At 67.9% G+C, this 54,328-nt stretch carries 60 protein-coding genes and 2 tRNA genes (1 of these 62 cut by a window edge); 25 read left to right on the top strand and 37 right to left on the bottom strand.

Going from position 1 to position 54,328, the window contains the following annotated elements; translation table 11 throughout:
• Positions 1–186 carry the 5' end (the start) of a DUF6907 domain-containing protein gene (locus E3O19_RS01375; RefSeq protein ID WP_134564831.1) on the bottom strand. Its footprint begins 327 nt before the window's first position, so only the first 186 of its 513 coding nucleotides appear in the window; the start codon lies at positions 184–186; the stop codon falls past the left edge of the window.
• Positions 187–287: 101 nt separating this feature from the next.
• Complete coding sequence (locus E3O19_RS01370; protein ID WP_134564830.1) at positions 288–488, bottom strand: helix-turn-helix transcriptional regulator; 201 nt, start codon at positions 486–488, stop codon at positions 288–290.
• 108 nt (positions 489–596) lie between these two features.
• On the opposite strand from E3O19_RS01370, the gene E3O19_RS01365 reads away from it, so the two are divergent.
• Positions 597–1,187, top strand: a complete 591-nt coding sequence (locus E3O19_RS01365) for a helix-turn-helix domain-containing protein (protein ID WP_134564829.1) — start codon at positions 597–599, stop codon at positions 1,185–1,187.
• Between the two features lie 34 nt (positions 1,188–1,221).
• Here E3O19_RS01365 and E3O19_RS01360 read toward each other — a convergent pair whose 3' ends face one another.
• Positions 1,222–1,407 (bottom strand): helix-turn-helix transcriptional regulator, encoded by a 186-nt coding sequence (locus tag E3O19_RS01360; protein ID WP_134564828.1) that lies wholly within the window; start codon positions 1,405–1,407, stop codon positions 1,222–1,224.
• 205 nt (positions 1,408–1,612) lie between these two features.
• On the opposite strand from E3O19_RS01360, the gene E3O19_RS01355 reads away from it, so the two are divergent.
• Positions 1,613–2,737 carry a tyrosine-type recombinase/integrase gene (locus tag E3O19_RS01355; protein WP_134564827.1) on the top strand — a complete coding sequence of 375 codons (1,125 nt, stop codon included), beginning with the start codon at positions 1,613–1,615 and terminating at the stop codon, positions 2,735–2,737.
• Between the two features lie 49 nt (positions 2,738–2,786).
• On the opposite strand, the gene E3O19_RS01350 is transcribed toward E3O19_RS01355, so the two are convergent.
• A tRNA-Tyr gene (locus E3O19_RS01350) sits at positions 2,787–2,868 on the bottom strand.
• Between the two features lie 155 nt (positions 2,869–3,023).
• Here E3O19_RS01350 and E3O19_RS01345 point away from each other — a divergent pair.
• From E3O19_RS01345 to E3O19_RS01335, 3 genes are all read left to right on the top strand, one after another.
• Positions 3,024–4,040, top strand: a complete 1,017-nt coding sequence (locus tag E3O19_RS01345; protein ID WP_134564826.1) for a LacI family DNA-binding transcriptional regulator — start codon at positions 3,024–3,026, stop codon at positions 4,038–4,040.
• 82 nt (positions 4,041–4,122) lie between these two features.
• Positions 4,123–4,611, top strand: coding sequence for a YajQ family cyclic di-GMP-binding protein (locus tag E3O19_RS01340; protein ID WP_134564825.1), 489 nt, complete (start codon positions 4,123–4,125; stop codon positions 4,609–4,611).
• Positions 4,612–4,683: 72 nt separating this feature from the next.
• Positions 4,684–6,039 carry a transaminase gene (locus tag E3O19_RS01335; RefSeq protein ID WP_134564824.1) on the top strand — a complete coding sequence of 452 codons (1,356 nt, stop codon included), beginning with the start codon at positions 4,684–4,686 and terminating at the stop codon, positions 6,037–6,039.
• A 14-nt stretch (positions 6,040–6,053) separates the two neighbouring features.
• On the opposite strand, the gene E3O19_RS01330 is transcribed toward E3O19_RS01335, so the two are convergent.
• Genes E3O19_RS01330 through E3O19_RS01320 form a run of 3 tightly spaced genes read right to left on the bottom strand, consistent with a single transcriptional unit; the run spans position 6,054 to position 9,311 of the window.
• Positions 6,054–7,457 carry an FAD-dependent oxidoreductase gene (locus E3O19_RS01330; protein WP_134564823.1) on the bottom strand — a complete coding sequence of 468 codons (1,404 nt, stop codon included), beginning with the start codon at positions 7,455–7,457 and terminating at the stop codon, positions 6,054–6,056.
• Between the two features lie 10 nt (positions 7,458–7,467).
• Complete coding sequence (locus E3O19_RS01325) at positions 7,468–8,538, bottom strand: polyprenyl synthetase family protein (protein WP_134564822.1); 1,071 nt, start codon at positions 8,536–8,538, stop codon at positions 7,468–7,470.
• Positions 8,539–8,570: 32 nt separating this feature from the next.
• Positions 8,571–9,311 (bottom strand): class I SAM-dependent methyltransferase, encoded by a 741-nt coding sequence (locus tag E3O19_RS01320; RefSeq protein ID WP_134564821.1) that lies wholly within the window; start codon positions 9,309–9,311, stop codon positions 8,571–8,573.
• Positions 9,312–9,374: 63 nt separating this feature from the next.
• Here E3O19_RS01320 and E3O19_RS01315 point away from each other — a divergent pair, with 63 nt between their 5' ends.
• Positions 9,375–10,607: an isochorismate synthase gene (locus tag E3O19_RS01315; RefSeq protein WP_241981123.1), complete on the top strand. Its 1,233-nt coding sequence runs from the start codon at positions 9,375–9,377 to the stop codon at positions 10,605–10,607.
• 10 nt (positions 10,608–10,617) lie between these two features.
• Here E3O19_RS01315 and E3O19_RS01310 read toward each other — a convergent pair whose 3' ends face one another.
• From E3O19_RS01310 to E3O19_RS01300, 3 genes are all read right to left on the bottom strand, one after another.
• Complete coding sequence (locus E3O19_RS01310) at positions 10,618–11,481, bottom strand: PPK2 family polyphosphate kinase (RefSeq protein WP_134564820.1); 864 nt, start codon at positions 11,479–11,481, stop codon at positions 10,618–10,620.
• 132 nt (positions 11,482–11,613) lie between these two features.
• The gene (menD, locus tag E3O19_RS01305) at positions 11,614–13,326 is read right to left on the bottom strand and encodes a 2-succinyl-5-enolpyruvyl-6-hydroxy-3-cyclohexene-1-carboxylic-acid synthase (protein ID WP_134564819.1); all 1,713 of its coding nucleotides are present in this window, start codon (positions 13,324–13,326) and stop codon (positions 11,614–11,616) included.
• Positions 13,319–13,816, bottom strand: a complete 498-nt coding sequence (locus E3O19_RS01300) for a PLD nuclease N-terminal domain-containing protein (RefSeq protein WP_134564818.1) — start codon at positions 13,814–13,816, stop codon at positions 13,319–13,321. The genes menD and E3O19_RS01300 overlap by 8 nt, the downstream gene beginning before the upstream one ends.
• A gap of 68 nt (positions 13,817–13,884) precedes the next feature.
• On the opposite strand from E3O19_RS01300, the gene E3O19_RS01295 reads away from it, so the two are divergent.
• Positions 13,885–14,184: a DUF4229 domain-containing protein gene (locus tag E3O19_RS01295; RefSeq protein WP_134564817.1), complete on the top strand. Its 300-nt coding sequence runs from the start codon at positions 13,885–13,887 to the stop codon at positions 14,182–14,184.
• Here E3O19_RS01295 and E3O19_RS01290 read toward each other — a convergent pair.
• From E3O19_RS01290 to E3O19_RS01280, 3 genes are read right to left on the bottom strand one after another with little or no spacing between them, the layout of a single operon-like run.
• Positions 14,158–15,183, bottom strand: coding sequence for a 1,4-dihydroxy-2-naphthoate polyprenyltransferase (locus E3O19_RS01290; RefSeq protein ID WP_134564900.1), 1,026 nt, complete (start codon positions 15,181–15,183; stop codon positions 14,158–14,160). The genes E3O19_RS01295 and E3O19_RS01290 overlap by 27 nt on opposite strands.
• Positions 15,184–15,225: 42 nt before the next feature.
• Positions 15,226–16,413 carry an AMP-binding protein gene (locus E3O19_RS01285; RefSeq protein WP_241981122.1) on the bottom strand — a complete coding sequence of 396 codons (1,188 nt, stop codon included), beginning with the start codon at positions 16,411–16,413 and terminating at the stop codon, positions 15,226–15,228.
• Between the two features lie 2 nt (positions 16,414–16,415).
• Positions 16,416–17,327: a 1,4-dihydroxy-2-naphthoyl-CoA synthase gene (locus E3O19_RS01280; RefSeq protein ID WP_134564816.1), complete on the bottom strand. Its 912-nt coding sequence runs from the start codon at positions 17,325–17,327 to the stop codon at positions 16,416–16,418.
• Between the two features lie 332 nt (positions 17,328–17,659).
• Between E3O19_RS01280 and E3O19_RS01275 the strand changes: the two genes are divergently transcribed.
• The 4 genes from E3O19_RS01275 to E3O19_RS01260 all read left to right on the top strand — a co-directional run bounded on the left by E3O19_RS01275 (position 17,660) and on the right by E3O19_RS01260 (position 20,438).
• A complete protein-coding gene (locus E3O19_RS01275) occupies positions 17,660–18,667 on the top strand; it encodes a sigma-70 family RNA polymerase sigma factor (RefSeq protein WP_241981121.1) in 1,008 nt (335 codons plus the stop codon).
• Between the two features lie 86 nt (positions 18,668–18,753).
• Complete coding sequence (locus E3O19_RS01270; protein WP_134564815.1) at positions 18,754–19,086, top strand: DUF7882 family protein; 333 nt, start codon at positions 18,754–18,756, stop codon at positions 19,084–19,086.
• Entirely contained in the window at positions 19,083–19,346 is a 264-nt protein-coding gene (locus E3O19_RS01265; protein ID WP_134564814.1) for a hypothetical protein, read from the top strand. Before E3O19_RS01270 ends, E3O19_RS01265 begins: the two co-directional genes overlap by 4 nt.
• Positions 19,347–19,460: 114 nt before the next feature.
• Positions 19,461–20,438, top strand: coding sequence for an o-succinylbenzoate synthase (locus tag E3O19_RS01260; protein ID WP_134564813.1), 978 nt, complete (start codon positions 19,461–19,463; stop codon positions 20,436–20,438).
• A gap of 91 nt (positions 20,439–20,529) precedes the next feature.
• On the opposite strand, the gene ccsB is transcribed toward E3O19_RS01260, so the two are convergent.
• Genes ccsB through E3O19_RS01235 form a run of 5 tightly spaced genes read right to left on the bottom strand, consistent with a single transcriptional unit; the run spans position 20,530 to position 25,307 of the window.
• Complete coding sequence (gene ccsB / locus E3O19_RS01255) at positions 20,530–21,582, bottom strand: c-type cytochrome biogenesis protein CcsB (protein ID WP_174776876.1); 1,053 nt, start codon at positions 21,580–21,582, stop codon at positions 20,530–20,532.
• 51 nt (positions 21,583–21,633) lie between these two features.
• The gene (gene resB, locus E3O19_RS01250; protein ID WP_134564811.1) at positions 21,634–23,322 is read right to left on the bottom strand and encodes a cytochrome c biogenesis protein ResB; all 1,689 of its coding nucleotides are present in this window, start codon (positions 23,320–23,322) and stop codon (positions 21,634–21,636) included.
• A complete protein-coding gene (locus tag E3O19_RS01245) occupies positions 23,306–24,073 on the bottom strand; it encodes a cytochrome c biogenesis CcdA family protein (protein ID WP_420898570.1) in 768 nt (255 codons plus the stop codon). Before E3O19_RS01245 ends, resB begins: the two co-directional genes overlap by 17 nt.
• The gene (locus E3O19_RS01240) at positions 24,070–24,666 is read right to left on the bottom strand and encodes a TlpA family protein disulfide reductase (RefSeq protein WP_134564809.1); all 597 of its coding nucleotides are present in this window, start codon (positions 24,664–24,666) and stop codon (positions 24,070–24,072) included. Before E3O19_RS01240 ends, E3O19_RS01245 begins: the two co-directional genes overlap by 4 nt.
• Positions 24,663–25,307, bottom strand: coding sequence for a histidine phosphatase family protein (locus E3O19_RS01235; RefSeq protein WP_134564808.1), 645 nt, complete (start codon positions 25,305–25,307; stop codon positions 24,663–24,665). The genes E3O19_RS01240 and E3O19_RS01235 overlap by 4 nt, the downstream gene beginning before the upstream one ends.
• A 77-nt stretch (positions 25,308–25,384) precedes the next feature.
• Here E3O19_RS01235 and aspS point away from each other — a divergent pair, with 77 nt between their 5' ends.
• Positions 25,385–26,698, top strand: coding sequence for an aspartate--tRNA(Asn) ligase (gene aspS, locus E3O19_RS01230; protein WP_134564897.1), 1,314 nt, complete (start codon positions 25,385–25,387; stop codon positions 26,696–26,698).
• 90 nt (positions 26,699–26,788) lie between these two features.
• Here the strand turns inward: aspS and E3O19_RS01225 are convergent, their stop codons facing one another.
• Entirely contained in the window at positions 26,789–27,091 is a 303-nt protein-coding gene (locus E3O19_RS01225) for a Dabb family protein (RefSeq protein ID WP_134564807.1), read from the bottom strand.
• A complete protein-coding gene (locus E3O19_RS01220; protein ID WP_134564806.1) occupies positions 27,088–27,357 on the bottom strand; it encodes a glutaredoxin family protein in 270 nt (89 codons plus the stop codon). The genes E3O19_RS01225 and E3O19_RS01220 overlap by 4 nt, the downstream gene beginning before the upstream one ends.
• A gap of 54 nt (positions 27,358–27,411) precedes the next feature.
• On the opposite strand from E3O19_RS01220, the gene E3O19_RS01215 reads away from it, so the two are divergent.
• Entirely contained in the window at positions 27,412–28,134 is a 723-nt protein-coding gene (locus E3O19_RS01215) for an HAD family hydrolase (RefSeq protein WP_134564805.1), read from the top strand.
• Positions 28,135–28,197: 63 nt separating this feature from the next.
• Here E3O19_RS01215 and E3O19_RS01210 read toward each other — a convergent pair whose 3' ends face one another.
• From E3O19_RS01210 to proC, 5 genes are all read right to left on the bottom strand, one after another.
• A complete protein-coding gene (locus E3O19_RS01210; RefSeq protein WP_003792170.1) occupies positions 28,198–28,296 on the bottom strand; it encodes a 30S ribosomal protein bS22 in 99 nt (32 codons plus the stop codon).
• A 94-nt stretch (positions 28,297–28,390) separates the two neighbouring features.
• Positions 28,391–28,582, bottom strand: a complete 192-nt coding sequence (locus E3O19_RS01205) for a helix-turn-helix domain-containing protein (RefSeq protein ID WP_134564804.1) — start codon at positions 28,580–28,582, stop codon at positions 28,391–28,393.
• 91 nt (positions 28,583–28,673) lie between these two features.
• The gene (locus E3O19_RS01200; protein ID WP_134564803.1) at positions 28,674–29,120 is read right to left on the bottom strand and encodes an ArsR/SmtB family transcription factor; all 447 of its coding nucleotides are present in this window, start codon (positions 29,118–29,120) and stop codon (positions 28,674–28,676) included.
• Positions 29,121–29,537: 417 nt separating this feature from the next.
• Positions 29,538–30,005, bottom strand: coding sequence for a hypothetical protein (locus E3O19_RS01190; protein ID WP_134564802.1), 468 nt, complete (start codon positions 30,003–30,005; stop codon positions 29,538–29,540).
• A 170-nt stretch (positions 30,006–30,175) separates the two neighbouring features.
• Positions 30,176–31,024, bottom strand: coding sequence for a pyrroline-5-carboxylate reductase (gene proC / locus E3O19_RS01185; RefSeq protein WP_134564801.1), 849 nt, complete (start codon positions 31,022–31,024; stop codon positions 30,176–30,178).
• A 135-nt stretch (positions 31,025–31,159) separates the two neighbouring features.
• Between proC and E3O19_RS01180 the strand changes: the two genes are divergently transcribed.
• Together E3O19_RS01180 and E3O19_RS01175 are read left to right on the top strand one after the other, a co-directional pair.
• Positions 31,160–32,122 carry a cation diffusion facilitator family transporter gene (locus E3O19_RS01180; RefSeq protein WP_134564800.1) on the top strand — a complete coding sequence of 321 codons (963 nt, stop codon included), beginning with the start codon at positions 31,160–31,162 and terminating at the stop codon, positions 32,120–32,122.
• Complete coding sequence (locus E3O19_RS01175) at positions 32,119–32,820, top strand: glutamine amidotransferase (protein WP_134564799.1); 702 nt, start codon at positions 32,119–32,121, stop codon at positions 32,818–32,820. Before E3O19_RS01180 ends, E3O19_RS01175 begins: the two co-directional genes overlap by 4 nt.
• On the opposite strand, the gene tadA is transcribed toward E3O19_RS01175, so the two are convergent.
• The gene (gene tadA, locus E3O19_RS01170; RefSeq protein WP_134564798.1) at positions 32,789–33,268 is read right to left on the bottom strand and encodes a tRNA adenosine(34) deaminase TadA; all 480 of its coding nucleotides are present in this window, start codon (positions 33,266–33,268) and stop codon (positions 32,789–32,791) included. The two genes, E3O19_RS01175 and tadA, sit on opposite strands and share 32 nt — an antisense overlap.
• Positions 33,269–33,301: 33 nt before the next feature.
• Between tadA and upp the strand changes: the two genes are divergently transcribed.
• The 4 genes from upp to E3O19_RS01150 all read left to right on the top strand — a co-directional run bounded on the left by upp (position 33,302) and on the right by E3O19_RS01150 (position 36,227).
• The gene (gene upp / locus E3O19_RS01165) at positions 33,302–33,934 is read left to right on the top strand and encodes a uracil phosphoribosyltransferase (RefSeq protein WP_134564797.1); all 633 of its coding nucleotides are present in this window, start codon (positions 33,302–33,304) and stop codon (positions 33,932–33,934) included.
• A gap of 489 nt (positions 33,935–34,423) precedes the next feature.
• Entirely contained in the window at positions 34,424–35,128 is a 705-nt protein-coding gene (locus E3O19_RS01160) for a winged helix-turn-helix domain-containing protein (protein ID WP_174776875.1), read from the top strand.
• Between the two features lie 374 nt (positions 35,129–35,502).
• Entirely contained in the window at positions 35,503–35,967 is a 465-nt protein-coding gene (locus E3O19_RS01155) for a MarR family winged helix-turn-helix transcriptional regulator (RefSeq protein ID WP_241981120.1), read from the top strand.
• A 68-nt stretch (positions 35,968–36,035) separates the two neighbouring features.
• Positions 36,036–36,227: a DUF1918 domain-containing protein gene (locus E3O19_RS01150; RefSeq protein ID WP_134564795.1), complete on the top strand. Its 192-nt coding sequence runs from the start codon at positions 36,036–36,038 to the stop codon at positions 36,225–36,227.
• A gap of 955 nt (positions 36,228–37,182) precedes the next feature.
• Here the strand turns inward: E3O19_RS01150 and E3O19_RS01140 are convergent.
• A tRNA-Arg gene (locus E3O19_RS01140) sits at positions 37,183–37,255 on the bottom strand.
• Between the two features lie 42 nt (positions 37,256–37,297).
• Positions 37,298–38,680, bottom strand: a complete 1,383-nt coding sequence (locus tag E3O19_RS01135) for an MFS transporter (protein WP_241981119.1) — start codon at positions 38,678–38,680, stop codon at positions 37,298–37,300.
• Positions 38,681–38,774: 94 nt separating this feature from the next.
• On the opposite strand from E3O19_RS01135, the gene E3O19_RS01130 reads away from it, so the two are divergent.
• The 3 genes from E3O19_RS01130 (at position 38,775) to E3O19_RS01115 (ending at position 42,912) form a co-directional block, all read left to right on the top strand.
• Positions 38,775–39,509, top strand: a complete 735-nt coding sequence (locus E3O19_RS01130; protein ID WP_134564792.1) for a flavodoxin family protein — start codon at positions 38,775–38,777, stop codon at positions 39,507–39,509.
• Positions 39,510–39,655: 146 nt separating this feature from the next.
• The gene (locus E3O19_RS01120) at positions 39,656–41,224 is read left to right on the top strand and encodes a carboxylesterase/lipase family protein (protein WP_134564791.1); all 1,569 of its coding nucleotides are present in this window, start codon (positions 39,656–39,658) and stop codon (positions 41,222–41,224) included.
• Between the two features lie 107 nt (positions 41,225–41,331).
• Positions 41,332–42,912: an APC family permease gene (locus E3O19_RS01115; protein ID WP_134564790.1), complete on the top strand. Its 1,581-nt coding sequence runs from the start codon at positions 41,332–41,334 to the stop codon at positions 42,910–42,912.
• Here E3O19_RS01115 and mgrA read toward each other — a convergent pair.
• Complete coding sequence (mgrA, locus tag E3O19_RS01110; protein ID WP_134564789.1) at positions 42,909–43,934, bottom strand: L-glyceraldehyde 3-phosphate reductase; 1,026 nt, start codon at positions 43,932–43,934, stop codon at positions 42,909–42,911. The genes E3O19_RS01115 and mgrA overlap by 4 nt on opposite strands.
• A 145-nt stretch (positions 43,935–44,079) precedes the next feature.
• On the opposite strand from mgrA, the gene purL reads away from it, so the two are divergent.
• The 3 genes from purL to E3O19_RS01095 all read left to right on the top strand — a co-directional run bounded on the left by purL (position 44,080) and on the right by E3O19_RS01095 (position 47,479).
• Entirely contained in the window at positions 44,080–46,389 is a 2,310-nt protein-coding gene (gene purL, locus E3O19_RS01105) for a phosphoribosylformylglycinamidine synthase subunit PurL (protein WP_134564788.1), read from the top strand.
• Positions 46,390–46,630: 241 nt separating this feature from the next.
• Positions 46,631–47,155: a hypothetical protein gene (locus tag E3O19_RS01100; protein WP_134564787.1), complete on the top strand. Its 525-nt coding sequence runs from the start codon at positions 46,631–46,633 to the stop codon at positions 47,153–47,155.
• Positions 47,156–47,185: 30 nt separating this feature from the next.
• The gene (locus E3O19_RS01095; RefSeq protein WP_134564786.1) at positions 47,186–47,479 is read left to right on the top strand and encodes a DUF559 domain-containing protein; all 294 of its coding nucleotides are present in this window, start codon (positions 47,186–47,188) and stop codon (positions 47,477–47,479) included.
• Between the two features lie 77 nt (positions 47,480–47,556).
• Here the strand turns inward: E3O19_RS01095 and E3O19_RS01090 are convergent, their stop codons facing one another.
• From E3O19_RS01090 to E3O19_RS01055, 8 genes are all read right to left on the bottom strand, one after another.
• Positions 47,557–48,525: an SDR family NAD(P)-dependent oxidoreductase gene (locus E3O19_RS01090; protein WP_134564785.1), complete on the bottom strand. Its 969-nt coding sequence runs from the start codon at positions 48,523–48,525 to the stop codon at positions 47,557–47,559.
• The gene (locus E3O19_RS01085; protein WP_134564784.1) at positions 48,522–48,905 is read right to left on the bottom strand and encodes a chorismate mutase; all 384 of its coding nucleotides are present in this window, start codon (positions 48,903–48,905) and stop codon (positions 48,522–48,524) included. Before E3O19_RS01085 ends, E3O19_RS01090 begins: the two co-directional genes overlap by 4 nt.
• Before the next feature lie 73 nt (positions 48,906–48,978).
• Positions 48,979–50,001, bottom strand: coding sequence for a DMT family transporter (locus tag E3O19_RS01080; RefSeq protein ID WP_134564895.1), 1,023 nt, complete (start codon positions 49,999–50,001; stop codon positions 48,979–48,981).
• A 167-nt stretch (positions 50,002–50,168) separates the two neighbouring features.
• Positions 50,169–50,813 (bottom strand): GNAT family N-acetyltransferase, encoded by a 645-nt coding sequence (locus E3O19_RS01075; RefSeq protein ID WP_134564783.1) that lies wholly within the window; start codon positions 50,811–50,813, stop codon positions 50,169–50,171.
• An 80-nt stretch (positions 50,814–50,893) separates the two neighbouring features.
• Positions 50,894–52,180 carry an adenylosuccinate synthase gene (locus E3O19_RS01070; RefSeq protein WP_134564782.1) on the bottom strand — a complete coding sequence of 429 codons (1,287 nt, stop codon included), beginning with the start codon at positions 52,178–52,180 and terminating at the stop codon, positions 50,894–50,896.
• Position 52,181: 1 nt separating this feature from the next.
• Positions 52,182–52,676, bottom strand: a complete 495-nt coding sequence (locus E3O19_RS01065; RefSeq protein WP_134564781.1) for a DUF3151 domain-containing protein — start codon at positions 52,674–52,676, stop codon at positions 52,182–52,184.
• 133 nt (positions 52,677–52,809) lie between these two features.
• Entirely contained in the window at positions 52,810–53,385 is a 576-nt protein-coding gene (locus E3O19_RS01060) for a TetR/AcrR family transcriptional regulator (RefSeq protein ID WP_134564780.1), read from the bottom strand.
• A 10-nt stretch (positions 53,386–53,395) separates the two neighbouring features.
• Positions 53,396–54,328 (bottom strand): YhgE/Pip family protein (locus E3O19_RS01055; protein WP_166804409.1); only part of this gene is annotated, 933 nt, incomplete at its 5' end.

Raw genomic sequence — 54,328 nt, 5'->3', positions numbered from 1 at the left:
CGTGACAAGGGAGCCTTCTTCGATCCGCCCCGCGGAGAATTCGTCCAGGACGCGTGGGGCGCCACTGTGCGACCGCTCGTCGACGTCCTGCCAGCCGTGCTGCGTCGTGCACCAGTTCACCGGGCACGAATCCGCCGGCACTGTCTCGATCGAGGTGGTCTCAGGTACGATGGTGCTAGATTTCATTGGTTCGATTTCCTTGCTTGCGTTTGGGATGGGACTGATTGGCCTCGGCACTGTTGGCGCAGTGACGGGGCCGTTTTCTTTAGCGGCGACTGCTCGCCCGCTCATACGGCGGCCAGTGCCGTTCCGATGCGTGCCGTTCCTTCGACCCACTCGATGACTTCCGACTCGAGGTAGACGACGGTCTTAGGCGTCGGCTTCCGGTACTTCGGCCCCTTGCCGGTGAAGCGAAGCTGCGCGAGCCCGCTCTTCGTTAGGCCTGGGACTATTTCGCAAACCTGTTCGGCCGAGAGATATTTGGACATCTTGCCTCCTGTGTCATATTGGCGTTTTTCGCCCTGTTTGAATCGCTAAATGGACAGTAACACACGATTCGCTCTTATGACCACTGATACAGGGTCTAGGCTGTCGCCATGACACAAGCAGGAACTGACTCAATCGGGCGTCGCATCGCCAAGTACCGCCGCGTCATGGGAATCGCCACAGCGAAGGATCTCGCTGGTCGCATCGGAAGCGAGACACTCAGCGCGTCGGTAATCCAGAACATCGAGAGCGGCAGAAAGGCGGACCTATCGGTTTCTCAGCTGCTCAACATTTCGCGAGGCCTCGGAATCTCCCCGGTCCTGCTGCTTGCCTCAATCGATCGACCTTTCGACCCACTGGACCTGACAGGTCTGAGCCCGTACGTTGCGAAGATGACGGGCGCCGAACTGGACGCCTGGATCTCGGGCACGAGTAACGAGACAGTCGCCGGCTACTCGTATCTCGCTATCGTTCAGCAGATTGCCCGGCGAGACCTACGCCAGCTGATGCGCTGGTACGAGGACTGGGTGATTTTTGAGCGAGACTTCGAAGCTTCGAAGGACGAGATCACGCCTGAACAGCAACAGGCAGAGCTCGCGACTCACGCGGCGGACACGGAGCGCATCGGAGCAACCTACAAGCGACTGACCGAGTTCGTAGACGTATCTTGGGCAAAAGGCCCATGGTCTGCCGATGGGTAGCGCCTGGGCCGGTCAGGGGCGTCGCGGCGGCCTCCTACGCTCCGCCGAGCGTGGTGCTCTCCACCCAGGCGACCACTTCGGACTCGACGTACAGCACTGTCTTGGGCGTGGGCTTCCGGTAACTGGGTCCCTTGCCATGGAAACGGAGTTGCGCGAGCTGGCCGCGCGAGACTCCGGGCAGCATCAGGACAACCTGGTCGGGGGTGAGGTAGACGGGCATGGTGTTCCTTCGATCCGGGATCCGGCCGCGACCGTCAAGTCGCGACCGGAGAGACCAATGGGTGGTCCCACTAAGGGGCCATGCGGCGGAAATCTCCACCACCTCCAAATCGAGTGATTTTCACCCGACCAACGCACGGCCGACAGATCCGCCGCATGGCTTAGGAGTAGCGGCCACCCGGCAGCTACGAACAACGGAGTACAACATGGGCAGCATTTCCTCCTACGGCACTGGCGCCGGCAAGCGGTACCGCGTGCGATATCGCGACCCCGCCCGGCAGTCACGCGAGAAGGGCGGCTTCACGCGCAAGAAAGACGCTGAGGACTACCTCGCCGACATCACGGTCGCGACGAACCGCGGCGAGTACGTCGACCCGAAAACCGCCAAGCTCTCCATCCACGAGCTCGGCGTCGAATGGATGGCCAACCAGTCACACCTCAAGCCGTCCTCCCTCCGCACGGTGGAGACCGCATGGCGGGTGCACGTGGAGCCAGCCTGGGGCACGCGACGCATCGGAGAGATCCGGCACTCTGAAGTCCAGTCGTGGGTGACGAAGTTCACGGCGAACGGCGGGAAGCCTCGCTCGGCGACCGTCGTCATCCGAGCGTTCGGCGTGCTCGCCGCCATTCTCGACATCGCCGTACTCGACAAACGGATCTCGTCCAACCCGGCCCGCGGTGTCAAGCTCCCACGCAAGGGGAAGAAGAAGCGCGCCTACCTCTCGGCTGCCCAAGTCGAACTGCTCGCGATGCACGCCGGCGAGCACTCCACATTGGTCTACGTGCTCGCCTACACCGGCATTCGCTGGGGTGAAGCCATCGGCTTGCGCCTATCGTGCCTGGACGCGCTCCGCCGGCGGATGCTTATCGAGGAGAATGCCGTCCTCATCGGCAGCCAGGTTGTTGTCGGCACCCCGAAGACTCACGAGCGCCGGAGCGTCCCGTACCCGAGCTTCCTGTCTGTGCCACTCGCTCGAGCGTGCGAAGGGAAGACCCGGGGGCAGCTGGTGTTCGGTGCCGGCGATGTCCACTTCCCACGGTCCAACACCGAGGGCGGATGGTTCATCAGGGCAGTGCAGGCCGCCCAGAAGGATGATGGCACGTTCCCGCTCATCACCCCGCACGACCTCCGCCACACCGCGGCGAGCCTGGCCATCTCGGCCGGCGCGAACCCCAAGGCAGTGCAGCGGATGCTCGGCCATGCCTCGGCAGCGATGACGCTCGACACCTACGCGGACCTGTTCGAAGACGACCTCGACGCCGTTTCCGAGCGGATGGATGCGGCCCGCGCCGAATCAATTGTGGGGGTTTCGTGGGGGTTGAAGGCCTGAGAGACGCAAAAACCCCCGGAAACACAGGGATTCCGGGGGTTAGGCTCGGTGGCAAGTGAGGGATTCGAACCCCCGAAGTCTAAGACGGCTGATTTACAGTCAGATCCCTTTGGCCACTTGGGTAACTTGCCAATGCGCACCCGATCAGATGAGAACAAGTGACCGGAGACGCTCAGACAGAATACAAGAGTTTTGGCCCCAGTGAGAAATCAAGGCCGGGGAACTGCGCACATCCGCCGGTCGATATGATCGAGTAAGGCTCAATTCCATCGCCGTAAGGAACCCCATGGTCGGCATCGACGAGGTCGCCCGTCACGCGGGCGTCTCCACCGCCACGGTTTCGCGCGCCCTGAGCGGCAACGGCCACGTCTCCCCCGCCACCCGGCTGAAGGTGGAGGCCGCGGCGGACGAGCTGGGCTACGTTGTGTCGTCGACCGCGTCGAGCCTGGCCTCCGGGCGGATGAAGAACATCGGCGTGGTCGTTCCGTTCCTCGACCGCTGGTTCTTCTCCAGTGTGGTCGAGGGCGCCCAGAAGTCCCTGTTGAAGAACGGCTACGACCTCACCCTGTACAGCCTGACCGGCGGAGGCGCCGAGCGCCGGAGCGTGTTCGACCACTTCCTGCTTCGCCAGCGGGTGGATGCCGTGATCGCCATTTCGCTGGAGCTGACGGCCACAGAGGTGACCAGCCTGCACGCGCTGGGCAAGCCCCTGGTCGGCGTCGGCGGCCCGATCGAGGGCGTGCGCACCCTCACGATCGACGACGTCGCCGTGGCCCGGCTCGCCACCGAGCATCTTCTGTCGCTCGGCCACACCCGGATCGCGCACATCGGGGGAAACAAAGACCTAGACCTGGACTTCCACCTGCCGACGAACCGGCGGGTCGGCTACGAGAACGCACTCGACGCGGCCGGGATCAAGCCGGCCGCCGAGTTATTCATGACGGCCGACTTCACCATGCGCGGCGGCTATCAGGCCGCGAAGCAACTCCTCGGCAACCCGCACGACCGGCCGACCGCCATCTTCGCCGCCTCGGACGAGATGGCGATCGGCACCATCCTGGCGGCCAAGGACCTCGGTCTCATTGTGCCGCGGGATGTTTCCGTGATCGGCGTCGACGACCACGAGCTGGCCGATTTCTTCGGGCTGAGCACCATCGCCCAGTTCCCCCAGGGCCAAGGCGCCAAGGCGGTCGAAATCCTGCTCGACCAGCTCAGCCCGGGCAAACACCTCACCCCGACCCTGAACACCCCGATGCCGTTCGAGCTGATCGTGCGCTCGAGCACCGCCCAGACGCCCCGCTGAAACGACGCGGGCGACGCCGGTTGCTTCGCCGGCCGAGACCGGACTGTCGTGATGCTGCGTCCCACTCGATACCATTGCAGGCATGGCAGACTCAACGTTCGACATCGTCAGCAAGGTCGACCCAATGGAGGTCGACAACGCCCTCAACCAGGCCCACAAGGAAGTCGCCCAACGCTATGACTTCAAGAACGTCGGCGCCTCGATCGAGATGAGCGGCGAGAAGGTGCTCATGAAGGCCAACTCCGAGGAGCGGGTCAAGGCGATCCTGGAGGTGTTCGAGTCGAAGCTGATCAAGCGCGGCATCTCGCTTCGCAGCCTCGACGCCGGCGTGCCCTTCGCATCCGGCAAGGAATTCCGGATCGAGGCCTCGATGAAGGCCGGCATCGACCAGGAGAACGCGAAGAAGATCAACAAGATCATCCGCGACGAGGGCCCGAAGGGCGTCAAGAGCCAGATCCAGGGCGATGAACTGCGCGTCAGCTCGAAGAGCCGCGACGACCTGCAGGCCACGATGGCCCTGCTCAAGGGCACGGATCTCGAGGTCGCACTGCAGTTCGTGAACTTCCGCTGACCGAGGGTTCGACCAACCGGCCTCTCCGCCACTATGCTCACAGCACATCCGTGAGTCTCAGCGAGGAGCGCCATGATAGACCGTGACCGGTTAGCCCAACTGCACCGGCGTGAGCTGGAAACCTTTGCGGAGCGCAATCCGAAGTCGGCCGCCGCGTATGAGAACGCAAGCCACCTCTTCGGCAAGGTGCCGATGACCTGGATGAACAAGAAGGCCGGCGGGTTCCCGCTCTATCTCGCCACCGCGCGAGGTAGCCGGGTCACCGACCTCGACGGGCACGAATACCTCGATTTCGCTCTCGGCGACACCGGCGCGATGGCGGGGCACTCCCCCGCCGCCGTAGTCGACGCGATCGGCCGCCGCATCTTCGAACAGGGCGGGCTGACGACGATGCTCCCGACCGAGGATGCCGAGTGGGTCGGCGCGGAACTCACCCGCCGGTTCGGGGTCGACCGCTGGAGCTTCGCCCTCACGGCCACCGACGCAAACCGCTGGGCCATCCGTCTCGTGCGCGCCCTGACCGACCGGCCGAAGATCCTCTTCCACAGCTACTGTTACCACGGCAGCGTCGACGAGTCGTTGATCGTCGTCGGCCCGGACGGGGAGGGGATGAGCAGGCCCGGAAACGTCGGCGCGCCCGTCGACGTCACCGAGACGAGCCGGGTCGCCGAGTTCAACGACCTCGAGGGCCTCGAACGCCAGCTGGGGCACGGCGACGTTGCCGCGGTGCTGATCGAGCCGGCCCTGACCAACATCGGCATCGTCCTGCCCGACCCCGGCTACCACGAGGGGGTCCGCGAACTCACCCGCCGTCACGGAACGCTCCTCATCATCGACGAGACGCACACCTTCTCGGTTGGGCCGGGCGGGGCAACCCAGGCCTGGGGCCTTGACCCGGACGTCGTTGTGATCGGTAAGGCCATTGGCGGAGGTACTCCCAGTGGAGCATATGGCCTGTCGGCCGAACTGGCCGACCGGGCGCTCAGCCGCACCGACCTCGATCTGGTCGACATGGGCGGGGTGGGCGGCACCCTGGCCGGCAGCCCGCTCTCGGTGGCCGCCATGCGCGCGACCCTGGAAGAGGTGCTCACGGATGCCGCGTTCGAGGGGATGATCGCCACCGCCACGCTCTACACCGCCGGCATCCAGCGCATCTTCGACGAGCACGACCTGCCCTGGTCGATCAACCAGCTCGGTGCGCGTGCCGAGTACCGATTCGTCAAGCCGTACCCGCGGAACGGCACGGAGTCGAACGCGGCCGGCGACGGCGACCTCGAGGACTTCCTGCACCTCTACCTGGCGAACCGGGGCATCCTTCTGACGCCGTTCCACAACATGGCGCTGATGAGCCCGGAGACGAGCGCCGAGGACGTCCAGGCCCACCTTGACGTGTTCGAAGCGGCCGTGACCGAGCTACTGCAGGGCTGAACCGCTTTCCAGCGCTACTTGGTCGGAACGCTTGCCGGCTCCCGGCGGGAGACGGCGATCATGTCCTCGCGGGGGACGACCTTGATCCGGGCGCGCCCCTCGGCCGCGCCGAGCGCGAGCTCGTGCTGGTCGAGACGGTGCCAGCCATCGAGATTGGTGTACTCGATCCCGCGTTCGTCGAGCATCGACAGCACGCTCTCTTCCGACGGCTCGGCCGGGTGCCACCAGTTGCCGAGATCGTTGATCAGGTGCCGCACCGTCTCCATCGCGTCGGACTTGGTGTGGCCGATCAGGCCGACCGGGCCGCGCTTGATCCAGCCGGTCGCATAGACACCGTAGAGCTGCTGATTGGCACTGGCGGAACCGGAACCCGGTTCGCCCTTCCAGAGCACCTGGCCCTCGCGGTTGGGGATGACGCCGCGCTTCTTGTCGAACGGCACACCGGGCAGCGGAGAGCCGAAGTAGCCGACGGCGCGGTAGACGGCCTGAATGGGGAGCTCGCGGATCTCACCGGTACCGACGACGCCGCCGTGCCCGTCCGGCCTGGTGCGTTCATACCGGATCGCGCCGACCCGGCCCGTGCCGTCGTCGGCGATCTCCACCGGCTTGGCGAAGAAATGCAGGTGGAGCCGGCGGCTGGCAGTGCCCGCCGGGCGCTCGCGCCACTTGTTCAGCACCTTGTCGATGACGAAGACCTGTTTGTTGCTGGCTACCGCGTCCCGTGCGGCGTCGTCGTAGTCGAAGTCCTCGTCGTAGACGACGATGTCCACGTCGGGCAGCTCGCCGAGTTCGCGCAGTTCGAGCGGAGTGAACTTGACCGAGGTCGGGCCCCTGCGGCCGAACACGTGCACGTCGGTGACGGCCGACGCCTGGAGCCCCTCGTAGACGTTGGCCGGGATCTCGGTGGGCAGCAGGTCGTCCGCGTGCTTGGCGAGCATGCGCGTGACGTCCAGGGCCACGTTCCCGTTGCCGATGACCGCGACCTGCCTGGCCTCGAGCGGCCAGGTGCGAGGGTAGTCGGGGTGCCCATCGAACCAGCTGACGAACCGGGCGGCTCCGTAGGAGCCCGCCAGGTCAATCCCGGGGATCTTGAGGTCGGCGTCACGCACCGCGCCGGTGGCGAAGATGACCGCGTTGTAGTGCGTCTTCAGGTCGTCCATCGTGATGTCGACCCCGAAGCGCACGTTGCCGAAGACCCGGATGTCGCCGCGGTCGAGCACGTCGCGGAGTGCGGTGATGATGCCCTTGATCCGGGGGTGGTCCGGTGCGACGCCGTAGCGCACGAGTCCGTAGGGAGCCGGGAGGTGATCGAACAGGTCGATCGAAACTTCGAAATTCCGTTCGGCCTTGAGCAGGATGTCGGCGGCGTAGATGCCCGCAGGTCCCGCGCCGACAATGGCCAATCGCAACTTGGTCATGGAAGCCTTTCTAACTGGATCGCTCGACGATCGTGTCCGCGAATCGCGTGAGCGCCTTCTTCACGGATCCGTCGGGCAGTGGGGAGAGCGCGGCGACGGCGTCGCGCGCCCAGCCGTGCGCCTCGGAGAGGGTTTGAGTCGTGACGTCGTGCTCGCGGAGGGCGGCGATGGCCGAGTCCGCCGCGACGCCGGCAGCGGCTCCGGGAGCCATCACGTCTCGTTCCAGCCGGGCCAGCAGGGCGGCGGCTCCGGGGTCGCGGGGTGCGCGTTCCCGGAGCCGGAGCACCGGCAGGGTCGCCACGCCGGCGCGGAGGTCGGTGCCGGCGAACTTGCCCGTTTCCTCCGGCTGGGGCGACAGATCGAGCACATCGTCGATGAGCTGGAAGGCGACGCCGATCTTCTCGCCGAATTGCACCACCGGCCGCTCGAAGGCGTCGGGCGCGTCGGAGAAGATGACCCCGGCCTGGGCCGCGGCGGCGATCAGCGAACCGGTCTTGTCGGCGAGCACCTGGATGTAGTGCTCCACCGGGTCTTCACCGTCGTGCGGACCGACGGTCTCGTGCAACTGGCCGAGCACGAGACGTTCGAAGGTGTCGGCCTGCAGGCGGATCGCTCGCTCGCCCAGCCGGGCCATCAACTGGCTGGCCCGCGCGAACAGGAGGTCCCCGGTGAGGATCGCAATGGAGTTTCCCCACACTGTCTGGGCGCTGGGCACCCCGCGGCGCTGGTGAGCGTCGTCCATCACGTCGTCGTGGTACAGCGAGGCCAGGTGGGTGATCTCGATCGCGGTGGCGGCGGTGACAACGTCGTCGAGGACACCGCTGCCGAGGTGGGCGGTGAGGAGGGCGAGCATGGGGCGCACTCGCTTGCCGCCCGCATTCAGGAGGTATCGGCTGGTGACGTTCGCGACCTCGTCCGCGAAGGTGACCTCGCCGAGCAGACTGGCCTCGACCTGTTCGAGGCCGACGTCGATGCCGGTCGCCAGGCCGCGGTCGTCCTTCGACGAGAAAATGCGATCGCTGAGGCCCAGCTGGCTCGTCACGGAAGAGCCGCGGCGGAACAGTGGCACGCTCGGTTTCACTCGGTCAGCCTATCGATCGGAACTGGGAGGACTCAGGAAGTGGTATCCGCTGCGGCCGTGTTCGCTGCGTTCGCCGGCTTGATGCCGCGATGCAGAGCCACGATGCCCAGGGACAGGTTGCGGTATGCCACGCCCTCGTAGCCGGCATCCCGCAGCCAGGCGCTCAGGGTGGACTGGTTCGGCCAGGCGGCGATCGACTCGCCGAGGTAGTCGTAGGCCTCGGCGTTAGAGGATGCGAGCTTCACAACGAGGGGCATGACGTGATTCAGGTAGGCGAAGTAGGCGGCGCGGATCGGCGCGAACGGCGGGGTGGAGAACTCGCAGATCACGACACGTCCGCCGGGCTTGGTCACCCGGTAGAACTCGGCGATGGCCTTCCTGGGTTCGACGACGTTCCGGAGCCCGAACGAGATCGTCACGGCGTCGAACTCACTGTCGGCGAAGGGCAGTGCGGTGGCGTCGGCCTGCACGAATTCGATCAAGGGGTTCCCGGCGTGTCGCTCCCGGCCGACCCTGATCATTCCCGCGGAGAAATCCGCGGCCACGACGTGCGCGCCGGTCCTGGTCAGCGCAGCGCTCGAGGTGCCGGTTCCAGCCGCGATATCGAGGATCCGGTCGCCTGGTTGCGGGGCCACAGCGCGGGTTGCCGCCACCCGCCAGAGCGCCGCGTTCCCCACCGACAGCACCGCATTGGTGCGGTCGTAGTGGGTGGAGACCTGGTCGAACATGGCGGCAACCTGCTCGGGCTGCTTATTGAGGTCTGCTCTGCTCACTCCCTCAGTCTAGATTGCCCGCGCACACGCCCGGCATCCACCCTGCTGGCATAGGCTGGGCGAGTGAATGCGCAGGCCCTGACGGTCGAAACCACTCCCATCGCCGACGTCCGCCAACTCATCCTTCTGCTCGACCACCATGAACCGCTGTTGTGGATGCGACGCAACCAGGGCCTGGCCGGCATCGGCACGGTCCTGCGGCTGGAGTTCTCCGGGCCCACCCGATTGACGGATGCCGCCGCCGCCTGGCGCGATGTGGTCGCGGCTGCCACGGTGACCGATCCGCTCTCCCGCACCGGCACCGGGCTGCTCGCCTTCGGGGCTTTCGCCTTCGATGCGTCTTCGGCCCAGACCAGCGTGCTGATCGTGCCCCAGGTCATCGTCGGCCGCGAAAACGGCCAGTGCTGGGTCACTCGGATCTGGCCCACCGGCGGCACCAGGCCCGAGATCCCGCTCGCCTTCCGGCCGCTCGGCAACGAGTATCGCATCTCACTCCTGCCTGGTGCCCTGACCGCCGTGGGCTACCGCGCCGCAGTGGGTGAGGCCATCGGCCGGATCGCCGCCGCCGATCTCAACAAGGTCGTCCTGGCTCGCGACCTCGTCGGGCGCCTGCCCGCCGAGTCCGACCTTCGCCGGGCCGTGAGCGAACTCGCCCTCGGCTACCCGGACTGCTGGACCTACGCCGTCGACGGCCTCGTCGGGTCGAGCCCCGAAACTCTGATCCGCGCCGACCACGGCGAAGTGAACGCGCGGGTGCTGGCCGGAACGATGTCCCGCGGCGCGGACGCGGCATCCGACCTCGAGGCCGCGCTCCATCTCGCCACTTCGTCCAAGGACGGCGACGAGCACGCGTTTGCCGTGCAGAGCGTGCTGGCCTCGTTGCGCCCGCACACCTCGCACCTGACCACCAGCGAGATCCCCTTCACCGTGAAACTGCCCAACCTCTGGCACCTCGCGACGGATGTCGAGGGCACGCTCAGCGACGGGTCGAACTCCCTCGACCTGATTGCGGCGATGCATCCGACCGCCGCGGTCGCCGGCACGCCGACGGAGACGGCTCTCGCGCTGATTCGCGAGCTGGAGCCATTCGACCGCGGCCGGTACGCCGGGCCCGTCGGTTGGGTCGGCGCCGACGGTGACGGCGAATGGGCGATCGCGCTGCGCTGCGCACAGGTCACCCCCGCCGGTGACGTCACGGCCTACGCCGGCTGCGGGATCGTGCTTGACTCCGAACCCGACCGCGAGCTCGCCGAAACCCGGATGAAGTTCCGCCCGATCGTGGAGGCCTTCGGCTGAACACCAATGGTCAGGTCGCGGCGAGGCGGGCCTTCTCGGCGGCCACGTCAAAGGCTGCCACCGGCCATTCGAGCGCCAGGCGCTCGAGGGCGTCGATGAGCAGGTGCCGCACGGCCAGGCGCGCGTACCACTTCTTCTCGGCCGGTACGACGAACCAGGGGGCCGCCGGCGTGGACGTGCGCTCCAGGGCGAGCTGGTACGCCTCCTGGTACGTATCCCAGCGCATCCGCTCGTCGACGTCGCCCGGGTGGTACTTCCACTGCTTGTCTGCGCGGTCGAGCCGCTCCATCAGCCGCGCCTTCTGGTCGTCAGAGCCGATCTGAAGCATGACCTTGACGATCGTGGTTCCCTCGTCGGCGAGCTGCTGCTCAAACTCCCTGATCTGGCCGTAGCGGGCCTCGAGTTCGGCCGGTGACGCCAGTCGGCGCACCCGGGCGATCAGCACATCTTCATAGTGCGAGCGGTCGAAGACCCCGATCAGGCCGGCGTCCGGCAGGCGCTTCCGCACCCGCCAGAGGAAATCGTGCGCCCGCTCCTCCTCGGTCGGCGCCTTGAACGCGTACAGACGGATGCCCTGCGGGTCGACCGACCCGACGACGTGCCGCACGATCCCGCCCTTGCCGGCGGTGTCCATCGCCTGCAGCACCAGCAGCACCCGGCGCGCGTCACCGAACTTGCTGCCGGCGAACAGTTTCTCCTGCAGGGTGGACAGCACGCGGGCCCCCTCGGCTAGTGCCCTGTCCGCGTTCTGCCTGTCCACTCCGTTGAAACCGGGGGTGGAACCTGGGTCGACGTCGGCGAGCCGGAACCCGCCCCTCACCCTGAGCAGCGAGGTCGGGTCGTCGTTCCAGAACTTCTTCGTGAGCTCACCCACGGTGCACCCTTCGTCCACGCTTCAGCCAGTGCCGCCGATCATTCGCCGGTGGACGCCATTCTGGCGCAGCGGAACCGCACCGCGCCAGAGCGACTGGAAGGCGACCGGCCGGGCGACCGGGCGGCGGCTGCGCTACCGGGCGAGCGGAACCTCGAGGATGCTCGGCCCGGCCGGCGGCATGGTCAGGGCCTGTTCGAGCTCGCTGCGCGTGCCGGCGCGGCCGTACTCCCAGCCGTAGGCTGCCGCGAGTTGCGCGAAGTCCATCCGCTGCGGGGTGAAAAGCACCCGTGTCACCGACTCCATGCGGGCGGATGCCGCAACCTCGAGGCCGTCGAAGATGGTGCCACCGCCGTCGTTTCCGACGATGACCTGCAGACGCGGGCGCGGTTCACCTGGCGTGAGCAGGAGTGACCCGGCGTCGTGCAGCAGCGCGAGGTCGCCGAGAAGCAGCCGGGTGACCCCGGCCGGGCGCGGCTCGGGGCCGAACTGGCTGGCGAGGGCGACGCCGACCGCCGTGGCCACGGTGCCGTCGATTCCGGCGAGGCCTCGGTTGGAGTGCACCGGGATCTTCTTGCCGCTCACCAGCCGGTCTGCCTCCCGGATCAGGCGGGAGGCGCCGAACACGAGCCGGTCGTGGGGCCAGGACACGCGCCACACCGCGTCGACCAGCATCGGCCGGGTGACCGGCGCGCGGAGTGCCGAGAGTTCGGCCCGGGTCATTCCGCGTTCACCGACCGGGGGCGTCGCCAGATCGGCCGAGCCGTCGAGCAGCCGACGACTGGTCATCACCCACCGGCCGAGCCATTCCCGCGCTTGGCGAGTTCCGGCCGCCAGGACAGCCGTCTCGTCGGCAATGACCGACCGGGCGAACACGCGCACCCGGTGCCCGGGGTTGAACCATTCGGCGCCGGTCGCCGCCACGACGATGGCCTCGACGCCGTCCCTCTGGAGCAGCGCCGGGATCTCCCGGCTGAGCGTGGGATGCCCGAACACGACGGCCCGCTCCACGCGGCCGCCGAATTCGTCGGCCTGGAGCAACTCGCGGTAAGCGCCGACCAGGTTCGGGCCGAAGCGCGCCCCGCTACTCACCTCGGCGAGCAACGGCCAACCGCCGGAGCGGGCGAAGGCTTCGGCCTCAGCCGTGGCGCCGGTGCCGGCGATGACCACGGTGCGCGGGCCGGCCGCCACCGGAACGGCTGGCTCCGGCTCGGGCCGCGACCGCACCGGGGCAGGAGAGTCGAAGGCAGGAAGGGACAGGTCCGTCAGGTCCACCGGTGCCGAGAGCGGCTCTCGGAAGCCAAGGTTGAGCTGCACCGGGCCTGGGTCGGCCGCGACCCGGCCGGTGGCCGCATCCATGGCCCGGCGCGCCAGCGCCGCGGCGGCCTCTGCCTCGTCCGGCCGCCCGGCCGGCGTCGGCACGTCGACGCAGAGCCGCGTCGCCGGACCGAACAATCCGGGCTGCACCGTGGTCTGGTTCGAACGGATGCCGCGCAACTCGTCGGGCCGGTCGGCCGTGAGCAGGATCATCGGCACTCCGGAGTGGTGCGCCTCGAGCACCGCGGGGTGGAGGTTCGCCACGGCGGTGCCGGATGTGCAGACCACCAGGGCAGGCCGACCGGACTCGACGGCCAGGCCGAGGGCCAGGAATCCCGCACCGCGCTCGTCGATGCGCACGTGCAGCCGGATCAGCGCGAGCCGCTCGAGTTCGGCACAGACCAGGGCGAGGGCCTGCGACCGGGCGCCCGGGCTGAGCACGATGTCGCGCACGCCCAGGCGGACGAACTCGCCGAGAAGTCCGACGCTGAAATCGGTGGCCGGGCTACCGCTGCCTGGCGCCTCAGGCATCCCGTCGGCCGGGCAGTTCGCCCTCGCCCGGATCTGCCTGCTTGGGGTCGAAACCCGCGTTGTCCGCCGACCCGGTGGCCCCGGTCGAACCGGTGCCCCCGGTCGAACCTGCTGAACCGGGGGTCCCGGTCGAACCTGCTGAACCGGGGGTCCCGGTCGAACCGGTGCGCGGGTCGGGTTTGTCGAGGTCGGCCAGTTCCTGCTCGAGGGCGCGGATCCGCTCCTCGTCGGTTTTCTGCCGGCCGAGGCCCTTGAGGAAGTCGAGGTCGTCGTCGGGGGCCATCGACCGGATGATGCCCGCGCCGCGGCGGCCGCGGCCCACGATCAGCCAGAGTAACGGTCCGACGACCGGGACCAGGAAGATGACGAACATCCACACCCAGCGCGGCAGCCCGCGCACGCGGTTGCGGGCGGTGGTCGCACAGTCGACCAGGGAATAGACGGTCAGGATGACGACCGCTAGCCCCACGACAATCCACACCTTGACCATCTGGTCATTCTAGAGCGCCCAGCCGAGAGATCGGTGTGTAGCTGGGAGCGGAGCTCTAAGCTGGAGTCATGAAAGCTGTTCCTGCCTGGTTGTCCTACTCGGTTTACCGAGTGCTCCTGTTCGCCGTTCCGCTCACGCTCCTGCTTGCCCTGCAGATCACCTGGTGGGTTGCCGCCCTCGTCGCGGCGTTGATCGGCGTATGCCTGTCCTACCTCTTCCTGCGCAAGCCTCGCGAGCAGGTCGCGCTCGGCCTGTACCAGGCGCGCCACCCCGCCGTGGAGACGGCCCACCCCGACGCCGAGTCCGAGGACGCGTCGATCGACCGCGCCGCGGGCGACGCGCTACAGCGCGAACGCCAGGGCGAGTAACACTCCATAGGCGAGGGCCGCGAGGCTGGTCAACTTCAGCGCGAGCACAAGTTCCTTCGACGTGGTCGCGGTGACGGTGATCAGGCATGCCGGCACGGCCAGGAACAGCACGAAGAACGTGGACCAGGCCAGCGGGTAGAACAGCCCGAAGAACCCGGAGATCAGGAACGGCACGAGCAGGAGGACGCAGAACACGACCCGCGACGCCGTGCCGCCGATCAACACGGCAAGGGTGCGTTTGCCGGAGGCCCGGTCGGGTTCCAGGTCGCGCAGGTTGTTCACCATCAACACGGCGCAGGCGAGCAGGCCGATTCCGACGCCGCTCAGCCAGCTTTCGGTGTTGACGGTGCCCACCTGCACGAACGTGGTACCGAGCGTGGCAACGAGCCCGAAGAACACGAAAACGAAGACCTCACCGAGGCCGAAGTAGCCGTAGGGACGACGTCCGCCGGTGTAGAACCAGGCGGCGACGATGGCCGCGGCGCCGACCAGCAGCAGCCACCATTGACCGGTCAGCACCACGAGGGTGAGGCCTGCCAGCGCGGCGAGAGCAAAGAAGGCCAGGGCCACGGACAATACCGCGCGCGGCCGCGCCGCGCCACCACCGGTCAGCCGGGCCGGGCCGATCCGGTTGGCGTCAGTGCCACGGATGCCGTCCGAATAGTCGTTCGCGTAGTTGACGCCGATCTGCAGGCATAGGGCCACCACCAGCGCAAGCGATGCCCGCACCCAGTGGTAGGTGCCCGGCCCACTGGCGACAATGGCTGCCCCGGTGCCCAGCGCCACCGGCGCGATGGCGAGAGGAAGCGTGCGCAGGCGCGCGCCGGACACCCAGTCACCGGCCGTCGCGGGCCGGCCGGTTGCCGCCGCGCGGGTCCGGGGGGCGTTCCGCTTGGCGGGGTTGCCCGATTTGCCTGGCCCGGTCGTTTTTCCTGCCCTGGACGTCCCGCCTGAGCCGGAATGGGAGCCGGTGGACGCCGAGGGGTTCAAACGCTGCATCTTGGGCCTGATCGGCCGCGCTGGTTGTGCCACGCATTCATGCTACTTCTTGGCGGCCCCGGCCAGCCGCGCGAGCTCCTGGCGATCCGGTTTGCCGGAGGCGAGCATCGGAATCGCGGCGACGAAAACGAGGCGCGCCGGCCGGGCCGCCGGTCCGAGCACGGCCCCCGTCGCGGCCCTCACCCGGTCGAGCGGCTCCGGGCCGACCGTCGCGGGAGAAGACGCCGGCCAGTCCGCCGGGAACGGGACGACGACGACCGGCACCTGGCCCCAGCGGTCATCGTCCCCGGCGACCGCCACGGCCTCGGCCAGGCCGGGAAGGGATCGCACGACCCGTTCGACGGCGTCGAGCGACACCTTCTCGCCGCCCGAGATGATGACATTGTCCAGGCGCCCGAGCACCCGCACGAGGCCGCTGGCCGGGTCGACGTCACCCAGGTCGCCGGTGCGATACCAGCGGACCCCACGCGCCTGGCCGAAACGTTCCGTGGTCAGATCGGGGTCGCCGAGATAGCCCTCGGCGAGCACCGACCCCGAGATCTCGAGCTGCCCGTCGACGGCGCGCACCTCGGTGTCGCCGATCGGCAGGCCGTCGTAGACGCAGCCGCCGGCCGTCTCAGAGGAACCGTAGGAGCGCACCACCCGCAGGTGGAGGTCCGCCGCGCGGGCCAGGAGGCCGACGGGGACGGCCTGGCCGCCCACGAGGATGCCGGTGAATCGTCGCAGTGCTGCCAACAGGCGCCGGTCATCGTCGGCCGCGGCAACGAGCCGGGCCAGCTGGGCCGGCACGAGCGAGGTGTACCGCAGCGGTTCGGCCAATCGCTCCGCGCCGGAGAGAAAGCCCACCAGGTCGAAGTGCCCGCCGGGCAGCACCACCGGGGTGGTCTGGGCGGCGATCGATCGCACGAGCACCTGCACTCCCGCGATGTAGTGCGCCGGGAGCGCGAGCAGCCACTGGCCGGCGCCCCCGAGGGCAACTGCCCCGGCCGACGCGCTGCTGAGCAGCGCGTCGGTGCCGAGCATCACGCGTTTGGGGACGGATGTGGACCCCGACGTCTCGATCACTACCGCCACCCGACGTGGCACGAGGGTCCCCCCGGCCAGCGCGAGGGCGGGGACCAGTCCTGGAACCGGGAGCAGAGCGGGGCCGACGCCGGCGAGCGCCTCCCGTAGGCCCACCATCAGTTCGAGGGGCTCGCCGGCCGATACCGTGCGCAGCTCACGGGTCACCGCTAGAACTGCCAGTCGTATGGGCCCCAGTCGGGGTCGCGCTTCTCGAGGAACGCGTCGCGCCCTTCGACGGCCTCATCGGTACCGTACGCGAGGCGGGTGGCCTCCCCGGCGAAGACCTGCTGGCCGACGAGCCCGTCGTCGACGGCGTTGAAGGCGAACTTGAGCATCCGGATGGCGGTGGGCGACTTGGTCAGGATGGTGCGCGCCCAGGCCAGCGCCTCCACCTCGAGCTCGGCGTGCGGTACGACCGCGTTCACAGCACCCATCTCGAGGGCGCGCTGCGCGGAGTATTCGCGGGCGAGGAAGAACACCTCCCGCGCGGCCTTCTGGCCGACCTGCCGGGCGAAGTAAGCGCTGCCGTAGCCGGCATCGAAGGAGCCGACGTCGGCATCGGTCTGTTTGAACTTGCCGTGTTCGGCGCTGGCGATGCTGAGGTCACAGACGACGTGTAGGGAGTGGCCTCCACCGGCCGCCCAGCCGGGGATGACGGCGATGACGACCTTGGGCATGAACCGGATCAGGCGCTGCACCTCAAGGATGTGCAGTCGGCCGCCGCGGGCCTTGTCGATGCCGCTGGCGGTCTCGCCTTCGGCGTACTTGTAGCCGTCGCGGCCGCGGATACGCTGGTCGCCGCCCGAGCAGAACGCCCAGCCGCCGTCCTTGGGGCTGGGCCCGTTGCCGGTGAGCAGCACGACGCCGATCCTCGGGTTGACCCGCGCGTCCTCGAGCGCCGCGTGCAGTTCATCGACCGTGCGCGGACGGAACGCGTTCCGCACCTCCGGCCGGTTGAATGCGACCCGGGCGATCTGCCCGGTCAGGTCGTGATGGTAGGTCACATCGGTGAGTCCGTCGAAACCGGCGACCTCCCGCCATTGGCTCGGATCGAAGATTTCGGACACCTGTTCGGTCATCCCGCCAGCCTACGCGGACGGGGCAGCGCGTGCCCCCGACCGGGCGCGGTCCCCCGCGCGCTCTTAGCAGCTCCGGGCCCGACACGCCGTGTCGACACGCCGTGAGAAGACCTCAATTACTCCTTCGGGGGAGGAGAAGTCAACCCCCTTGAGAGGCAGGTTTTCACCATGTGTACTGAGTGCCTGAGATCACCCGAGATCGACCCGGAGGTAGTCATGGCTGGATATGGCGCAGGGGCAGGATTCCACAACGAAGTGAACGCGATTGACGTGAACAGCGCTGAGGGGAACCGCCTTTTCGTGGACATCATTGAGATCGGGGCGGTGCACTCATGAGCGCCCTGGTTCAGACACCGCTCTCCGCCCCACCGATGCGGGCCGCGCCGGCCGCCCCTTCCTCTCCGAGCCGCGGAGCCGGTACCTCGTCGGTCTCCCGATACAGCCGAGCCTCAACGGATGCCTTCGGCGATTACCTGCGCCGCATCGGGAAGGGCCCGCTCCTCACAGCCCTCGATGAGGTGGAGCTCGCCCGCCGGATCGAGGTCGGCCTGTTCGCCGGCGAACGCCTGGCGAAGGGCGTCTCCGACCCGGCCACCGCGCGCGAGCTTGCCTGGCTTGCCCACGACGGCGGCCGCGCCAAGAACCACTTCATCGAGGCGAACCTCCGCCTCGTGGTGAGCATCGCCAAACACTACTCCGGCCGGGGCGTCCCGATCATGGACCTCGTGCAGGACGGAAACATCGGACTCGTTCGCGCGGTCGAGAAGTACGACTTCATGACCGGCTACAAGTTCTCCACCTACGCCACCTGGTGGATCCGCCAGGCCATCCACCGCGGAATGGCCGACAAGTCCCGGATGATCCGCATCCCCGTGCACACCGCCGAGAAGCTGAACAAGATCAAGCGCATCCGCCGTGACCTCACGAGCACGCTCGACCGCGACCCCAGCCTGCGCGAGCTCTCCGACGCGGCGCAGATCCCGGCCAGGGACGTCTCCCGGCTGCTCCAGTACGACAACGAGCCGATCTCACTGCACGCTCCGGTGGGCGACGGGATCGGCGACATCTCCGAATTGATCATCGACGACGACCTGCCCCAGCCCGACGAATACGCCACCATCACCCTGCGCGCGGCCGATATCTGCTTCTACCTGGAAGCCCTGCCACCGCGCGAACGGGCCATCCTCGTCGCCCGCTTCGGCCTGGACGGAGATGAGCCGCGAACCCTCGACCAGATCGCCGTGATCCAGGGCGTGACCCGGGAACGCGTGCGGCAGATCGAGAAGCGCGCGCTGGCCCTCCTGCACGTGCCCCGGCTCGAACGGTACCTCCGGGATTGACGCCTGGTTCACCCCCGAACTGAGAGTATCCCGCTGCCATGGTTCTCGCGTATTGTCACTAGTAGTCATTAAACGGGGGTTGTGAGATGGGCAAGCTGACTTACAATTCGACGTTGTCGGCCGACTTCGATGACCGTGTCCTCGCCCACATCCAGGTCGTCATCGGCGCGAAGCTGCGCCGCGGCGAATGCTTTTATTTCACCTGGCGTGATGACCCCCAGGGCGGGGACGGCCGGAGCACCATCTGGCTGCACCCGGCCATCCCCCTCGCCTACAAGTACTTCGGCGGGCGGTCGCCGAGCCTGAACCGGGACTGGATCGAGGCCCTGATGCTCACCGCCAACTCCTCTGGGGGCCTGCAACTCGTGCCCGAACCACACCGGACCGCGGTCGTCCTGAAAGTGAAAGACGAATCATGAACCGCGTCGACATCGTCTACGGGGGCGCGCAGTACTCCCTGGCCGGCCGCTCGATCGAGTCGATCCAGACGGAGATCAGCGTGGCGATCACGGCCGGAACGCCGTATTGGCTGCGAGTGAACAGCGGCGGCGGCCGATTCGAGGACGCCTACCTGCTCATCGCCCCCGGCATCCCATTCGCCGTGCTCAATGTCAAGCCGGAAGACGGCCAGGACATCGATCTCGACGTGGACGGGGTGTTCGGGAAGGACCTGCTCTGACCCACTCGGACTCCCACACGGACTCCCACCCCGGATGCCACACGCGTTCCTGTCAGTGCCTCCAGGGAGGGAGGTTCGTCAGCGGTGCTTCCCGGCTGCTGGCACACTGGGAGGATGCTGCCTTCACTGGACGATTTGCTCGGAACGGCCCGCGTCGTCGCGTTGCCGCTGGTCACGCGGTTTCGCGGCATCAACAGCCGTGAGGCACTGCTGCTGCACGGCCCGGAGGGCTGGACCGAGTTCTCCCCTTTTGCCGAGTACGACGATGCCGAATCCGCCACCTGGCTCCGCGCGGCCATCGACTTCGGCTGGCAGAAGACTCCCGCCGTGCTCCGCGACCGCATACCGGTCAACGCCACAGTGCCGGCCGTCGATGCGGCCGAGGTGGCCGGTGTGCTCGCCCGGTTCCCCGGCTGCCGAACCGCGAAGGTGAAGGTCGCGGCACCCGGCCAGACCCTGGCCGACGACGTGGCCCGGGTGCGGGCCGTGCGCGATGTGCTCGGGCCGGAGGGACGCATCCGGGTCGACGCGAACGGGCTGTGGAATGTGGACGAGGCCGAGCATGCCATCCATGCGCTGAACGAGTTTGACCTCGAATACGTCGAACAGCCGTGTGCGAGCATCGAGGAACTCGCCGAAATTCGCAGCCGCACCGCGTACCTGGGTGTCGGCGTCGCCGCGGACGAGAGCGTGCGCCGCGCCGACGACCCCTTGCGGGTGGCCCGCACGGATTCCGCGGACATCCTCGTGATCAAGGCAGGGCCGCTCGGCGGCATCCACGCGGCGCTGGCCCTGATCAAGGAGTCCGGTCTCCCGGTCGTGGTCTCGAGCGCCCTTGACACCTCTGTGGGGATCTCGATGGGCGCGTACCTCGCCGCCGCGATCGACGGCCTCGACTACGACTGTGGCCTCGGCACCGCGTCGCTGCTCGCGGCGGACGTCACGCGGGAGCCGATCCTGCCGGTCGACGGCAGCATCCCGGTGCGCCGGGTCACCCCGGACCCCGACCTGCTCGACCGCTACGCGGCATCCGCCGAGCGGCGCGCCTGGTGGCTGGCCCGCCTGGAACGCTGCCACGCACTGCTCCCCTGACCCGCGAAAGTGCACTTTTTGCCCTTATCGCTGCGCCGAAGGGGCGAAAAATACACTTTCGCGGAAAGGAGAGCCGGGTTTCGTGCCCGGGCTAAAGGCCGGAGTAAGAGTGCAGGCCCTTGAAGAACACGTTGACGATGCCGAAGTTGAACATCACGGCGCTGAAACCCACGATCGCGAGCCACGCCGACCGGGAGCCCCGCCAGCCGCGGGTTGCCCTGGCGTGGATGTACCCGGCGTAGATGGTCCAGATGATGAAGGTCCAGACCTCCTTGGTGTCCCAGCCCCAGTACCGGCCCCAGGCCTTCTCGGCCCAGATCGAGCCAGCCATCAGGGTAAAGGTCCAGAGGATGAAGCCGATGATATTGACCCGGTAGGCCAGGTTCTCCAGGGTTGCCGCAGAGGGCAGCGTGGCAAGGAAACGGAGCGGGTTCTTCCACGCCGGGGTCGGCGCGCCAGCCGGCACGGACCCAGCCGGCACGGACCCGGCAGGCACGGACCCGGCAGGCACGGACCCGGCAGGAGGGGAACCAGCCGCACCAACCGCGGCAGCTTCGCGCCGGAACTGGAGCAGCTGCACGGCCGAGAGCGCGAAGCCGAGGGCGAAGAAGCCGGTGCCCAGCGACGCAACGAACACGTGGATGACGAGCCAGGCCGACTGCAGCGCGGGCGGCAGCGGCGCGACCTCGACGTAGAACCGCAGGGCCGCGATTCCCAGCAGCACGAGCACCATGCCGGTCACGAAGGTGCCGAGGAAGCGGAGATCGGCCCGGGTGAGCACGATCAGGAACACGGTCACGATCAGCAGGGTGCCGGTCATCGCGAACTCATACATGTTAGCCCAGGGCACCCGACCGGCGGCGAGGCCCCTGAGCACGTCGGCGACGAGGTGGATCAGCCAGGCGAGCACGGTGAGCGACACTCCGACGCGCAGGCTGGGCGAACGGCCGTACGGCATCGACGCGTCGTTCACGATCCGCGCGCTGATCCGGGTGAGGGTGGCTGTGCCTCCCGACACCCCGGAGGAACGCATGGCCTCCCGGCGTGTCGTTCGAAGCGCCTCGCCCTGGGCCTGGCTCACCGCGGCCGAGCGCTTGGCCAGGTCGAAGGAGAAGGCGATGAAGGCCAGGGCATAGACCGCCATGGCGGAGTAGAGGCTCAGGATCGAGAGCTCGTTGAGATTCACTGTTTCAGCCTAAGTGCGTTCGGGGGCCGCGGTGGCCAATTGGGAGGATAACAGCAGGTCCGAGTGCCGGTCGGCGAGGGCGGTCACGACAGATTCGAGCGCCGGGTCCTCACCGCGGGCGAGCCCGGCGTATTCGAGTCGCACAGAACCGTCGGCTTCCTCAATGGCCTTCACCCAGACCCGTCGCCGCGGCACGAACAGGCTGGTCAGCAGTCCGAGCAGGGCGAGCACCGCGAACGAGAGCACCCAGAGCTGGGTAGGGTCATTGTGGATATCGAAGGAGGCGAACCTGAGCACCGAGCCGGAGAAGTCGCCGGCCTTCGCCCCGGGGTGTGCGTCGTCGAAGGTGACCGAACCGAGGCCGTTGGGCAGCTGCTGGGTCTCCCCCGGCTTGAGTTCGACCGACTTCGTTCCGGTCTTACCGCCAGTGAGCTGGGTCATCTTGTCGGTGTTGAGTGAGTAGACGGATGTCGGCACCCCCGCGTTCAGGCCGAGGTCGCCGGCATAGACGTTGAGCGTGAGCAGCGGGTATTCGAGGTCGGGGAACGAGGAGTAGAACGCACCGGAGGTGGCCTTGGCCTGGGTCGGGTAGAAGAAGCCGATCATGCCGAGCTGTTTCGCCAGCCCGTCGGGGACCTTGATCACTCCGAGCGAGGTGAGGTTGGCATCCTGCGGCAGGAACGGTACCGCATCGGTGAAGACGACGTCGCCCTTCGGGTTCTTGACCGTGATCGACGGGGCATAGCCGTTGCCGAGCAGGTACACGTCAGTGCCGCCGGTGCGCATCGGCCCGTTCACCTTGACCTCGCCGGTCTCCGTCGACTGTCCCCGGCGGGTGACACTCACACCGGCGGTGAAGTCGATCGGCTGGCCGTACGCCTTGAGGTTTTTCGTCTCGTAGGTGACCGCGAAGTCGTTGAGGGTGAGCTTGTACGGATCGAGGCTGTTGTCGTTGAAGAACCGGCCGGGGTTGAACGAGTCGTAGGCCAGCAGGGTGTTCACGAAGGTCTGGCCTTCGACCAGCACCCGCTGCCCGCTGAACCCGAATCCGCTGCCGAACCCGACCGTGATCAGGATGCCGACGAGGGCGCAGTGGAAGACGAGGTTGCCGGTCTCCCGCAGGTAGCCGCGCTCGGCCGAGGCCGAGAACTCTCGTCCGTCGGCCTGGGGTGCGCTGTCGAACAGGGCGACCCGGTAGCCGCCGGCCCGGAGGAGCCCGCGGGCGGAGCCGACGGCTGCCGCGGCATCCGTGCCGGCCGGAACGGTGCGCGTGGTGAAACCGGCCAGGCGGGCCAGGCGGGCCGGCGTGCGCGGTGGCCTGGCCCGCAAGGCCAGGAAGTGGTGCTTCGTGCGCGGGATGACGCAGCCGATCAGGGAGATGAACAGCAAGAGGTAGATCGCTGAGAACCAGGCCGACGCGTAGACGTCGAAGGCCTGGATCTTGTCCAGGGCCGGGGCCAGGTCGGGGTTGTCGGTGAAGTACTGGGTGACCCCGTTCGGGTCGGAGCTGCGCTGTGGCACCAGTGACCCGGGCACGGCGGCGATGGCGAGCAGCAGCAGCAGGAACAGCGCCGTGCGCATGTTGGTGAGTTGGCGCCAGATCCAGCGCAGCCAACCGACGACGCCGAGGCGCGGCTGGTTGACTGCGTCATCGCTGAGCGGTGCCGGGGAGTCGTAGTGGTCAGATGGGCGTGACAAAGCTGCCAATCACTCCTTGCAGGTCGAGGAGCCAGGCATTCCACACGCCGCTCACCATGAGCACACCGATGACGACGAGTAACACGCCACCGAAGAGATTGATCGTTCGCACGTTCCGTTTGAGGAACGCCACCGCGCCCGTCGCCCAGCTCAGGCCGAGCGCGATCAGCAGGAAGGGGATGCCGAGGCCGAGGGCGTAGAACAGGGCGAGCAGCCCGCCCTGCCAGGGTGACCCCGTCGTGAGGCTGAGCGAGTTGATCGCGGTCAGGGTGGGCCCGGTGCAGGGCGTCCAGCCCACGGCGAAGACGGCCCCGAGGATGGGGGCCCCGGCCAGCCCCATTCGCGGCTTCCAGGTGGCCTTGACCGTGCGCTGCAGGCCTGCGAACTGGCCGACGAAGACGAGGCCGAGCAGGATGACGAGCGCCCCGGCGACCCGGGTGACCAGGTCCCGGTACTGATTGAGCCAGAAACCGGCGAATCCGAAGACGACGCCGGTGAGAACGAAGACGAGCGTGAACCCAAAGATGAAGAGGGCGACACCGGCCAGGAGCCGGTTACGGCCGCGCCGGTCCCCGCGGGCCGCAGTCGAGCGGCCGTCGGTGAACCCGCCGATGTAGGCGAGGTAGCCGGGCACGAGCGGCAGGATGCACGGCGACGCGAAGGAGACGAGGCCGGCCAGCACCGCAACCGGGATGGCGAAGAAGAGTTGACCGCCGAAGACGATCTCACCGAAGGGATTTCCCACGCTCACGCGCCTTCGTCGAGCGCCGATGACACCAGGGTCTCAAGGATCGATGGCGAGGACAGCTGGCCAAGGATGCGGGCGGCGACCCTTCCCGACCGGTCGATCACCAGCGTGGTCGGCACCGCATTGGGCGGGATGCTTCCGCTGAAGGCCAGCTGCATGGCCCCATCACCGACATCCATCACCGACGGGTAGCCGACACCGAAGTGCTCATTGAAGGCGACCGCGTTCGCGGCCTGGTCGCGCACGTTGACGCCGACGAAGGAGGCACCCTTGCCCTCGAACTGCGCGCTGAGCTTCTGCAGGGCGGGGGCCTCGGCGCGGCACGGGGCGCAGCTGGCGTACCAGAAATTGACGACGACGACCTGCCCGGCGTAGTCGGCGCTGGAGAGTGCCGCGCCGGTCTCGCTCGTGCCGGTCCAGGCGATCGGGTCGCCGCGTTTCGCGGCGGGGATCTCGGTCCAGCTGCCGTCGCCGGCGATGAAGCCCTTGTTGCTGCCCTCGCGGTACTGAGCCGCGAGGGGGTCGGTCGCACAGCCGGTCAGGAGCAGCGCCACCGCCACGAGTCCGACGATCGCCGCGCGCGGACGGAACGTCATACCGCCCCCACGTCGGTGGCGCCGGCCTGCAAGTCGACGGCGGGGTTCGAGTAGCCCACCTCGACCGCATCGGTGCCTCGCCAGGACAGTGTGGTGATGCTCGAGAGGCCGCACCGGCGTTTGCGGGGGTCGTGGGCGAGGCGTTCGCCGCCGAGGGCGCGGTGCACCATCCAGATCGGAAGCTGGTGGCTCACCAGCACGACGTCGCCGCCGTCGACGGAGCGGTGCGCGTCGCCGATTGCGGCGAGCATCCGTTCGGCGATGGACTGGAACGGCTCTCCCCAGCTGGGCCGGAGGGGGTTGACCAGTGCCCGCCAGTTGCGGGGGTCGTGCAGGGCGCCGTCGGCGCCGCGCATCCGTTTGCCCTCGAAGAAGTTGGCCGGCTCGATCAGGCGTGGGTCAATGTCGACGGGGAGAACGAAGGCCGCCGCGATCGGTGCCGCGGACTCGCGCGTGCGCTGCAGCGGTGAGGCGATTATGCGGGAGACCGGGCGTCCGCGAGCGACCAGGTCGGCCGCCGCCATCTCCGCCATGGACAGGCCACGATCGGAGAGACCGAAGCCCGGCAGGCGTCCATAAAGAACACGTTCTGAGTTGAACACCTCACCGTGACGGACGAGGTGTATCTGACTGGCTGCCACGAGAACAGTCTACGGAGGGCACACCCGCGAATTCGCCGAGAGCGTGCCGCTAAACTTGGCGAGTGACCGCGCGCATACTGATCAAGAACCTGGCCGCCCTCGAGAACGGCACCGTTACGGTGTCCGGGTGGGTTGACACCGTCCGCGACCAGAAAAAGGTGCAGTTTGTGGTGCTCCGGGATGAGACCGGCGCGGTGCAGCTGGTGAATCCCCGCAGCACGGATGCCGAGGGCGTGGTCGTCACCGACGAGCCGGCGAGCACCATCTCCGCCCTGTCCCAGGGCAGCTTCGTCACCGTGACCGGCGAGCTCAAGCACGACGAGCGGGTCAAGCTGGGCGGCATCGAGATCAAACTGGCCACCATGGAGCTCGTCACCGTCGCCATCCCGGAGACACCGATCGCGGCCGACTCCAGTCTCGACAAGCGGCTGGACTGGCGCTTCCTCGACCTGCGCCAGCCCAAGCAGAACCTGATCTTCCGCATCCAGACCACCTTTGAGCACGCCCTCCGCACCTACTGGGTCGAACACGATTTCATCGAGCTGCACACCCCCAAACTGATGGCCAGCGCGAGCGAGTCCCGCGCCGAGCTGTTCGAGGTGGAGTATTTCGAGACGAAGGCGTACCTCGCGCAGAGCCCGCAGTTCTTCAAGCAGATGGCGCAGTCGGCCGGCTTCGGCAAGGTATTTGAGGTCGGGCCGGCGTTCCGGGCCGACCCGTCGTTCACCAGCCGCCACGCCACCGAGTTCACCAGCGTCGACGCCGAGATCAGCTGGATCGACAGCCACGAAGACGTCATGCAGCTGCACGAAGAGCTGCTCGTCGCCGGTTTCGCCGCGGTGAAGGCCAAGCACGGTGAGGAGGTGCTCGCCCTGTTCGGTGTCGAGGTGACCGTGCCGAGCCAGCCGTTCCCGCGCATCCCCCTGGCCGAGGCCAAGGAGATCGTCAAGAGCCGCGGTTACGAGGTGCCGCGCGACGACGACGACATGGACCCGGAGGGCGAGCGTCAGATCGCCGCCTACGTGGCCGAGGCCTACGGGCACGAATTCGTCTTCCTCACCGACTACGCCGCCAGCATCCGCCCGTTCTACCACATGCGCCCCGAGGGCGACGCGAGCGTCACCAACAGCTACGACCTGATCTTCAACGGCACCGAGATCTCGACCGGCGCGCAGCGCGAGCACCGCATCGACGTTCTCGTCGAGCAGGCCAAGGAGAAGGGCCTCGATCCGGAAGAACTCGGCGGTTACCTCGACTTCTTCCGCTACGGCGTGCCCACCCACGGCGGTTTCGGAATGGGGCTCGCCCGCGTGCTCATGCTGATGCTGCACCAGACCAGCATCCGCGAGGTCACCTTCCTCTTCCGCGGCCCGTCCCGACTCGAGCCGTAGGCGGTTCCGGCCAGATCCGGCGGTCGAACCGCGCCGGTGGTCGAGCCTGTCGAACCCGCGTAATCCCGACAGGCTCGACCACCTGCAGTCCTATGGAACGAGGAAGTCCACGGCCATCTTGGCCGAGACGACCGACCGAATGAAGGCGCCAGCTGCCTGGTGCGCCGGGTGCGCCTGATATCTGGCGACCGCGGCCAGGTCGTCGAAGTCGGCGATCAGCACGACGTCCCAGTTGTCGCCGCCGAGCACATCGGCGCCCACCCGCAGGGAACGGATCTCCGACACGACGCCGACGAGGGCTTCGAGCCCGGATGCGATCCCGGCCGCGTCGTCGGCTCTGGTCGCCGGGTCGGTCGCGCTGAGCTTCCAGGAGACGACGTGCCGGATACTCATCGAACGGCCAGGAGCGCGGTGCGCAACCGCAACGGGTCGATGCGCCAGTAATTGTGCACCTTGCCGTTGATCAACAGGACGGGAATGTCCTCGACATAAAGCGCATGCAGCTCGGCGTCGTCGAGGATCGAACGTTCCTCGAGTACGATCGCCGGCGCCGCCGGGTTGTCGGCGAGCTTCGTGACAACACTGTCGACGAGCTCGCGCGCGTCGTCGCAGAGGTGACATCCGGGCTTGCCGATCAGGGTGAGGAGTGCGGTGGCCATTGCTCCAGCCTATGCTGGCCCGGCCGGTGTGCGCGCAACTAGACTCAAGCGCACATGTCTCAAGCCAACGCCGCCCGCTCCATCGCATTCTTCGATGTCGACAACACCCTCATGCGTGGCGCGAGCCTGTACCATCTCGGCATCGGCGCCTGGCGACGCAGACTGATCACCGGCCGCGACATCAGCTCATTTGCCTGGAAGCAGGCGAGATTCATCGCGGTGGGAGAAAACCGGGCGCACCTCGCGAGTGTGCGCGAGCGTGCGTTGGAGGTCGTCGTCGGCCACAACCGCGCCGAACTCATCGACCTCAGCCGTGAGATCTTCGATGCCCGACTCATCCGCCTGCTCTGGCCCGAGACCGTCGCCGTCGCCCGTGCGCACCTGGAGGCAGGTCGCGAGGTCTGGCTGGTCTCAGCCACCGCTCAGGAGGTCGCCGACGTGATCGCCGAGCGGCTCGGCTTCACGGGCGCTCTCGGCACGATGCTCGAGACCGTCGCGGGCGTGTTCACGGGTCGCCTGATCGACGGCGTGTGCCACGGGGACCAGAAGGCGGAGGCTGCGCGCGGCCAGGCCGTCCGGAGCGCCGCTGACCTCACAGGATGCTGGGCCTACTCCGATTCGCACAACGACATTCCGTTGCTCGAACTCGTGGGCAATCCCGTCGTCGTGAATCCGGATGCGACGCTCCGCCGGTACGCGACGTTGCGCCACTGGCCGATCATGCGGCTCAAACGCGGCAGCATCACTGCGGCCGCGCGGGCAAGCAAAAAGCGCTAGGTCCGAAAACCTAGCGCCCACGCACAAAACCGGCGCTTCAGAACCAAACGGTCCCGAACCGACCTACTTCTTATTGCGACGCTGGTGACGGGTCTTCCGAAGCAGTTTGCGGTGCTTCTTCTTCGCCATACGCTTGCGTCGCTTCTTAATTACAGAACCCACACGGACCTCACAAGATTTGGTTACAAGATTTGGTTTCGCCACGAGATTCGCGGCCGACACGAAAATACCATTCTACCGGAAAAAGAACGGGTCCTTACGCGGTGTCCGCAATCGGGCGCTGAATCAGCGCAGAAACGGCCGATTCCGGAACCCGAAATGACCGGCCGAACCGGATCGCCGGCAGTTCTCCAGAGTGCACGAGCCGGTAGACGGTCATCTTGGAAACGCGCATCATCGCGGCCACCTCGGCGACGGTCAGGAAGCGTACGTCAGAGAGATCTTGCATTCGGGTTTCTCCTCACGAGCGCGGGTCGGTCTCGTTACGGACGTTACCCCCGTGCTGGATGAAAACTCTAGGGGCTACCCCGAACGGCCGTCTAGTCGTTTTTGCGCCATTTTCGGGGCTTGGCGTCTTTCACCGCATGCGCCATCTGGAATGAGGTGTCGGCGAAGGCCTTCCCGATTGCCGCGGCGAACGCCCGCTGCTCCTCTTTCAGCCCCTCGGTCTCCCCGGCGGCCTCGTCGGCCGACGCATCGAAGTCGACGCTGAGGAACGGGATGAGCCAGTCCTCGATCTCCTCGAGGGGTGCGTAGTCCAGGTGGTAATACCGATGCTGGCCGGCTTCACGCACGCCGACCAAGCCGGCCTCGCGCAGCACCTTGAGGTGCTTGGACACGGTCGGCTGGCTCAGCCCTAACTTGTCGACGATGTCCGACACGCTGAGCTCGCCACCGGCGGTGCTCGACTGGTTGTATCGCTCAAGAAGAATGCGTAAGATTTCGCGTCGGGTCGAATCCGCCACCACGCCGAAGATGTCTGCCATGCCCCAAGGCTAGTCATTCCCGGTGCGGAATACCACGGCGGCCGGGCGCGTGCCGTAATCAACCGGAAGCTTCCAGCCAGCAGCTTCAGAAGGGTTGGTCGTCGGGGTGGTCCGACGAGGTGGGTCGGCTGGACTCGGTGACGGCGGCCGCTTCGCCCGTCGGTGGTCCGGTGGGGTGCACGGTGGGGAGCACGGCGGGTTGGGGACTGTGTATCGGTCCCGGCCGACGGAGAGGATCACCTCGGTTTCGAGGTGGGTGAGCAGCCGGGTGAGCAGCCGGGTGAAGCTCGGCGCCCGCGATGCCAGATCCCGGGCCGTGTCCGGATCGATCGGCCCGTACCCTCGAGGTAACCCGGAGCGTCACGGTGCCCGAGGAGCGTCACGGTGCCCGAGGAGCGTCACGGTACCCGAAGAGCGTCACGGTACCCGAAGAGCGTCAGCACGGGAACGGTGACCTGCACGGTCGCTCTCACCCCGGTGCCCACGCCGGTGGGGGTGACCCCTCGGGCGGGATCGACCAGGCCGGGCCGACCACGGTCTGCGCGTGCCGGTAACTGATCCGCCGCCCGCCAGGGCCGCCAGGGCCGCGGGCTGGTCGTTGGGAAGGGCCCGGCTCTCCTCGAGCAGGTTCACTGCGGTGCGCTCGGGGATCCGCAGCGTCGCGTCCAGTTCCCTGGAGAGCTCGCGCGCGGCGATCTCCTCCCAGGTCCAGAAGGACCGCGCATCCAACGGACTGGACGCGGTGTGGGCCTCGCCGGACCGGCGGATCTGGTCGATCCCCTCCGCCCGCACCGCGAAACACTGCCTGATCACCCGGTCGGCCACCCCGACCGCGTCAAAGAGCAGCTCGAGCTGCTGTTGGGTGCTACCCACCAGGGAGGCCATAACCGAACACTACGACCACCCACCGACATTCCCCGACACCAACCAAACCCTCACCAGGGGCTGTGGACAACCCGATCAAACCCACATTGTGAAGGGGACGGGCCGGGCCCGACAGGCTCAATCACCGGGGGGAGGGGAGGAACCGCATCCCCGGCCCCGACAGGGAACGATTATTTGCCGGCGAGCTCGCGTGCGCGAGCGAGTGCGGCATCCGTTGCCCGGTCGAAAAGTTCCTTGAGGCCGCCCTTTTCGAGCTCCCAGACGGCCCGCTCGGTGGTGCCGCTCGGGCTGGTGACCTGGCGGCGGAGTTCGGTCGGAGACAGGGCGGAGGCCGCCAGCAGGGTGCAGGCGCCGAGGAAGGTGCCGTTCACCATGACGGCCGCCTCCTCCAGGGTGAAGCCCTTGGCGACCGCAGTGGCGGTGAGCTGTTCGATCAGGAAGAAGACGTACGCCGGACCGGAGCCGGAAATGGTGCTCAGCGCGTCAAGTTTGCTCTCCGGCACGACGAGTACGTCGCCGACGGTGCCGAACAGTGCGGTCGCGAGGTCGAGGTCCCTGGCGCTGGAACGGGTGCCGGCGCTCAGCCCGGTCACTGCCTTGCCGACGAGCGCCGGCGTGTTCGGCATTGAGCGGATGACCGCCACCGACTCGGGCAGCAGCGACTCGAAAGTCGCGATCGTGACGCCGGCGGCGACGCTCACGACCAGCGTCCCCGGCTCGAGGCTGCCGGCGATCTCGGTGAGCAGGTCGGGCACCATGGCCGGCTTGACGGCCACGATGACGATCCGGGCGCCGGCCACGGCTTTGAGGTTGGCCTCGGGGTCATCCGCCGTGGCAAAAGCGGTCACGCCGTCGATGCCGGCCAGTTCGGCGGCCTTCACTGTGGTTCGGTTGGTGGCACGGATGCCGCCCTCGACCGTGACGCTCGGGGTCAGCAGGCCGGTCAGGACGGCCCTGGCCATCGATCCCGCGCCCAGGAACGCGATGGTGGGGAGCGTGGTGGAAGCAGTCGTAGTCATGGAGGGAGTCTAGTTTCGGGTTGGTGACGGAACGCCGTGTGCTCTCGCCGCCTCGGTTCGGCCCCGAGGCAGCGGCATCGGCATTACCGGATTGCCCGGCGTGGTGAGGATTGCCCGGCGTTCTAGGATTGCTGCATGAGCGCATCCGGCGGAAGCAAAGCAATCGTGGCCGCCCTGGCGGCCAACCTCGGCATTGCCGTCACGAAGATCGTCGCGTGGGCCTTTTCCGGCTCCTCCTCGATGCTCGCCGAGGGCGTGCACTCGCTCGCCGACTCCGGCAACCAGCTGCTGTTGCTGCTCGGTGGCCGCAAGTCGCGCAAGGACGCCGACACGGCGCATCCCTTCGGGTACGGCCGGGAACGCTATGTGTATGCGTTCGTCGTATCGATCATCCTCTTCTCCATCGGCGGTGTGTTCTCGCTTTATGAGGGTGTCCAGAAGCTGCAGGACCCACACCCGCTCGAGGTGCCGTGGCTGCCAATCGTGGTGCTGCTCGTCGCCATGGGCCTCGAATCGTTCTCCCTGCGCACGGCCATGAAGGAATCGAACCTCCTCCGCGGGGAACAGACCTGGGTGCAGTTCGTGCGGCATGCCAAGGCGCCTGAACTGCCCGTCGTGCTGCTGGAAGACGTGGCAGCCCTCGCCGGGCTGGTCTTCGCCTTCCTCGGCGTTGGCCTGACCATCATCACCGACGAGCCGATCTGGGACGCCATCGGCACTCTCTTCATCGGCGTGCTGCTCGTCCTCGTCGCCATCGTGCTCGGCGTCGAGACCAAGAGCCTCCTGGTCGGCGAGGGCGCCGGGCGAACGGATGCCGCCAAGATTGAGCGCGCCATCCTCTCCGGCCCGGAGACTCGCCGGATCATCCACCTGAAGACGCTCTACCTCGGCCCGGACGAGTTGCTTGTTGCAGCCAAGGTCGCCTTCGACGCCGAGATCCGGTTCTCGGACGTGGCCGCGGGAATCGACGCCGTCGAGGCCCGGATTCGGGAGGCCGTGCCGATCGCCCGCACCATCTACCTTGAACCGGACGTGTTCATCGACCCGAGCCGCCGCGAACTGCCCACCGACGAGATCGTGATCAAGGGCAGCGAATGAGCCGCATCGCCCTCGTGCTCCGCCACGACGACACGATCCACCTGGGCAATCTCGAGCCCGTGCTTCTTGAGCACGGCTATGACGTGCGTTACGTCGACACCATGCGGGAAGACCTGGCCGTTCTCGATCCCCACGCCGCCGATCTCCTGGTCGTGCTCGGCGGGGAGATGGGCGTGTACGAGGCCGACCGGTTCCCGGCCCTTCGTGCCGAGATCACCCTGCTCGAGTCCCGGCTCGAGGCCCGGCTGCCGGTCTTCGGGGTCTGCCTGGGCGCCCAGCTGATGGCCAACGCCCTCGGCTCCCGGGTCTACCGGGGCCCGACGAACGAGATCGGCTACCGCTTCGTTCTGCCGACCGAGGCCGGCGCCAATTCTCCGGTGCGGCACATGAACGGGGTGCCCGTGTTCCAGTGGCACAGCGACACCTTCGACCTGCCCGAGGGCGTCACTCTGCTGGCCGGATCGCCGCAGTACGGCAATGAGGCGTTCTCGATCGGGAACTGGGCCCTGGCGGTGCAGTTCCACCCCGAGGTGACCGAGGAGATGCACGAGGTCTGGCTGGCCGCCTCCGAGGCCGAGGTGGCCGCGGAGGGCTACACCCCGACGGACCTCCGTCTGGAGCGGGATCGGTACTCGGAGGGCATGCAGGCCGCCTCCCGGGCCATGTTCAGCGAATGGCTCGCCGGGTTGGATCACTGAAGAAGTCCCGGAGCAGGATGGCGCACTCCGCGGCATCCACCTCGGCGAAGACCTCCACCCGGTGGTTGAGCCTGCGGTCACGCAGCACATCGTAGATCGACCCGGACGCCCCGGCCTTCTCATCCCAGGCCCCGAAGACCACTACGGGCACGCGTGCCGCGACTATCGCGCCCGCGCACATCACGCACGGCTCGAGGGTCACCACGAGGGTGCACCCGGTCAGGTGCCAGTCACCGAGGAACGCGGCGGCCTCCCGCATGGCGACGATCTCGGCGTGAGCGGTCGGGTCCTGGTGCAACTCACGCTCATTTCGACCCCGGCCGATCACCGTCCCGGCCCCGTCGAGCACCACCGCACCGACCGGGACATCCCCGGTAGCGAGGGCCGCGCGCGCCTCCGCGAGGGCAAGCAGCATCCACTCGCGGTGCCGACGATCCTGCTCGCCCATTCGGATGCCTCCCCCGACTAGTAGATTGAGCCTATGCGAGTCCACGTAGCCGACCACCCCCTGATCACCCACAAACTCACGGTTCTCCGGGACAAGCGCACCCCGTCGCCCCTCTTCCGCTCCCTGGTCGAAGAGCTGATGACGCTCCTCGCGTACGAGGGGACCCGCGGCGTGCGCGTAGAGGAAGTCACCGTGCAGACGCCGGTGGCTGAGGCCCGCGGCGTGCAGATCAGCGACCCCAAGCCTCTCGTCGTTCCCATCCTCCGGGCCGGCCTCGGCATGCTCGAGGGCATGGTCAAGCTCTTGCCGACCGCCGAGGTCGGCTTTCTGGGCATGGCCCGCAACGAGGAGACCCTCGAACCGGCGACCTACGCCGAGCGCCTACCCGACGATCTGTCCGACCGCCAGTGCTTCGTGCTCGACCCGATGCTCGCCACCGGTGGGTCCCTGATCGCCGCGATCCAGTTCCTCTTCGACCGCGGCGCTGTGGATGTCACGGCGATCTGCATTCTCGCGGCCCCCGAAGGGCTCGCGGCCGTGGAGAAGGCGATGGCAGGCCGCGAGGTCACCATCGTGCTCGGCGCAGTGGACGACCGGCTCGACGAGCACGGCTACATCGTGCCTGGCCTCGGCGACGCCGGCGACCGCCTCTACGGACTGGTCTGATCCTCAGGCCCTCCCTGACTGCAGAACCTGCGACGAACGACACGCCGCGGGCCATTCAATTCACGAATCTTTGATGAAATCGTAATACGTCACGGAATATTTTCTGGTTCCCTGATCGATCACGGATCCTCCGATCCGTCCCGGCCCCGGCGAACGTGGTGCACGTCACACCGCGTCACCCGGGGACACAGAATTGACACACCCCGTAACAGTGGGCTTTACTCGCAACTATGACAACGAGCGCACGCCCCCAGACCTCCTTCGAGGCCCCCGGGACTGCCGGCATGATGATGCCCGGCAGCTGCTCCGCGTGTTGCCGAATGTCCCGCTAACCGCGAACCATCGCCGAGTTCCCGCCGCTGCACCAGCGCCAGGGTGGACTCCCGCTCTTCCCCGACTTCGCTCCGGGCCTCACCGGCCGCTCATCGCCGAACCATGAATCGCGTCCCGCGATGGTTCCCCCGCATCATCACACCAAGGATTCCTCCCATGTCGCTTGCACACATTGACACCGCCCGCTCGGCCCAGGCCGCCCGACTCGAGCAGGCACTCCACCAGGCTCCCGCAGCACCGCGCATCCGTGCGGTGCCGGACGGCACCCAGGCCCGCGGCTTCGTTCTCTACGTCGGCATCGACGAGGCCAAAGCGGCCGCGGCCGGCACCAGCCTCGGCCGTATCGTCGAGGCGCTCAAGGCCCTGACCAACGAGCTGGCACCGGATGCCGAGACCCATGCCGCCGTCGCACTGGCGCCGGTGGGTGCCGGCGGACGCGACGTCGACGTCGTGAGACTGGCGCTGCAGGACCCGGCCGCACTGGCCAGGCACCGCAACGAGACCGAAGACCCCGACCGGGCGCCGGGCGGCGTCGTCGTCGACATCTCCCGCAAGCGGGTCATCCTCGACAGCGAGACCGCCGCCCTCACCTACAAGGAATTCGAGCTGCTGCAGTACCTCGTGCTGCGCGAAGGCCGCACCATCGAGCGGGCCGAGCTCATCTCATCATTGTGGAATGCCGCGGACGAGGAAGACGCACCGAACGAGCGCACGATCGACGTGCACGTGCGCCGCCTGCGTGCCAAGCTGGGCCGCTACGAGGACATCGTGCGCACAGTCCGCGGCGTCGGCTACCGGTTCGACCGGCACGCCGATGTGTCGATCCGGCAGTCGAGCACCCCGAGCCCCGACGTCTTCTAAGCTCCGGAGGGCGGGCCGCGAGGGGCAACGCCGGCGGCCCGCAGGCCCGGCGGTGGGGCGTTGGGCTGAAGGATTCGAGTTGGCTGGTCTGCCGCGGAAATGGCTGGCGCCTCTCGCGACGCTGCGCGAGCGGGGATGATTGAGGGCCGGTCGTAGAGACTAACGACCGACCCTCTTCCCTTGCACCAAGAGTGTCCTGCAATCACATTTCGCGGTTCCCGCCACAGCAAACGGTTGACGCACACTGAATATATAACGAACCGGTAACGGAGCGCTAGTTATCTGTCCGTTATTTTCCTGCGAATTCCCTATCAGCGAATTCGGTGCTCCGCCGTCGAGTCCCTATCCTTGGGGAACACGACTTTGGAGGCACGGTGAGCGATCAAGCGGCTGCCGTCGGCGCCTGGGAATCGCTTTTCCGCGCCCAAGTGGCGATCATGCGCAGCCTCGCCGCGGACTTCCCGGCGCAGGGAATCTCCTTCAACGAGTACGACGTGCTGTTCAACCTGTCGAGGGAACCCGATCGGCGCATCCGCCTGCGCGATCTCAACGAGCATGTGCTTCTCACCCAGCCGAGCGTGAGCCGGCTGGTCGACCGGCTGGCCTCCCGCGGGTACGTTCACAAGCTCACCGATCCGACCGACGGGCGCGGCGCCATCGTCGAGCTCACGCAGGAGGGATATGACGTGTTCCGCCGCGTCGCGCTCCAGCACATGGACACGATCACGGGGCGGATGGGCGACGCCCTCTCCAATCTGGAACTGGCCCAGTTGACGGCGCTCTGCGACCGGCTGCGCACCGCGCCGTCCGGCGCCGCCGCCAAGTTCCGGCACGCCTGAAGACGCCGGGCACAGCCCTGTGCAGGCGGCGCCGCTCGGCGTAACGTAACGCTCAGGAGGTGAGTGTCATGCGCGCACGCCCAGGAGATCGAATCATCATCCGTGGCCGCACGGTGGAGACACCGGATCGGCACGGCGAGGTCATCGAGGTGCGGGGAAAGGATGGCGAACCGCCGTACCGGGTCCGGTTCGGCGAGGGCCACGAGAGCGTCGTCTACCCGGGGTCTGACTTCGTGATCGAGCACGCCGAAACGGTCTGATCCGGCCGCTGCCCGACTGCCGCGCCACCCGGCGGGAACGGCCGGAGTCGCCGGTAGCCGTCCGGACGCACAGAATCACCCTCCGGTCTAGGGGGTACTGCCCACTCCGGGCAAGAGTTAACGTCGTCAGTACACGCTGCCACATGTGACGTGTCACCAGGAAAGGGATCCGCCACCATGAGAATCACCTGCCCGTTCTGCCACTCCCCCGCTCGGCTCACGCCGAACCCGGCCCATGCCGATCGGCGGACTCTTCCGCTCTACGTGCTCAAGTGCTCCGGTTGTGCCCATACCAGCGTGCGGCGCGACTCGGCCAGACCCACTCGAATCGTCGTCGCCGCGCACTGACCGACCCTTCCGGCGATCATCGTCCGGCGTTCGTCGTCAGGATGGTCTCTGCGCCCGATCGCTGAACGGACTGACAGGGCGCCCGAGTGCCACCCCGTCGACGCTGATATCGACCCGCTCGTTGTAGAACGCGACCAACTCCGCGATCTCTGCCACGGCAGCGGAAGACCGGGTAGCTCGGGGTGTCGGGTATCGGCCAGCACGGCGCCGTTCGCCGAGACCTGCACGTGGCGACTGTCTGGCGGAGCGTCGAACCAGGTGCGCACCTGGCCCTTCGACCCGAAGAAATCGAAACCACTCCGCGCCGGCGCAGCATCGGATTCGGAGAGTCGCTCCATCTCGAGGCTCGCCGGCGAGAATGCGTAACCGGGGACGGGGAAGCCCTCCTCCCAGAACAGGAGCGGGTCGCGGCTGCCCACCAGCGTGATGTCCCCGACGAACGCGCGCACCCACCGCTCGCTTGGATAGGACTTAATGGAGGTCCCCCCTCGGTCGACTGTCGCATTGCGGACAGTCTCCCCCTCCGGCCCGGCCGGGAACAGGGCGGCCGGGCATCCTGCTGCCGGAAAACGAAAGCGGCCCACCGGAATGAGCCGCTTTCTTACTGTGCGCCCGAAGGGATTCGAACCCCCAACCTTCTGATCCGTAGTCAGATGCTCTATCCGTTGAGCTACGAGCGCAGTGGTGCCGTTCGAACTTGACGCTCGAAGACAACTTAAAAACTATAACAGTTTTTCCGGGTGCTCCAGTTCGGGGGAGTCGGTGGCCGGCGTGCGAATACCGAGCCACGACGCGATCCCACCGGCGAACATCAGCACGGCGACGACGACCATCACGCGTTGAAAACCGGCGACGTCGAGCCGTTCGCCGATGATCGTGCCGGCCAGGGCCACGGCGATGAGGCCGGCGACCCGGGACACGGCGTTGTTGATCGCCGATCCGATGCCGGCCTGCTCCGCGCGGATGGACCCGAGCACGGCGGCGGTCAACGGTGCCACGGTGATGGCAAGGCCCAGGCCGATCACCACGATGGCGGGCACGACCTGCAGCCACACGACGATGGGCGGAACGGCGGCCAGGAGCAGCAGGAAGCCCACCCCGGCGACGATCGGACCGATGGTCATGAACCGGCGCGGTCCGTATCTCCCGGCGAGGGTGCCGAACAGCGTGGCGAAGAGGAGCAGCATCAGGGTGGCCGGCACGCCCGTCACGCCCGCCGCCGTGGCGGAGAACCCGCCCACCTGCTGAAGGTAGACGGAGAAGATGAAGAAACCCAGGCTCAGGGCCGAGTAGATGCCGACCGTGGCGATGTTGCCGACCCAGAAATTGCGCACCCGGAACAACGCGAGCGGCATCATCGGCTGCGGCGCGCGGGCCTCCCACCAGAAGAACCCGGCGAGCGCGAGCACGCCGATGATGAGCGGCCCGAAGACCACCGGGCTGCCCCAGCCCAGTCGGCCCTGCTCGATCAGCGCGAAGACGGGGGCACCCAGGCCGAGCACGGCCAGGCCCGCGCCGGCCAGGTCGATCCGGGGGGCCGGGCCCGTGCGCGCTGGCTCGTCGATCCGGGCCAGCACGACCAGGGTGACAAGGATGGGCAGCACGTTGATCCCGAAGACGAAACGCCAGCCGATCGTGTCGACGAGGACGCCGCCCAAGACCGGCCCCGCAATGCCGGCAATGCCGGTCCAGCCGGTCCACGCGCCGATGGCCTTGCCCTGCGCCGCGCCGGAGAAGGTGGAGGTGATCAGGGCCAGGGAGCTCGGCACCAGCAGCGCGGCCGCAACGCCCTGCAGGATCCTGGCCACCACCAAGAGGGTTCCGAGCGGGGCAACGGCGCAGGCCAGCGAGGTGATCCCGAACCAGATCAGGCCCACCCGGAGCACCCGCACCCGGCCGTAGGTGTCGGAGAGGGAACCGGCCACGAGGATGAGCGCGCCGAGGGAGAGCAGGTAGCCGTCGACCACCCACTGCTGCAACGCCAGGTCGCCGCCGAACTCCCGCGCGATCGCGGGCAACGCCACGTTGATGATCGAGCCGTCGAGGAAGGCAACGAAGGACGACAGGATGGCAACGATCAGGACGCTGCGCTGGCGGGGAGTCACGCCGCATTTTAGTCCCGATGACGGCGTCGGGGCAAAGGGCCGCACCCCGGCCGGGGCCCTAGCTGAAGGCCCGGGCCGGTGCAAAACTGGCGCCATGACCCCCACCCGGAACACCCAGGCCTCCTTCGAGTATTCGGGCCTGCGCGCCCTGTTCATCAACTGCAGCCTGAAACGCAGCCCCGAGGTCAGCAACACGCAGGGCATCATCAACCTGAGCGCGTCGATCATGCACGAGCAGGGTGTCTATGTGGAGACGATCAGGGCGATCGACCACGAGATCGCCACGGGCGTCTACCCCGACATGACCGAGCACGGCTGGGAGACGGATGACTGGCCCGCCCTGTTCGACAAGGTGCGCACCTCCGACATCCTGGTCATCGGCGGGCCGATCTGGCTCGGCGACAACGGCTCGGTCACCAAGCGGGTAATTGAACGGCTCTACGCGATGAGCGGCGAGTTCAACGACAAGGGCCAGTACATCTACTACGGCAAAGTCGGCGGGGCGATCATTACCGGCAACGAGGACGGCGTGAAGCATTGCGCCTCGAATATCCTCTATAGCCTGCAGCACATCGGCTACACGATCCCGCCCGCAGCGGACTCCGGCTGGATCGGCGCGATCGGGCCGGGGCCAAGCTATCTCGACCCGGGCTCTGGCGGTCCGGAGAACGATTTCACCAATCGCAACACGACCTTCATGACCTGGAACCTCATGCACCTGGCCGCGATCCTCAAGGCCAACGGCGGGATCCCCGCCTACGGCAACCTTCGCCAGGACTGGGACACGGGTGAGCGATTCGGCTTCCGGGCCAACCCGGAATACCGCTAGCGGGCCGGGCGGTCGCACCAGCACAGGCAGGTCAGGCAGCTCAGGCAGGTCAGGCAGCAACGGCAGGTCAGGCAGGTCAGGCAGGTCAGGCAGCAACGGCAGCACAGATAGCGCCGTAAAGAACAGTTGGTGGAAGCGAGCAGGGCATGAGCGCGATCCTGACCCACGACGCACCGGTGCCGGTGCCGAGCCGCCTCGACGTGCGGGTCGCGGGCGGGATCGTGCGCGGGGTTCAGGAGGGCGGCCTGCTCACCTGGCGCGGGATCCCCTACGCTGCACCCCCGGTGGGCGAGTACCGGTTCCGCGCTCCCCGGCCTGTGCTGCCGTGGGACGGCATCCGGGACGCGTCGACGTTCGGCCGGATCGCGCCGCAACCCTACAAGGGCCAGTTCAAGGGGGCCGGTCCGAAGGTGCCCGCCGGCGAGGACTGCCTGACCATCAACGTGCTGCGCCCGGCCGCGCCCTCCCGCAAACGGCTGGGCCGGCCGGTGATGGTGTTCATCCACGGCGGCGGTTACAGCGTGGGCTCATCGCAGGAGTTCGCCGGCCGCGGCGAGCGCTTTGTACAGAGCGGCCGGGTGGTCTACGTCAGCTTCAACTACCGGCTCGGCGCGCTCGGCTACCTGGACTTCAGTCGGTACTCGACGCCGGAACGGCCCCTCGAGAGCAATCTCGGTCTGCGTGACCAGGTCGCCGCCCTGCGCTGGGTGCGGGACAACATCCGTGCCTTCGGCGGGAACCCGCACAACGTGACCGTGTTCGGCGAGTCCGCCGGCGGCAACGCGGTGATCACGCTGATGGCGACGCCGAGCGCGGCCGGACTGTTCGCCCGGGCGATCGCGCAGAGCCCCCCGACGAACGCGGCGTTCTCCTCTGCGCTCACGGACGGCTGGGCCGCGGAATTCTTGGACGAGCTGCGGGCGATCACCGAGGTTCCCGGCGCGGAGCCGACCGACCCGAACGCGCTGCTCTGCTCCGCGGAGGTGGCCGACCTGACCCGGGCGGCCCTGGTCGTGCAATCACGCACCCCCGACGCCAACCCCGGCACGTTCTGCCTGGTACCCGTTGTCGACGGTGACCTCCTGCCCGAACGGCCGCTCGACGCGTTCCGGCACGGGCGGGCGCACCGGGTGCCGCTGATCATCGGCACGAACGAGCGGGAGGGATCCATGTTCCGGGGCCGGGTGGACATCCTCCCCCGGTCGCCGTGGCGCATCGTGTCCGTCTACGACAACGCCCCCGTGTCCTCGCACGACGCAATGCGGGCGGTGTACTCGCGGTTGCCGGCGAATCGGTCGGCCATCGACTTCGGCGGTGACTTCGTGTTCTGGTACCCGAGCGTGCAGATCGGCGAACTGCACTCCCGGGTTGCGCCGGTCTATGTCTACCGGTTCGATATTGCACCCCGGCTCATGCACCTGCTCGGCATCGGCGCAACCCACGGCCTGGAGCTGTTCGCCCTGTTCGAGCAGGTCGACGCCCCTTTCGCGCGGGCGATGAGCCTGCTCGGCGGCCGCGCAGCGTTCATCGGTGCGGGGGAACGGATGCGACGGCACTGGCTGCGCTTCGCCGTCACCGGCCGGCCGGACGACAGCTGGCCGACCTACTCCGAGTCCGAACGGCTGACCCTGATCATCGATGAGGAGGACCGGATCGAGTCGGATCCGCGCGGGGAGCGCCGCTCGGTCTGGCAGAGCTTCATGCCCGAGTTCTGACCTCTCGACCGTGCCACGGCCGGCCGGTTACGGCCCGGCCGCTGCGGCGGCCGGAAAACAAGCGTAGAACAGTCACTAGCCAACTCGCCCACCGTTGGGAGCTCCCGATGACCTACACCGTTCCCCCTCGCCCTGACCAGGTCGGCAGCAAGGGGCTGAAGGGCGGTGCCCTCGGCCTGGTGTCGAGCATCGTCGTCGGGATGGCATCCACCGCGCCGGCCTACAGCCTCGCCGCGAGCCTGGGCTTCATCGTGGCCAGCGGCGGCGCGCTCCTGGCCGGAGTCAAGGCGCCGGGCATCGTGCTGCTGGCCTTCATCCCGATCTATCTGATCGCGGTGGCCTACCAGGAGCTGAACAAGGCCGAACCGGACTGCGGCACGACCTTCACCTGGGCGAGCCGGGCCTTCGGCCCGATCACCGGCTGGCTCGGCGGCTGGGGCATCATCGCCGCGGACGTGATCGTCATGGCCAACCTGGCCCAGGTGGCCGGCTCCTATTCATTCGTCTTCCTGGGCGACCTCGGCCTGACCGGGGTGGCGGACCTGGCCAACGACCAGTTCTGGTCCACCGTCGCCGGGGTGATCTGGATCGCCGTGATGACCTACATCTGCTACCGCGGCATCGAACTCTCCGCGCGGATCCAGTACTGGCTGCTCGCCATCGAGGTGATCGTGCTGGTCATGTTCGCCGTGTACGCCCTCGTGCGCGTCTACACAGGGAGCGCCGAAACCTACTCCATCACGCCCAGCCTGGACTGGTTCAACCCGTTCACCCTCGACTTCGGAACCGTGATCGCCCCGGCTGTGCTAACCGCGGTCTTCATCTACTGGGGCTGGGACACGGCCGTCTCCGTGAACGAGGAGACCCAGGATCCCGGCACCACTCCCGGCCGAGCCGCCGTGATCAGCACATTCCTGCTGCTCGTCACCTACGCCCTCGTCACCGTCGCCGCGATCGCGTTCGCCGGGGTCGGCACCGACGGCATCGGGCTCGGCAACGACGCCAACTCGGCGGATGTCTTCACCGCCATCGGACCGGCGCTCTTCGGCAACAGTGCACTGGGCAACATCGCGATGTTGCTGCTGGCCGCATCGATCCTCACCTCGGCATCCGCGTCGACCCAGACGACGATCCTGCCGACCGCGCGCACCGCGCTGTCGATGGCCGTCTACCGAGCCCTGCCGGAGAGGTTCGCCCGGATCCACCCGCGGTTTCTCACCCCCACCTGGTCGACCGTGGCGATGGGAGCCGTCTCGACCGGGTTCTACGTGCTGTTCACGCTGATCAGCCCCCGGCTGCTGGGCGCGCTGATCGGCTCGGTCGGCCTGATGATCGCGTTCTACTACGGGCTCACCGGCTACGCCTGCGTCTGGTTCTACCGCAAGACCCTGTGGTCGTCGTTCCGGAATGTGATCATGCGCGGAGTCTTCCCGTTGCTCGGCGGCCTGATGCTCACAGCCGCATTCGGCTACGGGTTGCAGCAGTACGCCCTGCCCGACTGGCTGCAGGACGACAACGGCAACAACGTCACGATCTTCGGCATCGGCGCCGTCGCCGTCGTGGGGATCGGCGCGATGCTGCTCGGGGCCGTGCTGATGCTGGTCTGGTGGATGGTGCATCCGTCGTTCTTCCGCGGCACGACCCTGCCACGTCGAACGGACGGGGTCGTGCCGAAGCAGACCGCCTAGACCGCGGCCGATTGCGCCCAGAGGTTGATGCCGAGGTCGACCGCATGCAGGTCGATGCGGTCGAGTTCCTCGGCGTCGAAGGCCAGGTTGTCCAGGGCTGCCAGGTTCGTCTCCAGCTGGGCGACGGATGACGCCCCAATCAGGGCGGACGTGACCTCGCTGCGCCGCAGCACCCAGGCCAACGCGAGCTGCGCGAGCGACTGACTGCGCTCGGCCGCGATCGCCGTGAGCGCCCGGATGTGCCCGAGCGTCTCGTCGTTGATCATCTCCGTGCTCATCGAACCGGCGCGGGCGGCCCGCGAATCCTCCGGCACCCCGTGCAGGTAACGGTCGGTGAGCAGGCCCTGGGCCAGCGGCGAGAACGCGATACAGCCGACGCCGAGCTCGTCGAGGGTGCCGAGAAGCTCGGTCTCGACCCAGCGATTGGCCATCGAATAGGACGGCTGGTGGATCAGCAACGGCGTACCCAGTCCGGCGAGGATCTCGGCGGACTGCCGGGTGCGCTCGGGGGAATAGGAGGACACCCCGGCGTAGCGGGCCTTCCCGCTGGTGACCGCGGTGTGCAGGGCCCCCATGGTCTCCTCGAGCGGCGTGTCGGGGTCGGCCCGGTGCGAGTAGAACACGTCGACGTAGTCGACCCCCATCCGGTCGAGCGACTGGTCCAGGCTGGCGAGCACCGACTTGCGGGATCCCCACTCGCCGTACGGCCCCGGCCACATGTCATAGCCGGCCTTGGTCGAGATGACCAGCTCGTCCCGGTGCGCGAAGAAATCCTGCCGCAGGTGCGCGCCGAAGTTCGTTTCGGCGCTTCCGTAGGGCGGGCCGTAATTGTTGGCGAGGTCGAAGTGCGTCACCCCGAGGTCGAACGCGCGGCGCAGAATGTCCCGCTGCGTCTCCCGCACGGTGGTGTCGCCGAAGTTCTGCCACAACCCCAGGGAGATCGCCGGGAGTTTGAGGCCGCTCCGCCCGGTGCGACGGTAGGGCATGGACTCGTATCTGGATTCAGCCGGTAGGTAGGTCACCCATTCATGCTGGCACACTCCGGCGCGTCCCCAGGCAGTGGTCGCCCCGGTGATCGAGCCAGTGATCGAGCCGACTGGGGAGGGGAACAGCCCGCGACGGTAGACTTGCCGGGCTAAGCATCCGCTATCCCTGGGAGAACGCCTCGTGACCGCTGTTTCCACTTCATCCTCCCGCGGCGTCGCCGACACCGTGACCAACGCGATCGCCACCCCCGAGAAAGAGCAGCCGTTCGACGCGCTCGGCCTGACTCCGGGCGAGTACGCGGAGATCCGCACGATTCTCGGCCGCCGCCCCACGAGCGGTGAGCTCGCGATGTACTCCGTGATGTGGAGCGAACACTGCTCCTACAAGAGCTCAAAGAAGTACCTGCGCCAGTTCGGCGACAAGGTCTCCCCCGCCATGAAGAAGAACCTCATGGTCGGCATGGGCGAGAACGCCGGTGTGCTCGACGTCGGCGAGGGCTGGGCGGTCACATTCAAGATCGAATCACACAACCACCCCTCCTACATCGAGCCGTTCCAGGGCGCTGCGACCGGCGTCGGCGGCATCGTGCGCGACATCATCTCGATGGGCGCCCGCCCGGTCGCCGTGATGGACGCCCTCCGCTTCGGCGACATCGACGACCCGGACACCGCCCGCGTCGTGCACGGCGTCGTGTCCGGAATCTCGTTCTACGGCAACTGCCTCGGCCTGCCGAACATCGGCGGTGAGACCTGGTTTGACAGGGTCTACCAGGGCAACCCGCTCGTCAACGCCCTTTCGGTGGGCGTGCTGCGGCACGAGGACCTGCACCTGGCCAACGCCACCGGCGCGGGCAACAAGGTCGTACTCTTCGGGGCTCGCACGGGCGGAGACGGCATCGGCGGGGCATCCATTCTCGCCTCTGACACGTTCAGCGAGGGCGGCCCGACCAAGCGCCCGGCCGTGCAGGTCGGCGACCCGTTCGCCGAGAAGGTGCTGATCGAATGCTGCCTGGAGCTGTACCGCGACAAGCTCGTCGAGGGCATCCAGGACCTCGGTGCGGCCGGCATCTCCTGCGCCACCAGCGAGCTCGCCTCAAACGGCGACGGCGGCATGTTCATCGAACTCGACAGGGTGCTGCTGCGGGACCCTTCCCTCACGGCCGAGGAGATCCTCATGTCGGAGAGCCAGGAACGGATGATGGCCGTCGTCACCCCGGAGAAGCTCGCCGGGTTCCTCGTCGTCACCGCGAAGTGGGACGTCGAGACCAGCGTGCTCGGCGAGGTCACCGACTCCGGCCGGCTGATCATCGACTGGCACGGCGAAGAGATCGTCAACGTTGACCCCCGCACCGTCGCGGTCGACGGCCCCGTCTACGACCGCCCCGTCGCCTACCCGGCCTGGCTCGACGCGCTGCAGGCGGACACGGCATCCGCCCTGCCCCGCCCGACTTCGCCCGAGGTGCTGCGCGAGCAATTCCTCGCCCTGCTCGGCTCGCCGAACCTGGCCGATCCGAGCTGGATCACCGACCAGTACGACCGGTACGTGATGGGCAATACCGCCCTGTCGTTCCCGGACGACGCGGGGATGATCCGGATCGACGAGGAATCGGGCCTCGGCTTCGTGATCGCCACCGACGCGAACGGGCGCTACTGCCAGCTCGACCCGTACCGCGGCGCGCAGCTCGCCCTCGCCGAGGCGTATCGCAACGTGGCAGCGACCGGCGCGGTGCCGGTGGGTATCAGCGACTGCCTCAACTTCGGCTCTCCGGAGAACCCCGAGGTGATGTGGCAGTTCTCCCAGGCCGTCACGGCGCTGGCCGACGGTTGCCTCGAGCTGGAGATCCCGGTCACCGGCGGAAACGTCTCGTTCTACAACCAGACCGGCGACCAGCCGATCCACCCCACCCCGGTCGTGGCCGTGCTCGGCGTGATCGACGACGTGGCCCGCCGCGTGCCCAGCGGCTGGCAGGACGACGGCCACAACATCTACCTGCTCGGCATCACCCGCGAGGAGCTCGACGGCTCCGCCTGGGCCGGCGTCATCCACGACCACCTCGGCGGCCTTCCGCCGGTGGTCGACCTGGCCGGGGAGGCCACCCTCGCCGGGCTGCTGCACGCGGCATCGGTGGAGGCGCTGATCGACAGTGCGCACGACCTCAGTACAGGCGGGCTGGCGCAGACGCTCGCCGAGGCGGTGCTCCGGTTCGGGGTCGGTGCCCGGGTATGGCTCGGCGACATCTGCGAGCGTGATGGGGTGGACGCATCCGTCGCCCTGTTCTCGGAGTCGGCCGGCCGCGTAGTCGTCTCGGTGCCGCGGGAGGACGACGTGAAGTTCCTCGGCCTGTGCGAGGGGCGCGGCTACCCGGTGCTGCGCATCGGCGTGACGGATGCCACGGCGCCGGTGCTCGAGATCCAGGACTACTTCACGGTGTCCCTGGCCGACCTGCAGGCCCGCCACCGCAGCACCCTGCCGTCCCGCTTCGGAGCGTAGCCAGCCCTCTTCCGCCCGGGCCTCCTCCTCCTCCTCCGGTTCCCATGGCCGCGAGAGTGCACTTTTCGCCCCCTCCGCTCGGCTGAGGGGGCGAAAAGTGCACTTTCGCGAGTGAGAGGCTGCCTGGGTGTGGATAGATTCGGCGGCGGATTTGCTGCTGGGGCATTATTCGGGGATGAAACGGGCCCAGAAGCTCCCGGTCGCGATCCGCGCACGTGCGTTCAGCACGCGGGAAGGTTCCATGGGGGGCCTCACGGCCAAGCGCATGCGCGGCGCTGACCTCGAGCAGCCGTTCGTGGGCATCCGCGTGCCGCGAGGCAGCGACTTGCCTGACCCGTGGGTTGTCGACGCCTACAGCCGGCGGATGTCTGCAGACGACTTCTTCAGCCACGCTTCAGCGGCGCAGCTGCACGACCTGCCGTTGCCAACCTGGCTTGCGCGCGCTCGAACCGTGCACGTCAGCACGGAGAGCCAGGAACACCGGGACCGGGTGCGCGGCGTGGTCGGTCATCACGTGCGCCTGGACAGCGTCCGCACCGTGGCTGTGCGGGGCCTCCGAGTCACGTCGCCGGTCGACACCTGGTGTCAGCTGGCGACCATGCTGACGGTCGACGACCTCATCACGATGGGGGACGCGCTCGTGCGGCGGAAGCGGCCTCTCGCGACGATGCTCGACCTGCGGGTGGGAGTGGCGCGCTACGCGGGACGGCGCGGTGCGCGCAAGCTGCGCGAGGCCCTCGACTTGGTGCGACCGGGTGTCGACTGACCGAGGGAGACCGCGCTGCGGCTTCTCCTGATGCGGGCCGGTCTGCCGGAGCCGGCGGTGAATGGGGAGATCATGGATCGTTTCGGTGTGAAGATCGCGTCAGGGGACCTCGTGTATCGGCAGTTTCGGGTGCTGGTCGAGTACGACGGAGAGCAGCATCGGTCCGACGAGAAGCAGTATCACTTGGATGTCGACCGGCTCGACGCCATCATGGAAGAGAACTGGCGCGTGGTTCGCATCAACAAGTCGCATCTCCGGTTCCGGCCCGCGACGGCCATCCGGAAGGTGGAGACGGCCCTGCGCGACCGTGGCTGGCGCCCCTGACCCCGCCGCATCCCGTCCTCCCGCCCGCCGTTGCCCGCCGCCGCGTCCCGGCACGCGAGAGTGCATTTTTGGCCGCTTCAGGACTGGCGAGGGGGCGAAAAGTGCACTTTCGCGGGGAGGAGGAAGGGGGTGTTTGTGAGGGATTCCGAGTGCGACCAGAGGCGGGCGGCCAGCGGCTGGTCGAGGGAGGTGCGGGTGGGGGCCTGGAGCACCGGGGCGCCGCGGGTGAGGAAGTGAGGACCGTAGTACTGGCCGCCGCGGGCATCCGCGTCGGTGGCGGCGCGCACGGTCGGCCAAGCGCCATGGTCCTTGCCCTGGGCCATCAGACCCTGCAGGTTATCGACGAAACGAGCGCCGCGGCCAGGCTCGCTGACCCCGCGGATGCCGGGCGTCAGCCCCGAGATGGAGTATCCCGGGTGCACGACCAGCGACTCCACCCCACCGGGGCCACCGGCATCAGCTGCGCGCAGCCTGCGGTCCAGCTCGAACCCGAACACCTGCATGGCGATCTTGGACTGGGCGTAGGCGGTCCAGTGCCTGTAGCCGGTCTCGAGCTGCAGGTCCTCGAGCGTGGAATCGATGATGCGGGAGATCATCGAGCCGAGGGAGACGACCCTGCTGCCCCGCGTGCGCCGCAGCGCCGGCAGCAGCAGGGCGGTCAGTGCGAAGTGGCCGAGGAAGTTGGTGGCGAGCACGAGTTCGTTACCGTCGACGCTGGCCTCCCGGGTTCGCGGCGGGTGCACGATCCCGGCGTTGAGGATCAGGCCGTGGATGGCCGGGAGTTCGAGCAGGGTCTCGGCGGCCCGGCGCACGGAGGCCAGGTCGGCCACGTCGAGCGGCACCGTCGACACGGATGCCCCGGGCACCCGCCCGCGAATCACGCCCGCGGCCGTCTCGGCCCTGACCGGGTTGCGGCAGGCGAGTACGACGTGGGCGCCGGCATCCGCCAACTGCTCGGCGGTGAAGTAACCGAGCCCCGCGTTGGCGCCCGTGATCACGAAGGTCTTGCCGGCCTGGCCGGGGAGGCGTCGCGGGTTCCAGGTCACGAGGCGGGGTTCGTCCCGGTCGTGGCGGATCCTGCGCCACGGCCTCCGCCGTTCACGTTCTCGGTGCCGGCGATCTTCTCGTGGTGGTGAATCACCTCGGCGATGATGAAGTTGAGGAACTTTTCGGCGAAGGCCGGGTCGAGTCGGGCCTCCTCGGCGAGGCCGCGCAGGCGCTGGATCTGCAGCAGTTCGCGGGCCGGGTCGGCCGGTGGCAGTCCGTGCGCGGCCTTGAGCCGGCCGACCTGCTGGGTGAACTTGAAGCGCTCGGCGAGCAGGTGGATCAACGCGGCATCGATGTTGTCGATGCTCTGCCGGATGCTACCCAGCTCGTCGATCGCTTCCTGGCCCGCGCCCGCGGGCAATTCTTCTGCGGCTCCCATGGTTCGACGATACCGTGCGGTCGAAATCACCGTCGACGTCGACCCTTCCGGTCGAAGGTGAGCGGTGTACGGGTCAAGCTCGACCGGAAAGGTCGATCTCGGGGCGGGCCGGACTCCTCCCCCGGTCTGCGGCGTGAGGAGGCGTGCCGCCGGGGGTCCCGGAGGAGAGCGCGGCACCGCGGGCATCGGCCCGGCCCGGAGCGCCCTCGCGGGCCGCACCCGAACGTCGCGGCGGCAGCCGGAGTCGTTTCTGGGCGAGCAGGATGCCGAAGAGTACCAGGGCCGCGCCGAGGGGTTCGTGCCAGGACAGGGTCTCGCCGAGGATGAGCACGCCCAGCAGCACGCCGACCACCGGGGTGACGTAGGTGACCGTGGACGCGTTCGTGGGACCCCAGGCGCGCAACACGGTGATGTTCCAGATGTACGCGACGCCGGTGCCCAGCGCCCCGAGCGCGACCAGGCTCAGCACGATCGGCACGGTGAGGACCACCGGATGCCACGCCAGCACTGGGGTGAGCAGCAGCATGATCGCCCCGCCGAGCCCGATGTTGAGGAAGGCGAAGGTCGCTCCGGCGATCGGCCGGCCGCTGAGGAACCGGCGGGTGTACCCGAAGGTGAAGCCGTAACAGACCGCGGCGCCGAGGCACGCGAGCTGGCCCCACAGGTCGCCGGTGAGTGCCGCGTACTGCCACGGCCCGATGATCACGACCACGCCGAAGATGCCCGCCAGTACCCCGACCACCTGGCCGCGGACGAGCCGCTCCACCCGGAAGGCGAGCGTGGCCATCAGCGCCGTCATGATCGGCGTGACGGCGTTGTAGATGCTCGCCAGGCTCGACGACACGTATTGCTCCGCCCACGCGAACAGGAGGTGCGGGATCACGCATCCGGTGATCGCGATCACGAGGAAGTGCAGCCAGACGATCCGCTCACGGGGGAGCACCGGGCCGTTGTGAACGCGGGGCCGGGTGACGAGCACGATCAGGCCCAGGGTGAGGCCGCCGAGCACGAGCCTGGACCAGGCCACCTGGCCGAAGCTGACCCCGGCCAGGGCGACCTTCATGAACAGGAAGCTGGAGCCCCAGACCACGCCCATGCCCAGGAATTGGAGGGTGACGATGGTCTTGCCTGCCGTTGGAGTGTCGATCACCTGCCGACCCTATCGCGGCCGGGCGCTACCGGGCGCTACCGGGCGCGACCGGGCGCCGGATCCCGCCTCGACGGCCGGAACCCGCCGCTCAGCTCAGCTCAGCTCAGCTCCGCTCAGCTCAGCTGTCCGATTCGGTAGTGCACCGCCTGGGTGCCATAGCCGTCGAGCCTCGCTCGGAGGCCCGCCTTCACCCGCGGCCACTCCTCGTCGAGCACCGAGTACACCACGGTGTCCCGCCAGCTTCCATCTGCGCGGCGTCGCTCCCGGCGGATGGTGCCCTCGTAGGTGGCCCCGATGCCGGCGATCGCCGCGCAGGAGCGCAGGTTCAGCGCGTCGGCCTGGATCTTCACCCGGCCGAACCCGTGCTCGAAGGCCAGCCCGAGCAGCAGGAACTTGGCCTCGGCGTTGACGGCGGTGCCCCAGACCCTCGGGTCGTAGGCGGTCCAGCCCAGGTGGGCGCTGCCGTTGGCGAGGTCGAGGTCGCCAAGGGTGGAGGTGCCGACCAGGTCACCGTCGTGGGGGCCACCGATCAGGCGCACTGCGTAGGGCAGCGCGGTCCACTGGTAGTAGCCGAGGGCCCAGTCGATGAATTCGCTGAGTCCGGTGCGCAGCCCGGCCGGGCCACCGCCGTAACCGCCGGCAAAGACGACCGGCTGGGCGATCGCCCGATGTAGCTCGGGCAGCAGCACGCGCGTCAGCGGCTCGAGCTGCAGGTACTGGCCCGCGATCGTCGCGAGCGCCGGGCGAAGGGCGGTCATCCGGATATGTTGTCAGGGGAACGTGACCGCGCGGTGAACGGATGCCGACGAATCAGTTCGCCGTCGGCATCCGTTCACCATCAGTCGACGAGGTCGTGCCGGGAGATGATCGCTTCACGGCCGGGGCCGACGCCGATCGCCGAGATGCGCGCGCCGCTCATCTTCTCGATGGCGAGCACGTAGTCCTGGGCCGCGCGGGGCAGGTCCTCGAAGGTGCGTGCACCGGTGATGTCCTCGGTCCAGCCGGGGAAGTCCTCGAAGATGGGCTTGGCGTGGTGGAAGTCGGACTGCGAGACCGGCACCTCGTCGAAGCGCACGCCGTCGACGCTGTAGGCGACGCAGACCGGGATGACGTCGAGGCCGGTGAGCACGTCGAGCTTGGTCAGCACGAAGTCGGTCACCCCGTTGATCCGGGCGGTGTAGCGGGCGACGGGGGCGTCGTACCAGCCGCAGCGGCGGGGACGACCGGTGGTCGTGCCGAATTCAAAGCCCTTCGCGCGCAAGAACTCGCCCGATTCGTCGAACAGCTCGGTCGGGAACGGGCCGGCGCCGACGCGGGTCGTGTACGCCTTGACGACGGCAATGATCCGATCGATCCGGTTCGGGCCGATGCCCGAGCCGGTCACGGCGCCGCCGGAGGTCGCGTTCGAGGAGGTGACGAATGGGTATGTGCCGTGGTCGACATCCAGCATGGTCGCCTGGCCGCCCTCGAACAGGACGGTCTTGCCGTCGGTGAGCGCCCGGTGCAGGAGCAGTGCGGTGTCGGCGACCATCGGGCGCAGGCGTTCGGCGTAGCTGAGCAGGTCCTCGACGATCTCGTCGACGGAGATCGCGCGGCGGTTGTAGACCTTGACCAGCAGGTGGTTCTTCTGGGCGAGGGCACCCTCGACTTTCTGGCGCAGGATGTTCTCGTCGAAGAGGTCCTGCACGCGGATGCCGACCCGGTTGATCTTGTCGGCGTAGGTCGGGCCGATGCCGCGCCCGGTGGTGCCGATCTGGCGCTTTCCGAGGAATCGCTCGGTGACCTTGTCGACCGTGCGGTGGTACTGGGTGATGATGTGCGCGTTGGCGCTCACCCGGAGCCTGGAGACGTCCACGCCGCGGGAAATGAGCGCGTCGAGCTCCTCGAACAGTACCTCGATGTCGACGACCACGCCGTTGGCGATGATCGGCGTGACCCCGGGGGTCAGGATGCCGGAGGGCAGCAGGTGCAGCGCGTACTTCTCGGTGCCGATGACGACCGTGTGGCCGGCGTTGTTGCCGCCGTTGAACTTGACGACATAGTCGACCCTGCTGCCGAGAAGGTCGGTCGCCTTGCCCTTGCCCTCGTCGCCCCACTGGGCTCCGACCAAAACAATCGCTGGCATATCAGTTCTCTCCTCGGATGAAGAACGCCTCGGTGGGCGGGGCCGGGTCGTTGGCCCGGTAGCCGTCCGGCGTAATGGTTTCCTGCTCGATGCGGCTGATCACGGTCTGGTCGGCGTCGTTCAGAAAAGTGGTGAGGCGATCGAACTCGTCGTTCTCGCCGATCTCCCGGGCTGACCGGCGCAGGCCATACAGCGCGCGGAGCACACCCCGGTTGGGTTCGTGGGTCCATCTCACGGGACCCTGGCCGCGCCAACCGGCCTTGCGGAGCGCGTCGAGGCCGCGGTGGTACCCGACCCGCGCGAAGGCGTAGGACTCGATCGTGCGGCCCTCCAGGTGGGCGGCATCGGCGAGCACGGCCCAGGCGAGGGACGAGGTCGGATGCGCCGCCACGACGGAGGCGAGATCGGTGCTTCCGGTTCGTCGGAGAGCCTCGATCACCTCCGGTTCCGCGGGAAGAAGGGTCTCGGGCTGCTCAATCAAATTGTCACCGGTCACACTCGATCTTATCGCGGACCGGATGCCGCCCCGTCGGAGCCCTGCCGATGGCCGGGCGGCGTGGATCTCGACAAGCTCGATCACCAGGGCGCGGGCTCGATCACCAGGGAGAGGGCTCGATCACCGGGCAGGGTCAGTCGCCGAGCAGACCGCCGGAGAACGAGTCCAGGATGGCGGCCGAGACCTCGTCGCGATGCCGCTCAGGGTCGAAGACGAGCCATTCCAGGCCAGACATCAGGACGGCCCCGAACACGCTCGACGCCATCAGGCCGCACGTTCCGTTGTCCCTGCTGCCCGGTCTGGCCTCGGCGATCGCCTCGGCGAAGACCGCGAGGGCTTCGTGCCGGAGCGCGAACAGCGTCCTCTGCCAGGTGCGGTCAGTGCGGAAGATCTCCGACGCCATCAGCTTGGCAAGGGCGGTGTTCGAGGCGATCCCGTCGAGTAGCGCGCCGATCAGCGCCTCGAGCGCTGCGCGCCCGTGCAGGCCGGCCCGAGCCTCCAGGAGGGTGTCGGCGAGCGCGCCGACACCCTCCTGGAGGAGCTCCTCGAACAGTCGGTCCTTCGAGGAGAAGTTGTAGTACAGGCTGCCCTTGGCCACCCCCGCCCGTTCCGCGACCTCATCCATCGTGGTGCCGGTGATGCCCTTGGTGGCCGCCAGTTCCAGCGTCGCGTCCAGGATGGCGCGTTTGGTGCCGGTATAGCGTGGCATGGCGTCCTTCCTAGATCGTCAGCTCGGGGTGCAGCCGGCCGACCGTCCACATCCGTTGCCGGGAGGCACTCCAGGCGCTGAGGGCGATCGATCCCACCAGCATGACCAGCAGAACCGCTACCGAGACCCACAGTCTAGAGTCGATGCCGCCCGTGATGAGCTGCCGTAGGCCGGTCACCACGTACGACGCCGGCATGAACGGATGCAGTGCCTGGAAAAACTCCGGCGTGGTCTCGACCGGGTAGGTTCCGCCCGACGAGCTCAGCTGGAGCATCAGTAACACCAGGCTGACCACCCGGCCGGCTGCGGTACCGAGCAGGATGATGAACATCTGCTGCAGGGCGAGGAAGGCGAGCGTGGTCAGGTAGATGAAGGCGCTCATCCCGAGCCAGTACCGAGGCTGAAGGCCGATCCCATAGACCAGCACGAGCACCATGATCACGACCTGGGCGAGCCCGACGGCCATCGCCGGCAGGAAACCGGTCATCGTGGCGCGGAGCCCGGAGGCCGCGCTGGCGAGCGCCCTGGTGGGCAGGGCCCGCAGGATGAGCCAGGTGATCAGCGCGCCGACGAAGGTGGCCAGGGCCAGGAAGAACGGGGCGAAGCCCTCGCCGAAGCTGCTCGAGGCGTTCTCCCACCGCTGGTCGAGCGTGACCGGGCTGGCGATCACCTCCGTCTTCTTGTCGATCTCGGCCTGGCTGAGATCCGGGGCGGCCTTGCCGCCCTCGGCGAGCTTGTCGGAGAGGGTGCGGGAACCGGAGGCGAGCTTCACCGTGCCGTCCTGCAGCGCCGCTCCGCCGCCGGCGAGTTTCGCCGAACCGTCCGCGAGGGAGTCGGCGCCGGCCCGCAGGGCACTCGAGCCGACGGCCAGGGTGTGCGACCCCGTAGCGGCCGTGGCGGCCCCCGCCGCCAGGGTGGCGGCGCCGGCGGACAGCTGCCCGGC

Origin of the sequence: Cryobacterium algoritolerans (genome assembly GCF_004402785.1) — a bacterium.
In the GTDB taxonomy this organism is placed as follows: Bacteria; Actinomycetota; Actinomycetes; order Actinomycetales; family Microbacteriaceae; genus Cryobacterium; species Cryobacterium algoritolerans.
Note: the sequence above shows the minus strand (reverse complement) of the source record. Positions and strands in the feature narration are given on the sequence as shown.

Coding starts and splice junctions, on each gene's coding strand:
- E3O19_RS01370 (WP_134564830.1), bottom strand. CDS start 488: ATGTCCAAATATCTCTCGGCCGAACAGGTTTGCGAAATAGTCCCAGGC.
- E3O19_RS01365 (WP_134564829.1), top strand. CDS start 597: ATGACACAAGCAGGAACTGACTCAATCGGGCGTCGCATCGCCAAGTAC.
- E3O19_RS01360 (WP_134564828.1), bottom strand. CDS start 1,407: ATGCCCGTCTACCTCACCCCCGACCAGGTTGTCCTGATGCTGCCCGGA.
- E3O19_RS01355 (WP_134564827.1), top strand. CDS start 1,613: ATGGGCAGCATTTCCTCCTACGGCACTGGCGCCGGCAAGCGGTACCGC.
- E3O19_RS01345 (WP_134564826.1), top strand. CDS start 3,024: ATGGTCGGCATCGACGAGGTCGCCCGTCACGCGGGCGTCTCCACCGCC.
- E3O19_RS01340 (WP_134564825.1), top strand. CDS start 4,123: ATGGCAGACTCAACGTTCGACATCGTCAGCAAGGTCGACCCAATGGAG.
- E3O19_RS01335 (WP_134564824.1), top strand. CDS start 4,684: ATGATAGACCGTGACCGGTTAGCCCAACTGCACCGGCGTGAGCTGGAA.
- E3O19_RS01330 (WP_134564823.1), bottom strand. CDS start 7,457: ATGACCAAGTTGCGATTGGCCATTGTCGGCGCGGGACCTGCGGGCATC.
- menD (WP_134564819.1), bottom strand. CDS start 13,326: ATGCCTGAGGCGCCAGGCAGCGGTAGCCCGGCCACCGATTTCAGCGTC.
- E3O19_RS01300 (WP_134564818.1), bottom strand. CDS start 13,816: ATGGTCAAGGTGTGGATTGTCGTGGGGCTAGCGGTCGTCATCCTGACC.
- E3O19_RS01295 (WP_134564817.1), top strand. CDS start 13,885: ATGAAAGCTGTTCCTGCCTGGTTGTCCTACTCGGTTTACCGAGTGCTC.
- E3O19_RS01290 (WP_134564900.1), bottom strand. CDS start 15,183: ATGCAGCGTTTGAACCCCTCGGCGTCCACCGGCTCCCATTCCGGCTCA.
- E3O19_RS01280 (WP_134564816.1), bottom strand. CDS start 17,327: ATGACCGAACAGGTGTCCGAAATCTTCGATCCGAGCCAATGGCGGGAG.
- E3O19_RS01275 (WP_241981121.1), top strand. CDS start 17,660: ATGAGCGCCCTGGTTCAGACACCGCTCTCCGCCCCACCGATGCGGGCC.
- E3O19_RS01270 (WP_134564815.1), top strand. CDS start 18,754: ATGGGCAAGCTGACTTACAATTCGACGTTGTCGGCCGACTTCGATGAC.
- E3O19_RS01265 (WP_134564814.1), top strand. CDS start 19,083: ATGAACCGCGTCGACATCGTCTACGGGGGCGCGCAGTACTCCCTGGCC.
- E3O19_RS01260 (WP_134564813.1), top strand. CDS start 19,461: ATGCTGCCTTCACTGGACGATTTGCTCGGAACGGCCCGCGTCGTCGCG.
- ccsB (WP_174776876.1), bottom strand. CDS start 21,582: ATGGCGGTCTATGCCCTGGCCTTCATCGCCTTCTCCTTCGACCTGGCC.
- E3O19_RS01240 (WP_134564809.1), bottom strand. CDS start 24,666: ATGACGTTCCGTCCGCGCGCGGCGATCGTCGGACTCGTGGCGGTGGCG.
- E3O19_RS01225 (WP_134564807.1), bottom strand. CDS start 27,091: ATGAGTATCCGGCACGTCGTCTCCTGGAAGCTCAGCGCGACCGACCCG.
- E3O19_RS01220 (WP_134564806.1), bottom strand. CDS start 27,357: ATGGCCACCGCACTCCTCACCCTGATCGGCAAGCCCGGATGTCACCTC.
- E3O19_RS01215 (WP_134564805.1), top strand. CDS start 27,412: ATGTCTCAAGCCAACGCCGCCCGCTCCATCGCATTCTTCGATGTCGAC.
- E3O19_RS01205 (WP_134564804.1), bottom strand. CDS start 28,582: ATGCAAGATCTCTCTGACGTACGCTTCCTGACCGTCGCCGAGGTGGCC.
- E3O19_RS01200 (WP_134564803.1), bottom strand. CDS start 29,120: ATGGCAGACATCTTCGGCGTGGTGGCGGATTCGACCCGACGCGAAATC.
- E3O19_RS01190 (WP_134564802.1), bottom strand. CDS start 30,005: ATGGCCTCCCTGGTGGGTAGCACCCAACAGCAGCTCGAGCTGCTCTTT.
- proC (WP_134564801.1), bottom strand. CDS start 31,024: ATGACTACGACTGCTTCCACCACGCTCCCCACCATCGCGTTCCTGGGC.
- E3O19_RS01180 (WP_134564800.1), top strand. CDS start 31,160: ATGAGCGCATCCGGCGGAAGCAAAGCAATCGTGGCCGCCCTGGCGGCC.
- E3O19_RS01175 (WP_134564799.1), top strand. CDS start 32,119: ATGAGCCGCATCGCCCTCGTGCTCCGCCACGACGACACGATCCACCTG.
- tadA (WP_134564798.1), bottom strand. CDS start 33,268: ATGGGCGAGCAGGATCGTCGGCACCGCGAGTGGATGCTGCTTGCCCTC.
- upp (WP_134564797.1), top strand. CDS start 33,302: ATGCGAGTCCACGTAGCCGACCACCCCCTGATCACCCACAAACTCACG.
- E3O19_RS01160 (WP_174776875.1), top strand. CDS start 34,424: ATGTCGCTTGCACACATTGACACCGCCCGCTCGGCCCAGGCCGCCCGA.
- E3O19_RS01150 (WP_134564795.1), top strand. CDS start 36,036: ATGCGCGCACGCCCAGGAGATCGAATCATCATCCGTGGCCGCACGGTG.
- E3O19_RS01130 (WP_134564792.1), top strand. CDS start 38,775: ATGACCCCCACCCGGAACACCCAGGCCTCCTTCGAGTATTCGGGCCTG.
- E3O19_RS01120 (WP_134564791.1), top strand. CDS start 39,656: ATGAGCGCGATCCTGACCCACGACGCACCGGTGCCGGTGCCGAGCCGC.
- E3O19_RS01115 (WP_134564790.1), top strand. CDS start 41,332: ATGACCTACACCGTTCCCCCTCGCCCTGACCAGGTCGGCAGCAAGGGG.
- E3O19_RS01100 (WP_134564787.1), top strand. CDS start 46,631: ATGGGGGGCCTCACGGCCAAGCGCATGCGCGGCGCTGACCTCGAGCAG.
- E3O19_RS01095 (WP_134564786.1), top strand. CDS start 47,186: ATGCGGGCCGGTCTGCCGGAGCCGGCGGTGAATGGGGAGATCATGGAT.
- E3O19_RS01085 (WP_134564784.1), bottom strand. CDS start 48,905: ATGGGAGCCGCAGAAGAATTGCCCGCGGGCGCGGGCCAGGAAGCGATC.
- E3O19_RS01080 (WP_134564895.1), bottom strand. CDS start 50,001: ATGGGCGTGGTCTGGGGCTCCAGCTTCCTGTTCATGAAGGTCGCCCTG.
- E3O19_RS01075 (WP_134564783.1), bottom strand. CDS start 50,813: ATGACCGCCCTTCGCCCGGCGCTCGCGACGATCGCGGGCCAGTACCTG.
- E3O19_RS01070 (WP_134564782.1), bottom strand. CDS start 52,180: ATGCCAGCGATTGTTTTGGTCGGAGCCCAGTGGGGCGACGAGGGCAAG.
- E3O19_RS01060 (WP_134564780.1), bottom strand. CDS start 53,385: ATGCCACGCTATACCGGCACCAAACGCGCCATCCTGGACGCGACGCTG.